56 protein-coding genes, 2 tRNA genes and 2 pseudogenes (1 of these 60 running past the window's edge) are annotated in these 53,589 nt (G+C 66.9%); 22 read left to right on the top strand and 38 right to left on the bottom strand.

Features of this window, described 5'->3' with window-relative positions:
• A protein-coding gene (locus AC3IRM_RS07440; protein ID WP_489205564.1) for a DUF6445 family protein crosses the window boundary here: on the top strand, nt 1-461 show its 3' portion. The gene continues 244 nt to the left of window position 1, outside the view; the window shows 461 of its 705 coding nt (coding positions 245-705); its start codon lies off the left edge, out of view; it ends in the stop codon at nt 459-461.
• Nucleotides 462-671: 210 nt separating this feature from the next.
• Here AC3IRM_RS07440 and AC3IRM_RS07445 read toward each other — a convergent pair whose 3' ends face one another.
• Nucleotides 672-986: an HPF/RaiA family ribosome-associated protein gene (locus tag AC3IRM_RS07445; protein ID WP_489205565.1), complete on the bottom strand. Its 315-nt coding sequence runs from the start codon at nt 984-986 to the stop codon at nt 672-674.
• 391 nt (nt 987-1,377) lie between these two features.
• Here AC3IRM_RS07445 and AC3IRM_RS07450 point away from each other — a divergent pair, with 391 nt between their 5' ends.
• The 4 genes from AC3IRM_RS07450 (at nt 1,378) to AC3IRM_RS07465 (ending at nt 4,423) form a co-directional block, all read left to right on the top strand.
• Nucleotides 1,378-2,196 carry a DUF5694 domain-containing protein gene (locus AC3IRM_RS07450; RefSeq protein ID WP_489205566.1) on the top strand — a complete coding sequence of 273 codons (819 nt, stop codon included), beginning with the start codon at nt 1,378-1,380 and terminating at the stop codon, nt 2,194-2,196.
• A 128-nt stretch (nt 2,197-2,324) separates the two neighbouring features.
• Nucleotides 2,325-2,933, top strand: coding sequence for a LysE family translocator (locus tag AC3IRM_RS07455; protein ID WP_489205567.1), 609 nt, complete (start codon nt 2,325-2,327; stop codon nt 2,931-2,933).
• Nucleotides 2,934-3,053: 120 nt separating this feature from the next.
• Complete coding sequence (locus AC3IRM_RS07460) at nt 3,054-4,070, top strand: linear amide C-N hydrolase (RefSeq protein ID WP_489205869.1); 1,017 nt, start codon at nt 3,054-3,056, stop codon at nt 4,068-4,070.
• 38 nt (nt 4,071-4,108) lie between these two features.
• Nucleotides 4,109-4,423, top strand: coding sequence for an I78 family peptidase inhibitor (locus AC3IRM_RS07465; RefSeq protein WP_489205568.1), 315 nt, complete (start codon nt 4,109-4,111; stop codon nt 4,421-4,423).
• A gap of 50 nt (nt 4,424-4,473) precedes the next feature.
• On the opposite strand, the gene AC3IRM_RS07470 is transcribed toward AC3IRM_RS07465, so the two are convergent.
• Nucleotides 4,474-5,337, bottom strand: coding sequence for a diguanylate cyclase domain-containing protein (locus AC3IRM_RS07470; protein WP_489205569.1), 864 nt, complete (start codon nt 5,335-5,337; stop codon nt 4,474-4,476).
• A 245-nt stretch (nt 5,338-5,582) separates the two neighbouring features.
• Here AC3IRM_RS07470 and AC3IRM_RS07475 point away from each other — a divergent pair, with 245 nt between their 5' ends.
• The 3 genes from AC3IRM_RS07475 to AC3IRM_RS07485 all read left to right on the top strand — a co-directional run bounded on the left by AC3IRM_RS07475 (nt 5,583) and on the right by AC3IRM_RS07485 (nt 8,103).
• Nucleotides 5,583-5,783: a hypothetical protein gene (locus AC3IRM_RS07475; RefSeq protein WP_310149051.1), complete on the top strand. Its 201-nt coding sequence runs from the start codon at nt 5,583-5,585 to the stop codon at nt 5,781-5,783.
• The gene (locus AC3IRM_RS07480; protein ID WP_489205570.1) at nt 5,783-7,090 is read left to right on the top strand and encodes a PQQ-dependent sugar dehydrogenase; all 1,308 of its coding nucleotides are present in this window, start codon (nt 5,783-5,785) and stop codon (nt 7,088-7,090) included. The genes AC3IRM_RS07475 and AC3IRM_RS07480 overlap by 1 nt, the downstream gene beginning before the upstream one ends.
• Nucleotides 7,091-7,224: 134 nt before the next feature.
• The gene (locus AC3IRM_RS07485) at nt 7,225-8,103 is read left to right on the top strand and encodes an ABC transporter substrate-binding protein (protein WP_489205571.1); all 879 of its coding nucleotides are present in this window, start codon (nt 7,225-7,227) and stop codon (nt 8,101-8,103) included.
• A gap of 140 nt (nt 8,104-8,243) precedes the next feature.
• Here AC3IRM_RS07485 and AC3IRM_RS07490 read toward each other — a convergent pair whose 3' ends face one another.
• From AC3IRM_RS07490 to AC3IRM_RS07540, 11 genes and pseudogenes are all read right to left on the bottom strand, one after another.
• Nucleotides 8,244-9,137 (bottom strand): CHAD domain-containing protein, encoded by an 894-nt coding sequence (locus tag AC3IRM_RS07490; RefSeq protein WP_489205572.1) that lies wholly within the window; start codon nt 9,135-9,137, stop codon nt 8,244-8,246.
• A 72-nt stretch (nt 9,138-9,209) separates the two neighbouring features.
• A complete protein-coding gene (locus tag AC3IRM_RS07495; protein WP_489205573.1) occupies nt 9,210-9,494 on the bottom strand; it encodes a hypothetical protein in 285 nt (94 codons plus the stop codon).
• Nucleotides 9,491-10,807 (bottom strand): TFIIB-type zinc ribbon-containing protein, encoded by a 1,317-nt coding sequence (locus AC3IRM_RS07500; RefSeq protein WP_489205574.1) that lies wholly within the window; start codon nt 10,805-10,807, stop codon nt 9,491-9,493. The genes AC3IRM_RS07495 and AC3IRM_RS07500 overlap by 4 nt, the downstream gene beginning before the upstream one ends.
• Nucleotides 10,808-10,828: 21 nt before the next feature.
• Nucleotides 10,829-11,980: an SPFH domain-containing protein gene (locus tag AC3IRM_RS07505; protein WP_489205575.1), complete on the bottom strand. Its 1,152-nt coding sequence runs from the start codon at nt 11,978-11,980 to the stop codon at nt 10,829-10,831.
• A 424-nt stretch (nt 11,981-12,404) separates the two neighbouring features.
• Nucleotides 12,405-12,827 (bottom strand): phage baseplate assembly protein V, encoded by a 423-nt coding sequence (locus tag AC3IRM_RS07510; protein ID WP_489205576.1) that lies wholly within the window; start codon nt 12,825-12,827, stop codon nt 12,405-12,407.
• Between the two features lie 83 nt (nt 12,828-12,910).
• Nucleotides 12,911-13,768, bottom strand: coding sequence for a hypothetical protein (locus tag AC3IRM_RS07515; protein ID WP_489205577.1), 858 nt, complete (start codon nt 13,766-13,768; stop codon nt 12,911-12,913).
• A gap of 76 nt (nt 13,769-13,844) precedes the next feature.
• Nucleotides 13,845-14,325 (bottom strand): annotated as a pseudogene (locus tag AC3IRM_RS07520) (VOC family protein).
• 46 nt (nt 14,326-14,371) lie between these two features.
• Nucleotides 14,372-14,731 (bottom strand): DUF3325 domain-containing protein, encoded by a 360-nt coding sequence (locus AC3IRM_RS07525; protein ID WP_489205578.1) that lies wholly within the window; start codon nt 14,729-14,731, stop codon nt 14,372-14,374.
• On the bottom strand, nt 14,724-16,412 hold the full coding sequence (locus tag AC3IRM_RS07530) for a PepSY-associated TM helix domain-containing protein (protein ID WP_489205579.1): 1,689 nt from the start codon (nt 16,410-16,412) through the stop codon (nt 14,724-14,726). Before AC3IRM_RS07530 ends, AC3IRM_RS07525 begins: the two co-directional genes overlap by 8 nt.
• Nucleotides 16,412-16,723, bottom strand: coding sequence for an iron uptake protein (locus tag AC3IRM_RS07535; RefSeq protein WP_489205580.1), 312 nt, complete (start codon nt 16,721-16,723; stop codon nt 16,412-16,414). The genes AC3IRM_RS07530 and AC3IRM_RS07535 overlap by 1 nt, the downstream gene beginning before the upstream one ends.
• A 35-nt stretch (nt 16,724-16,758) precedes the next feature.
• The gene (locus tag AC3IRM_RS07540) at nt 16,759-18,921 is read right to left on the bottom strand and encodes a TonB-dependent siderophore receptor (RefSeq protein ID WP_489205581.1); all 2,163 of its coding nucleotides are present in this window, start codon (nt 18,919-18,921) and stop codon (nt 16,759-16,761) included.
• A 484-nt stretch (nt 18,922-19,405) separates the two neighbouring features.
• On the opposite strand from AC3IRM_RS07540, the gene AC3IRM_RS07545 reads away from it, so the two are divergent.
• Nucleotides 19,406-19,978, top strand: coding sequence for a lipocalin family protein (locus AC3IRM_RS07545; RefSeq protein WP_489205582.1), 573 nt, complete (start codon nt 19,406-19,408; stop codon nt 19,976-19,978).
• A 176-nt stretch (nt 19,979-20,154) separates the two neighbouring features.
• Here the strand turns inward: AC3IRM_RS07545 and AC3IRM_RS07550 are convergent, their stop codons facing one another.
• Together AC3IRM_RS07550 and AC3IRM_RS07555 are read right to left on the bottom strand one after the other, a co-directional pair.
• Nucleotides 20,155-20,496 carry a nuclear transport factor 2 family protein gene (locus AC3IRM_RS07550; protein ID WP_489205583.1) on the bottom strand — a complete coding sequence of 114 codons (342 nt, stop codon included), beginning with the start codon at nt 20,494-20,496 and terminating at the stop codon, nt 20,155-20,157.
• A 188-nt stretch (nt 20,497-20,684) separates the two neighbouring features.
• On the bottom strand, nt 20,685-21,407 hold the full coding sequence (locus AC3IRM_RS07555; RefSeq protein WP_489205584.1) for an rRNA pseudouridine synthase: 723 nt from the start codon (nt 21,405-21,407) through the stop codon (nt 20,685-20,687).
• A gap of 197 nt (nt 21,408-21,604) precedes the next feature.
• Between AC3IRM_RS07555 and AC3IRM_RS07560 the strand changes: the two genes are divergently transcribed.
• A complete protein-coding gene (locus tag AC3IRM_RS07560) occupies nt 21,605-22,075 on the top strand; it encodes a YehS family protein (protein ID WP_489205585.1) in 471 nt (156 codons plus the stop codon).
• A gap of 308 nt (nt 22,076-22,383) precedes the next feature.
• On the opposite strand, the gene trmY is transcribed toward AC3IRM_RS07560, so the two are convergent.
• The 7 genes from trmY to AC3IRM_RS07595 all read right to left on the bottom strand — a co-directional run bounded on the left by trmY (nt 22,384) and on the right by AC3IRM_RS07595 (nt 27,341).
• Nucleotides 22,384-22,977: a tRNA (pseudouridine(54)-N(1))-methyltransferase TrmY gene (trmY, locus tag AC3IRM_RS07565; RefSeq protein ID WP_489205586.1), complete on the bottom strand. Its 594-nt coding sequence runs from the start codon at nt 22,975-22,977 to the stop codon at nt 22,384-22,386.
• A 200-nt stretch (nt 22,978-23,177) separates the two neighbouring features.
• Nucleotides 23,178-23,330: a hypothetical protein gene (locus AC3IRM_RS07570; protein WP_489205587.1), complete on the bottom strand. Its 153-nt coding sequence runs from the start codon at nt 23,328-23,330 to the stop codon at nt 23,178-23,180.
• Nucleotides 23,331-23,464: 134 nt separating this feature from the next.
• The gene (locus AC3IRM_RS07575) at nt 23,465-24,292 is read right to left on the bottom strand and encodes a ParB N-terminal domain-containing protein (protein WP_489205588.1); all 828 of its coding nucleotides are present in this window, start codon (nt 24,290-24,292) and stop codon (nt 23,465-23,467) included.
• A 172-nt stretch (nt 24,293-24,464) separates the two neighbouring features.
• Nucleotides 24,465-24,947: a DUF4126 family protein gene (locus tag AC3IRM_RS07580; RefSeq protein WP_489205589.1), complete on the bottom strand. Its 483-nt coding sequence runs from the start codon at nt 24,945-24,947 to the stop codon at nt 24,465-24,467.
• Between the two features lie 352 nt (nt 24,948-25,299).
• Complete coding sequence (locus AC3IRM_RS07585; RefSeq protein WP_489205590.1) at nt 25,300-25,671, bottom strand: hypothetical protein; 372 nt, start codon at nt 25,669-25,671, stop codon at nt 25,300-25,302.
• Between the two features lie 80 nt (nt 25,672-25,751).
• Nucleotides 25,752-26,714 carry a 23S rRNA (adenine(1618)-N(6))-methyltransferase RlmF gene (rlmF, locus tag AC3IRM_RS07590; RefSeq protein WP_489205591.1) on the bottom strand — a complete coding sequence of 321 codons (963 nt, stop codon included), beginning with the start codon at nt 26,712-26,714 and terminating at the stop codon, nt 25,752-25,754.
• A 138-nt stretch (nt 26,715-26,852) separates the two neighbouring features.
• Nucleotides 26,853-27,341 (bottom strand): YaiI/YqxD family protein, encoded by a 489-nt coding sequence (locus AC3IRM_RS07595; RefSeq protein WP_489205870.1) that lies wholly within the window; start codon nt 27,339-27,341, stop codon nt 26,853-26,855.
• Between the two features lie 213 nt (nt 27,342-27,554).
• On the opposite strand from AC3IRM_RS07595, the gene AC3IRM_RS07600 reads away from it, so the two are divergent.
• Nucleotides 27,555-28,028, top strand: a complete 474-nt coding sequence (locus AC3IRM_RS07600; protein WP_489205592.1) for an FKBP-type peptidyl-prolyl cis-trans isomerase — start codon at nt 27,555-27,557, stop codon at nt 28,026-28,028.
• Between the two features lie 13 nt (nt 28,029-28,041).
• On the opposite strand, the gene AC3IRM_RS07605 is transcribed toward AC3IRM_RS07600, so the two are convergent.
• The 8 genes from AC3IRM_RS07605 to AC3IRM_RS07640 all read right to left on the bottom strand — a co-directional run bounded on the left by AC3IRM_RS07605 (nt 28,042) and on the right by AC3IRM_RS07640 (nt 33,856).
• A complete protein-coding gene (locus tag AC3IRM_RS07605; protein WP_489205593.1) occupies nt 28,042-28,710 on the bottom strand; it encodes a TenA family protein in 669 nt (222 codons plus the stop codon).
• On the bottom strand, nt 28,710-29,360 hold the full coding sequence (locus AC3IRM_RS07610; protein ID WP_489205594.1) for a TenA family protein: 651 nt from the start codon (nt 29,358-29,360) through the stop codon (nt 28,710-28,712). Before AC3IRM_RS07610 ends, AC3IRM_RS07605 begins: the two co-directional genes overlap by 1 nt.
• 135 nt (nt 29,361-29,495) lie before the next feature.
• Nucleotides 29,496-30,593 carry a zinc-binding metallopeptidase family protein gene (locus AC3IRM_RS07615; protein ID WP_489205595.1) on the bottom strand — a complete coding sequence of 366 codons (1,098 nt, stop codon included), beginning with the start codon at nt 30,591-30,593 and terminating at the stop codon, nt 29,496-29,498.
• Nucleotides 30,594-30,611: 18 nt separating this feature from the next.
• Nucleotides 30,612-31,442 carry a transglutaminase domain-containing protein gene (locus AC3IRM_RS07620; protein ID WP_489205596.1) on the bottom strand — a complete coding sequence of 277 codons (831 nt, stop codon included), beginning with the start codon at nt 31,440-31,442 and terminating at the stop codon, nt 30,612-30,614.
• 213 nt (nt 31,443-31,655) lie between these two features.
• Nucleotides 31,656-31,730, bottom strand: a tRNA-Val gene (locus AC3IRM_RS07625).
• A 347-nt stretch (nt 31,731-32,077) separates the two neighbouring features.
• Nucleotides 32,078-32,929, bottom strand: a complete 852-nt coding sequence (locus AC3IRM_RS07630; RefSeq protein WP_489205597.1) for a hypothetical protein — start codon at nt 32,927-32,929, stop codon at nt 32,078-32,080.
• 31 nt (nt 32,930-32,960) lie between these two features.
• Nucleotides 32,961-33,587: a TetR/AcrR family transcriptional regulator gene (locus AC3IRM_RS07635; protein ID WP_489205598.1), complete on the bottom strand. Its 627-nt coding sequence runs from the start codon at nt 33,585-33,587 to the stop codon at nt 32,961-32,963.
• A gap of 11 nt (nt 33,588-33,598) precedes the next feature.
• Nucleotides 33,599-33,856, bottom strand: a complete 258-nt coding sequence (locus AC3IRM_RS07640; RefSeq protein ID WP_489205599.1) for an acyl-CoA-binding protein — start codon at nt 33,854-33,856, stop codon at nt 33,599-33,601.
• 141 nt (nt 33,857-33,997) lie between these two features.
• Here AC3IRM_RS07640 and AC3IRM_RS07645 point away from each other — a divergent pair, with 141 nt between their 5' ends.
• Nucleotides 33,998-35,986 carry an SDR family oxidoreductase gene (locus AC3IRM_RS07645; protein WP_489205600.1) on the top strand — a complete coding sequence of 663 codons (1,989 nt, stop codon included), beginning with the start codon at nt 33,998-34,000 and terminating at the stop codon, nt 35,984-35,986.
• A gap of 36 nt (nt 35,987-36,022) precedes the next feature.
• Here AC3IRM_RS07645 and AC3IRM_RS07650 read toward each other — a convergent pair whose 3' ends face one another.
• The 3 genes from AC3IRM_RS07650 to AC3IRM_RS07660 form a co-directional block, all read right to left on the bottom strand.
• Nucleotides 36,023-36,952 (bottom strand): restriction endonuclease, encoded by a 930-nt coding sequence (locus AC3IRM_RS07650; protein ID WP_489205601.1) that lies wholly within the window; start codon nt 36,950-36,952, stop codon nt 36,023-36,025.
• Nucleotides 36,953-37,143: 191 nt separating this feature from the next.
• The gene (locus AC3IRM_RS07655; RefSeq protein WP_489205602.1) at nt 37,144-37,746 is read right to left on the bottom strand and encodes a phasin family protein; all 603 of its coding nucleotides are present in this window, start codon (nt 37,744-37,746) and stop codon (nt 37,144-37,146) included.
• A 70-nt stretch (nt 37,747-37,816) separates the two neighbouring features.
• Nucleotides 37,817-39,046, bottom strand: a complete 1,230-nt coding sequence (locus AC3IRM_RS07660) for a patatin-like phospholipase family protein (protein ID WP_489205603.1) — start codon at nt 39,044-39,046, stop codon at nt 37,817-37,819.
• 87 nt (nt 39,047-39,133) lie between these two features.
• Between AC3IRM_RS07660 and AC3IRM_RS07665 the strand changes: the two genes are divergently transcribed.
• Nucleotides 39,134-39,847: a DUF8198 family protein gene (locus AC3IRM_RS07665; protein WP_489205604.1), complete on the top strand. Its 714-nt coding sequence runs from the start codon at nt 39,134-39,136 to the stop codon at nt 39,845-39,847.
• A gap of 138 nt (nt 39,848-39,985) precedes the next feature.
• Here the strand turns inward: AC3IRM_RS07665 and AC3IRM_RS07670 are convergent, their stop codons facing one another.
• On the bottom strand, nt 39,986-40,258 hold the full coding sequence (locus AC3IRM_RS07670) for a polyhydroxyalkanoic acid system family protein (protein WP_489205605.1): 273 nt from the start codon (nt 40,256-40,258) through the stop codon (nt 39,986-39,988).
• A 104-nt stretch (nt 40,259-40,362) separates the two neighbouring features.
• Between AC3IRM_RS07670 and AC3IRM_RS07675 the strand changes: the two genes are divergently transcribed.
• A complete protein-coding gene (locus tag AC3IRM_RS07675; RefSeq protein WP_489205606.1) occupies nt 40,363-41,166 on the top strand; it encodes an FHA domain-containing protein in 804 nt (267 codons plus the stop codon).
• Between the two features lie 99 nt (nt 41,167-41,265).
• Here AC3IRM_RS07675 and msrQ read toward each other — a convergent pair whose 3' ends face one another.
• Entirely contained in the window at nt 41,266-41,913 is a 648-nt protein-coding gene (msrQ, locus tag AC3IRM_RS07680; RefSeq protein ID WP_489205871.1) for a protein-methionine-sulfoxide reductase heme-binding subunit MsrQ, read from the bottom strand.
• Between the two features lie 26 nt (nt 41,914-41,939).
• Nucleotides 41,940-42,908, bottom strand: coding sequence for a protein-methionine-sulfoxide reductase catalytic subunit MsrP (gene msrP / locus AC3IRM_RS07685; RefSeq protein ID WP_489205607.1), 969 nt, complete (start codon nt 42,906-42,908; stop codon nt 41,940-41,942).
• A gap of 132 nt (nt 42,909-43,040) precedes the next feature.
• Here msrP and serC point away from each other — a divergent pair, with 132 nt between their 5' ends.
• From serC to aroA, 3 genes are read left to right on the top strand one after another with little or no spacing between them, the layout of a single operon-like run.
• Nucleotides 43,041-44,141, top strand: coding sequence for a phosphoserine transaminase (gene serC, locus AC3IRM_RS07690; RefSeq protein WP_489205608.1), 1,101 nt, complete (start codon nt 43,041-43,043; stop codon nt 44,139-44,141).
• Nucleotides 44,134-45,312, top strand: coding sequence for a prephenate dehydratase (gene pheA / locus AC3IRM_RS07695; protein ID WP_489205609.1), 1,179 nt, complete (start codon nt 44,134-44,136; stop codon nt 45,310-45,312). Before serC ends, pheA begins: the two co-directional genes overlap by 8 nt.
• Complete coding sequence (gene aroA / locus AC3IRM_RS07700; RefSeq protein ID WP_489205610.1) at nt 45,309-46,622, top strand: 3-phosphoshikimate 1-carboxyvinyltransferase; 1,314 nt, start codon at nt 45,309-45,311, stop codon at nt 46,620-46,622. The genes pheA and aroA overlap by 4 nt, the downstream gene beginning before the upstream one ends.
• A 144-nt stretch (nt 46,623-46,766) precedes the next feature.
• Here aroA and AC3IRM_RS07705 read toward each other — a convergent pair whose 3' ends face one another.
• Together AC3IRM_RS07705 and AC3IRM_RS07710 are read right to left on the bottom strand one after the other, a co-directional pair.
• The gene (locus AC3IRM_RS07705; protein WP_489205611.1) at nt 46,767-47,303 is read right to left on the bottom strand and encodes an energy transducer TonB; all 537 of its coding nucleotides are present in this window, start codon (nt 47,301-47,303) and stop codon (nt 46,767-46,769) included.
• A 78-nt stretch (nt 47,304-47,381) separates the two neighbouring features.
• Nucleotides 47,382-48,062, bottom strand: a complete 681-nt coding sequence (locus AC3IRM_RS07710) for an energy transducer TonB (protein ID WP_489205612.1) — start codon at nt 48,060-48,062, stop codon at nt 47,382-47,384.
• A 137-nt stretch (nt 48,063-48,199) separates the two neighbouring features.
• Between AC3IRM_RS07710 and serS the strand changes: the two genes are divergently transcribed.
• The 5 genes and pseudogenes from serS to AC3IRM_RS07735 all read left to right on the top strand — a co-directional run bounded on the left by serS (nt 48,200) and on the right by AC3IRM_RS07735 (nt 53,483).
• Nucleotides 48,200-49,480, top strand: a complete 1,281-nt coding sequence (gene serS / locus AC3IRM_RS07715) for a serine--tRNA ligase (protein WP_489205613.1) — start codon at nt 48,200-48,202, stop codon at nt 49,478-49,480.
• 145 nt (nt 49,481-49,625) lie between these two features.
• A pseudogene (locus AC3IRM_RS07720) lies at nt 49,626-50,553 on the top strand (LysR family transcriptional regulator); the annotation flags it as partial.
• Between the two features lie 175 nt (nt 50,554-50,728).
• Nucleotides 50,729-50,818 (top strand) — tRNA-Ser (locus AC3IRM_RS07725).
• Between the two features lie 82 nt (nt 50,819-50,900).
• Nucleotides 50,901-52,370 (top strand): DUF6538 domain-containing protein, encoded by a 1,470-nt coding sequence (locus AC3IRM_RS07730; protein ID WP_489205614.1) that lies wholly within the window; start codon nt 50,901-50,903, stop codon nt 52,368-52,370.
• Nucleotides 52,371-52,547: 177 nt separating this feature from the next.
• Nucleotides 52,548-53,483: a hypothetical protein gene (locus AC3IRM_RS07735; RefSeq protein WP_489205615.1), complete on the top strand. Its 936-nt coding sequence runs from the start codon at nt 52,548-52,550 to the stop codon at nt 53,481-53,483.
• The last annotated feature ends 106 nt before the right edge of the window (nt 53,484-53,589 follow it).

Below are 53,589 nucleotides of genomic sequence, written 5' to 3' on the forward strand. Positions count from 1 at the left end.
GGCCGGGGCGGTTCGTATTTCCGATGTGCCATTACTCGCTGGTGACGACGCCGCCTGCAAAGCTCGCGTTTCTGCAGCGGGTGCCGCATATCGACTCGGCGCAACGGGACGGACTCGCGACCGTGCACTACCTGTTCCGCGGCGAATGGGGCGGCACTGCCTTCTACCGGCATCGCCGCAGCGGCTTCGAAACCATCGACGAGACCCGCCATGCGGCGTACTTCGCCTGCCTGGCGGAAGAGCAGCGCCGCGAAGACGATGCCGCCGCCGGCGCCGGCTATATCGGGGGCGACACCGCGCTGTTCGAGCGCATCGCCGATGTGGACGCGGTCTTCAATCGCCTCATCGTCTACCGCCGCAACTCGCTGCATTCGGGCTGCATCGACAATGCACGCGTACCGCCGCCGGACGCGGTCCACGGCCGACTGTCGATCAATACGTTCATCGATATCGCGCGTTGAGTCCGAGTCGGAGTTCCAGCGCGTCGTTACTGATGTGCACCTGCGGGGCTGGCAAGTTGGTCACCAGGCGCAGCGCTGTCTGTTTCGTGCAAGCCGGATGCAAAGAAGCCCCGCACATGCGGGGCTCCCGTGACCGCAGATGCGATGCGGATGCAACGATTCGAACAATCGCCCGACAGCGCGCCGGTGCGACGGTCGGACGCGCATGCCTCAATACCCGCGCTGCTTCTCGATACGCGCGTCCAGCATCACCTTGAGCTTGTCGCATGCGCCGCGAATCGCTTTTTCCGTGTCCTCGGCATCGTGACTCGCGCCGATCGGATCGTCGTTCTGCAGCCGCGCTTCCAGTGCGCAGCGCCGATCGTTCGGACCACCCTTGACGGAATTGTGGTCGGAGAGGAACACCTCGATCCGGCTCAGTCGTGAGGAGAACCTGCCCAGATGCTGCTCGATCATCGCGTTCACCCGCGACTCGAGGGCTTCGGTGCCATCAACGTGGTTGTCGGTGTTCAACTGGATCTTCAAAGCGAAACTCCTGCATTGCGAAACATGTGCGTGGCACCAGCGTAACGGTCCGCACCCCGGTGGCTGCGTGAAGCGGGGCGGGTTCCGCGCGAAGGACGCTGCTCGGCACGCGCAGGCTGGACGATATGTATTAGCAGTACGAGGGGAGTATGTTTGCGGACTCGCTTCGCGCGTGCGCACACGTGGTCATTGAATTGCTGCACCATCCGGCGGCAACGGGCAAAGATTCCGCCTAGCGCTCAACGCAGCACACCTGCGGTGTCTCCGGCAGCGAAACCACGAAATCGCTGCATCGGGCCCAGGCCCGCCGTAAGTCCCCGCGACTTCCGGCATGCGCGACCTTGCAAGGCCCTCTGTAGTTTGAAGAAAGGTTCCTCAAGGGGAGTGCACCATGACCCGAACGCCGCTCTACGCCGTACTTCTGTGCTGCACCTTCGCCCTCTTCAGTGATGCCGGTGCCGTCGAACCTGCACCCGAGCCGGCAAAGGTGATGATGCTCGGCGTTTTCCATTTCGAGAATCCGGGGTTGGACGTGGTCAAGTCGGAAGTCGTCGACGTCACGACCGACGCGAACCAGGCGTATCTGTCGGGTCTGGCGGCGCGAATCGCGGCGTTCCGCCCGACTGATGTCCTGGTGGAGTGCGAGCCGTCCGCACAGGCGAAGCAGGACGCCGCGTATGCTGCGTGGCTCGATGGAACGGCGCCGCTGGCTGTCGACGAAACGCAGCAGATCGGGTTCCGCGTGGCGAAGGCGGCGAACCTCAAAGGCGTGAGCTGTTTCGATGAAGGCAACGTCCATTGGAACGGCGGCCCATTGTTCGAGTACGTCGGCGCCCATGCACCCGAACAGAAAGTCGCCATGGAAGCGGTGTTCGCAGCGCTCTCGGCGCGCACGACTCGCGAGCAGACCACGCTGCCGCTGCCCGAACTGCTGCGACTGACCAACGATCCGGCGCGCGATCGCGAGAACAAGGATCTCTACATTTTCACCAATGCCGTCGATGCAGGCGGTAGTTTTGTCGGTGCCGACGCATCCGCCAGCTGGTGGCATCGCAATTTCCGCATGTACGCCAACGTACAGAAGATCGCTGCGCCGGGCAGCCGGGTGCTGGTGATCGCCGGCGCAGGACACACCGCGATCCTCAAGGATCTGCTCGCGATCGACAGCCAGCGAAGTGCCGAAGATGTAGGGGGTTACCTGTTGCCCTGATCTCGACTCACGATTTCGTCGTTTTTCGGAACAGTTTGCGCGCGTGCCGATGATGACGAAGGCGGGCGAGGGTCTAGAGTCGCTACTCTCGTATTGGTTGCATCCGCCGGACCCAGGGGAGACACGCAGTGGACTGGCTCGGCTTTGCGCTTGCCGTGTTGCTGGTGGAAATCACCCCCGGGCCCAACATGGCCTGGCTGGTCTCGTTGACTCTGGCCGACGGGCGACGCGCGGGACTGATGGCGACGGCGGGCGTGGCCATCGGCCTGGCGCTCAACGCTGCGCTGTCCAGCCTGGGCCTGAGCGCACTGCTGGTGAATTTCCCCGCGATCGGCACCTGGGTTGGCCTCGGTGCGGGCCTGATGATGCTCTGGCTGGCCTGGCGCGGCTGGCAGGCAACGACCGATGCATCGTCTGCAAAGGTCGCAGGCCATGCTCCCCATCGTGCCCTGTGGGCGGGTGTGGCGATTAATCTGCTCAACGCCAAGGCGGCGCTGTTCTTTCTCACGGTGGTGCCGCGGTTCCTGTCCGGGCCGGACGCGCCGCTGCGGGAGATCCTGCTGCTGGGCCTGATCAGTGTGGGCGTGGCGACCGCAGTGCATTTGAGCCTGGTGCTCGGCGCAGGTCGTTTCCGCAGCGTGCTGACCCGACCCGAGCAGGTGCAACCGGTCCGGCGGATACTGGCGGTGGGCATGGTCGGCCTGGCCGGGTGGTTCTTCTACGCGGCGTTAGCGTAGATACGGTCCGCGGGCGAAACGGCGTTTCGCGGGCCCTGGGCAAGTCCTTATCCACACAAGGAGTGCGCACGCATGCAGATCCTGATCTGGAAGACCGCAGCGGCAATCGTGCTGCTCGGCATGGCGGTCGGCGCGCGTGATGCCGATGCCTGCACCCGCTTCGTCTACACCGGCGTGGACGGCGACGTGATCACCGCGCGTTCGATGGACTGGAAAAGCGACATCGCGACCAATCTGTGGATCTTTCCGCGCGGCATGGCGCGCACCGGCCAGGCCGGTGATGGATCGCTGGCCTGGACCGCGAAATACGGCAGCGTGATCGCCAGCGGATACGACATTTCCACGACCGACGGCGTCAACGAGGTCGGCCTTGCGGCCAATCTGCTGTGGCTGGTGGAGTCGGAATATCCGGCGCAGTCCAACGGCAAGCCGGGGCTGGCGATCTCACTGTGGGCCCAGTACGTTCTCGACAACTTCGGCACTGTGGCCGAGGCCGTCGACGCCCTGCGCGCGGACCCGTTCCATCTCGTCACCGACCAGGTGCCGGGGGAGTCGCGACTGGCGACGCTGCATCTGTCGATGTCGGATGCCAGTGGCGACAGCGCGATCGTCGAATACATCGACGGCCGCCCGGTCATCCACCACGACCGCGCGTACCAGGTGATGACCAACTCGCCCACGTTCGACCAGCAACTGGCACTCAACAGCTACTGGCAGCAGATCGGCGGCACGGTGATGCTGCCGGGGACCAACCGCTCCGCCGACCGGTTCGCCCGCGCCGCGTTCTATGTCAATGCGATTCCGAAGAGCGACGATCCGGTGATCGCACTGGCCAGCGTCTTCAGCGTCATCCGCAACGTCTCGGTGCCGTATGGCATCGCGACGCCGGGCGAGCCGAACATTTCGTCGACGCGCTGGCGGACAGTGTTCGACCACAAGCGGCGCCTGTACTTTTTCGAATCGGCGATGACGCCCAACACGTTCTGGGTCGATCTCGACGACGTGGATTTCGATGCGCGTACCGGCCAGGTCATGACGCTCGATCTGGGGCGCGACCAGCGCAACGTGTTTGCGGGCAATACTGTGGACCGGTTTGTCGTCCATGCGCCGTTCCCGTTTCTGGGCACGGCGCGCTGATGGCCGCTCGAGGTCTGTTCCCTGCCGGAGGTCGCGTCATGTCACCAGCCGTTCGTTTCTCGATGTTCTCGTTTCTGGCCTGCACCCTGACCGCCTGCGCCGCCTGGCAACCCGCGCCGGGTCCGCCGCAGGCACGTGCCGCGGCGTCGGGCATCTGTCACGCCGAACCCGTGCAGTGGGCGGTCGGGCAGGTCGCGACGTCTGCGGTCACCGGCCGCGTCTGGCGGGAAAGCCACGCCGGGCTGATCCGGCCGCTACGTCCCGAGCAGATCGCCGGGCGGGATACGCGCCCGGACCGGGTGACGCTCGAACTCGATGCGGACAACACCATCCGGCGCGTCTACTGCGGCTGAGGTCGTGCAGCGGGGGCTGCGCCGCGGCGGACGTCCCGTCCTGCCCGGAATCAGGCGGCGGTGCCGCGCGTCACGCGGCGCTTGACGGCGTACATCTCGCGGTCGGCGTGGGCGATCAGGGTGGCCGCATCGCTGCCGTCGGCGGGACAACATGCGATACCGATGCTCGCATCGAGCTGGAACGGCCGATCTCCCAACCGGTAGACCAGGCGCAGCCGTGCGCGCAGGGTCTCGGCGACCTGTCGGGCCGCGGTTGCATCCCGGCAGCTCGGCAGCAGGACCACGAACTCGTCGCCGCCGACGCGCGCGGCCGTGTCGCCGTGGCGCAGCGACTCCGTCAAACGCGTCGCCACGTCCTGCAACAGCCGATCGCCTGCGTCGTGCCCGCCCAGGTCGTTGGCGGTCTTGAAGCCGTCCAGGTCGATATACAGCAGGGCGAGGCTGTCGCCGGATGTGCGCGCCTGCGCGAGCGCGCGGTCCAGCGTCTGGTGCAGGCGGTGGCGGTTCGGCAAACCGGTCAGGGCGTCATGACCGGCAAGGTGTTCGAGTTCGCGTTCGACACGCCGCAACTCGGTGATCTCGCGTCCCACGCCGATGCGCACGCCATGCGCCGGATGCCAGTTGGCCGACCACAGCATGTCCACCGCATGGCCGTCGCGGTGCAGGTAGCGGTTGCGGAAGTGGCGCTGGAACTCGCCTGCCATCACCCGCATCGCCTGCTGCAGGGTGTCGGCGCGATCGTCGGGATGGATGAAATCGAAGGCCTGACGTCCCAGCACCTCGTCCGCGCGATAACCGAGGATGCGTTCGAAACCCTTGCTGACGAACAGGAAGCGGCCGTCCGGGTCGACCACGCAGACCGCATCGGGCAGCAGGTCGAGGATCTCGATGGGAAGCGGCAGGTTCGGGGTCATTGCGGGCGGGTGCGCGGCTTGGATGCAACGGCAGCCAGAGTGCCAGAGTGCGCGCGGCAACGGGGCGCCCTTGCTGCAGGTCTGCCGCCGGACCGGTCTGCCATTCGCGTCGTCCGGCCACGGATGCGCCGGACGATCGCGCCCGGGGTGCAGCGGCGCCGGCGCCGGTTGATCGGCGGGCCGCGTATCCTGTGCGCCGCGCGCGCGCTGCAGGCGTGCGCGGATCAGAACCGAGGATGCGGAAGATGGCCCGAATGAAACGCGACCCGACCCGGGAGCGGAACCTGACACACGACTACGCCAAGTGGCTGCTGACCGAGAAGCGCGAGCGGAACGATGCCAACGGCAAGCTGTTCGCGCGCACGCACACCACGCGCGGGCGCCGCTTCCACGGCTACAACGAGGAAGAGGTGTGCAAGATCATCGGCGTGGATTACTACGGCTGATGACCATGCGTCTGCGTGCCGGGCTGCTGCTCTGGCTGATGCTGCTGCCCGGTGCGCCCGGCGCGGCGCGCGAGCGCCACGCTGTGGCGGGTGCGTCTTGCGGCGGTTATCCGCGCCTTTCCATCGACACGATGCGCGGCATGTGCGCAGGGCGGGTGGTCGGGCCGACGACGGCCGATGCGGCGCGTGCGCTCCGCCTTCCGCGCGCATTGCTGCAGCTCGATGCCGACACCTGGCTGATCACCGATCTGGGCGCCTGGGACGGCACGCGCGGTGCGGTGTGGCGGCTGCGCACCGCGGAAGACGGCGCGGTCGACGTGCAGCGCGTGCTCGACGGCCTGCATCTGCCGCACGCGATCGCGCGTGGCCCGGATGGGCGGGTCTATGTCGGCGAAATGAGCCGCATCTTCCGCTTCGATCCCGACGCGCACGCGCCGGCCGACACGGTGGAGGCGGTGGTCGACAACCTGCCCGACAACCGACTGCACGAACATCGCCATCCGCTGTCGAAGTTCGTGTTCCTCCCGGACGGCGACCTGCTGGTCAATGTCGGCGCGCCGAGCGACCAGTGCACCGGCGCCGGTGCGCGCACGCCGTCTGATCTGTGCGCACAGAGCGAAGGCGCAGACGATGCCGCGAGCCTGCGCCGGTACCGCTACGACGGCGAGGGTCGCTGGTCGTCGAAACATGACGTCTTCGCCCGCGGACTGCGCAACTCGCTGGCACTGGCGGTACACCCATCGGGCACCGTGCTGCAGGGCGAGAACAGCTACGACTTCGACAGTCGCTGGTCGCCGTTCGAGGAGCTCAACATCATCGAGGCCGGCAGTCACTACGGCTGGCCGTACTGCGCCGACGCCGCGCAGGCCACGCCCGGCTGGCGCGACAAGTCCGACTGGTGCCGCAGCGAGGCACACACCGCGCCCGCACTGTTGCTGCCGCCGCATGCCGCGCCGCTGGACATGCTGTGGTACGACGGCGCGATGTTCCCTGCATTGCAGGGACGCCTGCTGATGACGTGGCATGGGCACCGTTCGGTCGGTGGGCGCATCGCGAGTTTCGCGGTCGACGCGCGCGGCCTGCCGCAAGCGGATGCGAACCCGCGTTTCCCGGTCTACGGCCAGGGCATGCGTGCCTATGGTGCCGGCCCTGCGGCGACGCCGGTGCTGCTCACGCCTGGCTGGGGACTGCAGCGTGGCGTGCGACCGCAGGGCTCGCCGGTGGGCCTGGCGGTCGCCGACGATGGCGCCATCTGGGCCACGGATGATCGCGCGGGGCTGGTGATCCGGTTCGCGAAGGACGACTGAGCACGCGTGGTGCCTCGCCTGGCACGCGGGCCGCTCGCGCTGGCGCCGCTCGCTCGCTGGCTGCATCCGAGGGTTGCGTCAGCGGCATCGCCGTCGACTAGTCTGTGCACCCGCATTCGACCGAGTCGTCCACGATGATGAAGCTGCAGCTGTCCCTCGAGTGGTTCCTCAACCCCGACCATCTGCCGCTGATCGCGGGCATCCAGCTGGGCTGGTACCGCGAAGCTGGTCTGGAACTCGAACTGCTGGTGCCCGATGACCATTACGACGGACTGGCGGCGACGGTCAGCGGCGACGTGGCGTTCGCCTGCAACGAACCGCTGCATATGATCGATGCCGACCGTCCGGGGCTCCGGGCACTGGGCTGCTTCTTCGAAACCGACGGCGGCATCCTGCTGCAGCGCGCTGCCGGCCGGCGGCTGCTGGAAGGCGGAACGGTGCGGCTGGCCTCGCCGGTCGCCGGCGGCGTCACCGATGCGATCGCCGTGGAGATCCTGTCGCGCTGGTGCATGCAGCAGCGCGTGGCGTTCGATGCATCGCAGGTGGTGATCGAAAGCGCGGGCTTCGAGCACCTCGCCAACCTGCGCGCGGGTTTCGATGGCGCATGGCTGTGCTTCGCCAACTTCGAAGGTGTCGAGGCCCGGCTCGAAGGTCTGGACACGCACTTCATCGCCACGCACGACGTCGGGCTGCACAACTTCTCCGCGCTGGAGCTCTTCACCTCGCAGAGCTTTCTTGCCGAACATGCCGCCGTGGTGGACACCGTGACGCGCCTGATCGGTCAGGGCGCACAGCTGTGTCGGGATGCGCCGGCGCAGGCCGCGGCGCTCTGGTACGCCTACAGCGGAACCGAACCCGGCACGTTGATGGACGCGATCATCGCCGACACCTGTCCGCGCCTGGTCGCGCCGGTGCAACGCGACGCCGCACGCTGGCACGGCATGTGGGTGCAGTTCGATCGGCTCGGATTGAGCCAGGTCGATCGCGCGGGCTACGCAGCGCTGTACACGTGATCGGCATTCGGACCTGACCGTCCGCCTGCGCCGGGACAGCCGCGTGCGTCTCCGGAGTGTTGACGGTCACTGCATGGGCCGATGCACCCGCTGGCCGGCCCCGACGCAGGCGCGCGACGGCTTGTGCAACGCCAGTCGATTCAGTCCTCGCGGCGCCACGCCGCATGTCGCCGCCGCCAGGCCTTCGCCAGTGCGGACGGTGTTTCCGCGTACAGGCGTGCGCCGAGCGCGTGTGCGCGCAGCGCGAGTGCCTGCTGTTGCGAGTCGATGCGTGTCTGCAGCGCGGCATTCGTAGCGGGATCCAGGCCGGGCATGTCCTGCACGCGCGTCGCGAGAACCGAGAGGTCGTGGTGCAGGCCGAGCGTGTCGCCCAGCGCCGTGGCGCAGGTGGCAATCGCGCGCATCGGCGCGGGCCAGATCGGCTGCAGCAGGCGTAGATGAAAGGTGTGGTCCTTGGTGCGTTTGCGCCAGTCGTGGAAGGCGTCGTCTTCGCCGTTGTCGCAGGCCGCGCGCATCGCCTTGCGGGCGCGTCGATAGCTCGATTTCAGCCCGCTCTCGAACGCCTCGAATCCATCGTGCGCAAGCCGCCATGTCGCGATGCGCGGCAACGCGTCCTGCAGCGCCGCACGCGCCACGCGGAGCAGGGCATCGGAATCGTGCGCCGCCTGGATCGCTTCGCCGTGATGCACCAGATCACGCCGGACGGACACGAACGCGTCGGCGTCCGCAGGGGGGGCACCTTCGATCGAGCGATCGAAGCTCGCGATCAGGACATCGGCATCGCGCTGCGGTCCGAGCGGCGCCGCGATCCCGCGGAATGCCGCGTTCTCGTTGCGAAACCCGTCGAACGACGGTTGCACCAGGCGCAGCAGGCCGCGGATCTTCTTGATGCGCTTGCGGACATCGTGAATGGTTCCCGCGCGATCTGCAGCGGCTTTGTCGATGCTGCGGATGGCCGCCTGCACCTGTTCGCGCGCGATGCGGCGCAGCGACGCCTGCGCCCGGGAATCCTTGCTTCTGATGCGATAGGCCATGCCGCGCTCCTGCGTTTGATCCGGATTTCCAGCGCCGGCGTATGAACAGGCGGGCGCAGAGGGCGCGACCTGCTAGGACGCGCCGTCGTCCGTTTTGGGCCGGGTCTCGCTCGCCACCCGTTGCACACGCGCGCGATACGCGCCCACGTTGTCGCCCTGGATGCGTGTGGCCTGGGTGCCGGTGACGGTGCCGACCTTCGCGTCGCTGCCGGTCACGGGCTCGGCATCGATACTGGTTTCGCGCTCGAACGCGTGCGACTTGTCGGTGTTGCGGTAGAACCGGTACAGCGCCCAGTACAGCGCGGTCGCGCCGGCGGGGCCGGCGAGCAGCAGCCAGAGACCACTGTCGTCGCTCATGACATGCCCACCAGGATCATGATCGCGATGCCCTCGAGGAAGGTGCCGACGGTCAATGCGGCCAGCAACAGTTTCCACTGCTGCACGGGCACGCTGCCCATGGTTTCGCCAGTCCGGCCGTTGACCGCGATGTAGTGCAGTAGGCCGCCGTTCTTGCCGGGCTGGTGATACGAATACAGCCACACAGGCAGGTACATCGAGACCCAGCGCGTGCCGTGGACGTCGAGCTGTTCCTGTTCCCAACGCACGCCGCGGTCATAGCGGCGCGTCGAGCCTTCGACCTGCGCGCGGGCGATCGACAGCAGCTGGTCTTCCAGGCGCGGCAGCAGATGCTCGACATTGCTGTTGCGCTTTTCGGAGGTGAAACCGGACAGGTACGAGGCGTTCCACTTCACCGCGTTCTTGGTGTCGAACGGCAGGATCGTGTTGATGATGTTGTTGGTGTTGACGTTGACGTCCAGGTTGCCGCGCTCGTTGGAGGACTCCAGCGGCAGATCGTCAACGGTGAACGCGACATGGCGTTCGACCTGATACACATCGGCGTCGTAATAGGTCTTCTTGTTGTTGTTGGTGCCGCGCGTGTACTGGCGCGTCTTGATCTCGCCCTTGCCGGCGACCGATACGCTCGCGCTGCCGTCGACGATCATGTAGGGCAGGTACACGCCGACGACATTCTCGGGCGTGAACTCGTCCTTGAACGCTTTGAGCGCGAACAGCCGCCGCTTGTCGACGAACTGGCGGATGCGCGCGACGGCGTCGTCCTTGCGGATGTGGAACGGCAGCACCGCATCAGGCACCGCCCCGTTGGAGATCTGCTCGTTGACGCCGAACACGTGACGGCACCAGTGGCAACGCGCCGTCATCGTGCTTTCGGTGTTGACCGTGACGTCCGCGCCGCAGCCGGCGCAATGGAAGGTCATCAGGCTGGCGGCATCGGCCTCGATGTCACGCGCGCCGGAGGCGATGACGGTCCCGCGCAGGTCGGCGATGCCGTCGCCGAATCCAAACGCTTCCTCGACCCGTTCACCGTGCCATTCGTTGCGGCAGTAGAGGCAGGCCAGGATGTCGGTGCCGGCGCGCTGGCGGATATCGGTCGCGCCGCATTTCGGGCAGCGGTTGAGGCCGTCCTTCAATGCCTCGGCAGAGGTGTCGATGGCCAGCGGATCTGGCGCTTCGAGTTCGTCGCGGATCGGGTCGGGCAACGTGGCTGGATCAACCGGCACGGTGCCCGGCAGCGGCGGCACATCACGCGGCGAACCCGGGCCGTCGACGGGACGAACCGGCAACGGCGGCGGCAACTTGGTATCGGACATGGTCGCGGTGCGTCGGGCGGCTTACAGGCCGAGCGCCTTGGCCTTGAGCGCGTCGTAATCGTCCTGCGTGATCAGGCCGAGGTCCAGCATCTCCTTGGCCTTCTTGAGCTTGGCGACCGGATCATCCGCCGCAGGCGCGGCGGGCGTGGCCGGCTGCTGCAGGCTGCCGATGCCGCCGGCCATGCCCGAGGCCATGCCCAGACCCACGAGCCCTGCAGCGCCGCTGTGTTCGCCAGCGGACTGCATGCCCTGGGCGACGCTCGCCTGCAGGTTGGAGTTGCCGCGCGAGCCGGCGAGGGCGTCGGCGCGCTGCACGGTCTTGAGCAGTTCCCGCGTGTTGGCGTCGTACTCGATCGAGACGATGGCGGTCTTGACGATGGCCAGGCCGCGATCGGACTTCCACTGGTACCCCTGTTCGACAGCCGCCGACAGGCTCTGCGCGAAGCCCAGCGAATCCTGCTGCAGCTTGGTGATGCGGTTGCCTTTGCCGGGATCGTTCGTGTACAGGCTGAAGGCCGGTGCGAGTGAGCCCACGACTTCGTTGAACAGCTGGCTGGCGGCCGCGTTGTCGATGTCGGTGAAGTCGAACACCTGGCCCGGTGCGAGATAGCTCGCCGGTACGAAGTTCTTCACGAACAGGATCGGGTCGACGATCTTCAGCGTGTAGGAGCCGCGCGTCAGCGCGCCGACCTGGGTGCCGAGGAAGCCGTCGTCCCAGTAGATCTCCGACTGCGTGCCGAAGCGGTTGTCCGGCAGTTGCTTGAGCGAGACGAAGAACGCCGCCTGCTGCGCGCCCGGCTGGCCGCCGAACTTGAAGCGTTCCCAGCTCTGCTTGATCAGCGGCGAGACGATGCCGTCGCCGGCGAAGATCGACTGCGAATTGATGTCGTCCGAGCGCCATTCGTAGCCGCCGGGTTCGGCGACGAAGCCGGTGATCGCGCCGTCCTGGAACAGCAGCAGGCCGTAGCCTTCGGGCACGACGATCTTCGAGCCGTTGCTGATGATGTTCGACGAGCCGCGCGTATTGGAACCGCGTCCGGCGTTCGTGCCCTGCGGCACGGCCGCGAACAGCGCCGCCGTCGACGGCAGACCGGTCGGTACCGTCAGAAAGTCCTTCCACTGGTCGGCCAGCACGCCACCGACCGCACCCTTCACCGCCTGTACGAGACCCATGACAATTCCCTTCCGTTCGTGACCGGGCACCGTGCCCGCTGTTGCGCTGGACTATACCGTCGCGTGCGTTAGCGACCGCCAGTGCAGGTCGTCACGCCGGCGCGCCGGCGCGCCGTGGAAGGCCTACGACGCCACGTGAACGCGCCGTTGCGTCATGACCACGGTGCCCGCGTCTCCACACGACTTCGTGGGGCAGGATCGCCGGGGGCCAGTGCCCGGCCGGTGGCGCGGACGCGCAGGGATTCCGATGGCGTCAGGGTGATGCACGGCGCCGGTGCAGGACATCCGGACACCATGACGGAATCGCCACTGCACAGGACCGGGGCCCCGGACACGGTCACACGTGCGTGGGCATGTATCGCAACGGCCTGACCGCCGTGCGCGCAGGCGAGGGTCGACGCCGTGGTCAGCACAGCGGCCGGCATCACACGATCTCCAGAGCGCCGCCGTTGATCGAGACGGCCGGTCCCCGCAGCGTGATTCGCGCACCTTTGCCGTTGTCGAGCACGATCCCTTCGGGACCGATTTCGATGGTCGCGCCGTCGGATGACCGGATCGACCAGGTTTCGGGGTGCGACCCGTCCGCCGGTGTCGGCAGCTGCCGCGATCGCCCCGTCCAGAACACGCCGCACCACAGTGGCATGTCGATGTCGCCACCTTCGAACTCGATCCATGCGGTATCGCCGATGTCGGGGAGCACCAGCGGCACGCCGGGTGGTAGACAGGGCAACGCCCAGCGCAGGACACGCGGTCCGGCGACGGTGGGCACCTGTACCTGCAGCCTGGCCAAGGCGTCCGGATCCTGATTGTCGACAACGATGCTGCGGTACTTGCCGTAGTAGGGCATTGATGAACTCCAGAAAGCGGTTCCGGAAGCACGTCGACCGGAATGTCGGGGATCGGGGGCGATTGCCGGCGCCGATGTCGTGCCTACCAGACCAGTCCCATCAGCCATGTATCCACTGCCGTACCCGGCATCAGGAAGGCCGGTGCCAGATGCACGACGAGGAAGAAGGGCACGCCCCAGCGCGTCTCCCGATGGATGCGCCGCAGGGTCACCAGGTCGTACAGCACGAGCACGCCAGCCAGCGCCAGGAGGCCAACCATCGTGAGCAGCACGCCGTCGATGCCCGCGAAGGCGGGCAGGTCGGCCAGGCGGATCAGCGCGGGCGAGATGATGGCGAGTGTGGCCAGCAGCATCAGACGCCGGTGAGCGTCGGATCGGCGCCGCAGCAACAGACCGCGGACCAGCAGCACCGCAAAGGCGGTCAGCGCGCCCAGATCGCCCCAGATGATCAGACTGAGCAGCGGGCGCTGCGCCTCGACGTCCACGCCCTGCGCGCGCCAGCTGTGGACGAGCTGTGCAAGCGTGACCAGCGAGGTCACGAGGACACCGCATGCGATCACCGCACCCACGACACCCAGCGCGCGGTGCAGCGTGGTGCGTCCGTTGGCGACCAGCAGGGTCTGGACCGAGAACAGCACGAACCACGCCGTCACCACGAGACCGTGGACGTAGAGATGGACCGCGAGCGGCCCGCTGGTTTCTGGCCGGGAAAAGAGCGTGTTCCAGAATCCCGCGACAACCATGGCGAGCAGCACGAGTGCCATCACCGGGAAGAACACGGTGCGTCGCCGGGGCAGGGCGACGGCGATCGGCGCGGACGGAGCGGTCATGCGGTCGGGTGGGTACACAGCGTCCTCCAGGGGCGGCAACGGCAGGCGCGGGTGCGCGCATTGCACAGGAGAACGGAAAATCCGCCACGAAACCGCCACCGGCGCAGGCACGGCCGCAGTCCGCGCCTCAGCGTGGGCTCGTACCGCCTTCCGGCGCCGTCGGGATCGGCGCCCGGATTTCGGCATGTCAGCCGCGCTTGGCGGCCTCGATCGCAGCAACGTCGATCTTCCGCATCGTCATCATCGCGGCGAACACGCGTTGCGCGGCCTCACGGTCCGAGCCGGTGTAGGCCTCGGTCAGGACGCGCGGCGTGATCTGCCAGTGCAGGCCCCATCTGTCCCGGCACCCGCCGCATTCGCTTTCGGTGCCACCGTTGTCGACGATCGCATTCCACAGACGGTCGGTCTCCGCCTGGTCGTCTGTGGCGATCTGGAGCGAGAACGCCTGGGTGTGCGGCCAGGGGGGACCGCCGTTGGGACCGATGCAGGGGGATGCCGCAAACCGTGAACCCGACGGTGAGGGGAGCGCCGGCCTTGCCATCGGGAGAGTCGCCCGGCGCCGAGTTGACGGCGGTGACCGCGCTGTCGGGAAAGGTCCGGGCGTAGAACGCCGTGGCTTCGAGCGCGGTGCCGTCGAACTACAGGCAGATCGTGTTCTTCGGAATCATGGCGCGGTCCCTCGTGGATGTTGCATCGAGCAAGCCACCGGAACGTTTAAACCGGTGTGCGCGGGCTCAGCGCGTCACGCCTGTCTGCGCGGCCGATCCACGGCGCCAACCGCGCCAGCCAGCGCGGGTGCCAGGCCAGCGTCATTGCGACCAGGAATGCGGCAGCGGCCAGGGACATGATCCAGACCAGCGCAGCCATCGAGGCGTGATCGCAGCACAGGCACAGTGCGAGTGAAATGGCGAGGGCAACCGCACCCAGCAAGCGCAGCGCGCGCGTGGAGGACACCGGCGCGCCCCAGACCTGCTGGCCGTGCGTCGGCATCGCCAGCGCCAGCCAGGCCATGCCGAGCACGCTGGCGAGCAGGGCCGCGCTCAGCAACCAGGCGGCGTGCGAAGCCTCATGCATGGGCGGCCTCCCGGCGCGGATGTTCGGCAGTCACCGTAGCGGCCGCGCGTCGACGCAGATATACGCCGGTCGCGCCGGCGACGGTCGCGGTCACCAGCAGGGCGAGATCGACGCCCGCCACCGGCCAGTAGCCGGCACTGATCGTGCGCAACAGGTGGTCACCGGTGGTGATCCAGTTGAGCGCGACGGCGGCCAGTGCCAGCAAGACGATCGCGCCGCACTGTTCGCGCCAGGCCGGATTCGCCAAGCCGCGTGCGACCGGCGCGCTGCGCAGGCCTGCATGCATCAAGGCCAGCGCCCAGGTGCCCCAGAACGCGTAGCGCTCCCAGTCGCCGCGGGCCGGCAGATCGTCCGGCAGCAGGCGGTTGGCGACGAGGATGCCGAGCGTCGCCGCGACCATGCCGGTGATCATCGTCACTGCCAGCGCGTCGACGATGCGTGCGCCCTGGCTGCCCTGTTTCGCGTGCTGGCGTTTGCGCTTCTCGACGAAGAACACGAAGCCGGTGGCGATGCACACCGCGCCCAGCAGGCCGCCGACGACATACAGCCAGCGCAGCAGCCAGTGGCGGAAATGCTGCAGGTGCAGGCCGGTCAGGAATTCGGCGACCTTGCCGACCGGTGTGGCGACGGGGTCCTCGCGGATCAGCGCGCCTGTCGAGGCCTTGAAGTGGATGCCCTGGCCGACCAGCGCGATGCGATCGGTGCCGGCGCGGTACACACTGACGTAGCCATTCGCGTCGCCGACGTGCTGCAGCACGAGGAAGCCGACATCGCCGGCCATGTCGCGCGCTTCCCAGCGGCGCTGCGCCTCGGCGACCATCGCGTCCACGTTCGCCAGTCCGCCGGGCACACCGGCGCGCCGATGCGGCAGGCCTAGCTCTTGGGCTTCGGTCGCGGCATGCAGATCGTGCAGGTCGTGCAGCTGGGTGTGGCCGACCGGGAAGAAATACGTCGCCGAGAAGATCACCAGACCGGTGAACGCGAAGAAGAAGTGGAACGGCAGCGCGACCACGCCGGTGAGGTTGTGCAGGTCCAGCACGCTGCGCAGGCCGCCCTTGCCGGGTCGGAAGGTGAAGAGTTCGCGGAAGAACTTGCGGTGCATCACCACGCCGCTGACCAGCGCGGCCAGCATCACCAGCGCCGAGAAACCGACGATCCAGAAGCCGAGGTTCTTCCAGTCCAGCGTCAGGCTGTAGTGCATCGGGTAGAAGAAACCGCTGCCGATCTTGAGACGGTCGTCCGGCAGCGCCGTGCCGTCGCGCGGATCGATGGTGCCCAGCGCAAAGATCGCTTCGTCGGGATCCTGCGCGCCCGGCACCTGGAAACCGGCGAACACGGCGACCACGGGATCGCGGTGCGTCGTGTATGCGCTCCAGTTGGCCACGGTGTCGAAGTGCTCGGGCATCGGCCCGTCGACGCGCGGACGCATTGCATCGATCGCCTGCCGTGTGGGCTGCATGCGCTCGAACGCCGGCCGCAGGATCTGCTCGAACGACGGCATCGGCTGCGGTTCGAAACGCGTGGACGGAATTGCCCAGCGGTCGATCTCGCGGTCGAACACCGACAGCGCGCCGAAGAAGAACGCCGCCATCAGCACGAAGCCGAGCACGAGGCCGAACCACGTGTGCAGCCACGCCATCGCCTGGCGGAAACTCTGCGTCACCACGACCTGTGCGGCCATCAGACGATGCTCGCCTGGACCAGCGAGGCGACGCCGGCCAGCAGCGCGCCACCGCCTACCAGCAGCATCCATGCCAACAGGAGCCGGTGCGTGGCGAACGTCCACAGGAACATCGTCAGGAACACCAGCAGGCCGACTGCGCTCGCCAGGAACTCGGCATCGTGGAAATCCATGCCGGCCTTGAATAACAGCGCGGCACCCGCGGCGATGACGCCCCAGGTGAAGGCATAGCCGCCGAACACGGCGGCACCGATGCGCGCGGCGAGCCGCAGGCGTGGGGTGGGGGAGGGAATGGCACTGGCGTAGGACATGGCGGCGGCGGTGTCTGAAAGCGGAAGAGCGGGCATCAGAAGCGGTAATTCAGGCTCAGCGTGTAGTTGCGCGGCGCGCCGTAATACCCGCTGTAACGCAGTGTGTTGACGTAGGTCTCATCGCCGACGTTGTTGACGTTGAGGCGCAGCGTGGCGTTGGGCTGGAAGTCCCAGCCGACGAAGCCGTTGAACACCGCATAGCTGTCCTGGCGCACGGTGAAGCCACTGGTCTCGACATTGGAGATGTCGCTCTGCCAGCGACCGCCCACGCCGAACGACAGCGCGGTGTAGCTGGGCAGCCGCGCGCTGAGCACGAGGTTCGCGGTGCGACGCGGCACCCAGCGGTAGGTGTCGTCGCCGTCCTGGCCGGTGAGCTTGAGCGCGGTGTAGCCGACGACGAGATCCACGTGTTCGCTCAGGCGACCGGTGGCTTCGAGCTCGACGCCTTTGGATTCGACGTCCACGCCCTCGTAGTAGAACTGGCCGCTGTCGTTGTAGCCGGCGCCGGTCGCCAGCCCGTTCTGCTCGGCGCGGAACACCGCCAGCGTCGTCAGCAGGCGCTGGTCGAGCCAGTCGGCCTTGACGCCCACCTCGAAGTTCGCGCCCTTGGTCGGATCGAGATAACGGCCATCGGCGTCCGACTGGCTCTGCGGCTGGTAGATGTCGGAATAGCTGACGTAACCCAGTACGTTCGGGCTGAAGTCGTAGGTCAGGCCGGCGTAGGGACTGGTCTCGCTTTCGGTCTGGTCGAAGGTCACGCCGTAGTTGATGCCGTCGCGGTGGTATTGCGCATAGTTGAAGCCGACGACCGCCTTGAGGCGATCGGTGAACGACAGGCGGGTGGCGCCGTAGGCGCGCTTGAGGCGCTCGTCGAGGGTGCTGTAGACCGAGCTTGCGCCCCAGACCGGCTCCGGCACCACGTCGCCGCCCCACGGGAAGCCCGGCATCGGGATGTAGCCGCAGGGCGCGCCGCTGCACAGCGCACCGGCGTATTCGGAGTTGATGTTTTCGCTGCGCGACCAGCCGACGCCGAACATCAGTTCCTGGTCGCGTCCGAACATCTGGAAATGCCCGTTGACCGTTGCCGAGACCAGATCGGCAGTCAGTTCGTCCTCGCCGCCCCACGGATAGCCGTACAGGCCCAGATTGGTGTCGGGCTCGAGACCGGTGCCGTTGAAGTCGGTCGCGTAGAACAGGCGGTCGTCGTTGCGGATGTCACGACGGTTGTACGCCAACTTGACTTGCCAGTCCGAGCCCAGCTGGTGCACGTATTCGGCGAACGCGGTCCGGCTGGTGGTGTCCCAGTAGGTCCAGTCCTGAGTGGTCGACGCGCCACGGTCCCAGCGCGCCTGGGTGCCGTCGCTGTACATGAAACCGAGCGCCCCCCACATGTTGCCGTCGGTGCGCGCGTCCTGCCACGAAGCGCCGAGCGTCAGCGTGCCGTTGTCGCCGATCTGGCCGTCGACGACGCCATAGACGAAGTCGCGGCGGTCGTCCTTGCCGCGCAGCCAGGAATCACCTTCCTCGTGCGCGGCGACGATGCGGCCGGCCCAGCGGCCGTCGTCGGTGAACGGCGTGGAGTAGTCCACTTCGGCGCGCGTCGTGCCCCAGGAGCCGACACTGATACCCGCGCTGCCCTCGGCGTGGTTGGTCGGACGCTTGCGCACGTAGTTGATCGTGCCGGCCGCATTGCCGACGCCGGTCAGCAGGCCGTTGGCGCCGCGGATCACTTCGAGCTTCTCGTAGCCGAAGGTGTCCATCGCGCCGGTGACGATGCCCCAGCCGTTGGGCAGGCCGACGCCGTCGATCTGAGTGTTGGCGATGTCGAAGCCGCGCGCGGTGTAGTTGCTGCGGTTGGTCTCCCATTCCTCGACCTGGATGCCGGTCGCCAGGCGCAGCGCCTCGTTGAGGCTGTCGGCGCCAAACTGCTGCATCTGTTCGCTGCTGACGATGCTGATCGACTGCGGCGTGTCCTTGATGTCGAGATCGAGATTGGTCGCGCCGTTGCTCACCCGGCCTGCGCGCTGCGCGACCACGAGGATCGTGTCCAGTTCGGTGGCGTCGGTCCCGCTGCCAGCGGCGTCCTGCGGGGCGGCGAAGGCGGGCAGCGCCGCGGTCGAGAGGGCGAGGCCGATGGCGAGCGAAAGAACGGCTTTGGCGGGCGTGCGGAACGGAGCGACGGACTGCGGACGAAGCATGGACGTAGGGACCTTGCGAGGCATGGGGAGGGAAGCGATCGGGATTCGCTGGGGCGCGCATGTCCGGCGCGCTGCCAACGGATGCAGTCCCGCTGCCGAAGGCAGCATTGGGTGATCGGTTCGCGCGTCCTCGAAAAGCCGCGTGGGCCCCGCGATGGCGGCGTCGGTTGCCTGCCCGCTCCGCGGGCGTCTGAAACTGCCCGTGCATTAAATGCGAATGAATGTCATTTCGCAAGTGTTGTGAGGCAGCCAGCTGCGTGATCCGACTCGGGGCGTCCAGCAGGCGAGGCTTCGCCGCGTGCAGGCCCTCGGCGAGCATGACCCGCGACTGCAGGGACACGCCGGGCCGACGCGCGCGACTGGCCGCTTCGCAGGACGCCCGCTCGGGGGCGTGTCGCGATACGCCCGTATGCCGGATCGCGCCGCCTCACATTTTCAGCACGCCACGCGGCGGGAGAATCGCGTTTTCCACGTGGAGCGGCCCATGCGCCTCCTCTCTCTGCTGATCGCTGCCGGCCTGTCCGCCCCCGCGATCGGCGCCGATACCGTGCCGCCTGTACGACCCAACGAGCCGGTGGCGGCCGTCGATCTCGCGCGCTACGCCGGCACCTGGTACGAGCAGGCGCACCTGCCGATGTTCTTCCAGCGCAAGTGCGTTGCCGACACCACGGCCCGCTACAGCGTCAATGACGACGGCACGGTCGCCGTTGTGAACCGGTGCCGCACCCAGGATGGCAGCTTCGACGAAGCCCGCGGCGTTGCGCGCGTGGTGGATGGTCGGACTTCAACGCTGGAAGTGCGGTTTGCGCCGCAGTGGCTGTCCTGGCTGCCGATGGTCTGGGGCGATTACTGGGTGATCGCGCTCGACGAGTCAGACTACCGCTGGGCGATGGTGGGCGCACCGGGCAGGGATTACCTGTGGATCCTGTCGCGCACGCCGCAGCTCGATTCCGGCGTGCGGTCGCGCCTGGTCGAACAGGCGCGCGCGATGGGCTATCCGATCGAGAAGCTGATCGACACGCCCCAGCGCTCACAGGAGATGCCGGAGGCGGGCTGAGCGCAGTCGCGCGCTTGCCGCATGCCGCGCCATGCGCAGTGGCGCCCGCGGCGCGCTTCAGAGGCTGGCGCCGGGATGCGGGGCCGGTGTACGGGTCTCCGCGTGCGCCGGGAGCATCGGGCCGGCGAAGGTCGTGCGTCGCACGCATCCGCGCTCGCGATCCGGCACAGGCAGGCTCAGATCACGAAGGCGCGCAGCTCCGCCATCTTGCCGTCGTGGAAGCGCCAGACATCCGAGTACGCATGGCGCGTCTCGCTGCCATCGGCCGCGGTGGCGATGAGACTGCCCAGCGCGATCACGAAGTCCTCTTCCGCAATGAGATGGTCGACCGTGAACACCGGCGGCGCGGAGTAGGCATCGGCCATCCACTGACGCACGGCGTCCTTGCCGTCGAGTGTCGACACGCCCACCGTCGTCCACTGGATATCGTCGGTGCAATACGCCAGAAACCCTTCGATGTCCCCACGGCTGATCGCCGCGTTGGCCTGCCGAAGCGCGCTTTTGTGCTGGTTGGACATGGCGGCGCTTCGGTCGACGTGGAGCGCAGACGATACCGGCACCGGGCCACCCGTGGATGAAGCGCGGCAGGTTGCACGGGTCGTGCATTCAGGCGAACCCCGCGACATTGCGCACGGCCGTGGTGCAGCGTGTCCGGCGTCTCGGCCAAAGCGAGGGTGACGCGGGATCGCGCGGCGCCACCTTGCGATCAGAAGCGGTCTTCGACCGGCAGATAGCGCCACGCACCGACCGGCATCTTCGCCAGCGACACGCGCCCGATGCGCAGGCGCCGGATCCAGACCACGCCAAGCCCGACCTGCGCGCACATGTCGCGCAGCTGGCCGGGGCGCACGCCCTTGATCGCGAAGCGCAGGCGCACTTCGTTCTGCCAGCTGACCTTGCACGGCGGCAGCGTGTGGCCGTCGTACTGCAAGCCGTGCTTGAGACGCTGCATGCCGTAGAACGGCATCTCGCCGGTCACTTCGACGACGAATTCCTGCTCGATGCCATCGAGGTCTTCGGTCAGACGCCGCCACACGCGGCCGTCCTGGCTCAGCACCATCAGTCCGCTGGCCTCGGGCTCCAGCGGCGCGAGTGGTGTCAAGCGGTGGAAATGACGTTGCAGCAGGCGCACCTCGGTCGGGTCCTCGTTCCAGCGCGTGGCCGCATCGACGTAGGGCAGGGCGGCGTCGGACGTGGAGAACGCATCGAGACCGGCAGGCTTGTGGAACAGGATCGTCGCCGGTTCGGCCACTGCAAGCCGCGCGGCCGCGTCGAGTTCGACCGCTTCGGTGGTCACCATGTGCTGCGGCATGTCCACGACGCGACCGTCGACCGACACCCAACCGCCTTCGATGTACTGCTCGGCTTCGCTGCGCGAGCAGCGGGCGAGTTCGGAGACGCGTTTGGCCAGTCGGACGGGGGCGGACATCGGGCACAGCCGGCAATCGGGGCGGGCAGTGTAGCGAGCGGGGCAGGTCCACGCGTTCGTCGCGCGTCGCTGCTGCGCGCATTGGCTGCGAATCAGGCGTTCCCGGCCTGGATGTGCCGGCTCGTTGCACGCCCGTGTCGGGAGCCTGTGTCGGCAACGGTAGAATTGCGCCTCTTCCGAACCGCCCTGTTGGATCGATGATCACCAACGACGTCCTGCGCAGCATCCGTTACATGCTCGACCTGAGCGACCAGAAGGTCGTCGATCTCGCCAAGCTGGTGGATCCCGACTTCGCCCTCGACAAGGACGACGTGCGTCCGCTGCTGCTGAAGGAAGACGAGCCCGGCTACGTGGCCTGCAGCGACAGCGTGCTCGCGCACGTGCTCGACGGGCTGATCGTGCACCGCCGTGGCCGCGACGAACGCCAGGCGGCGCGTCCGGTCGAATCGCGCATCAGCAACAATGTGGTGCTGAAGAAACTGCGCGTCGCGTTCGAACTGACCGATGTCGACATGCACCAGATCTTCGCCGACGCGGGCTTTCCGATCTCCAAGCCCGAAATGTCGGCGCTGTTCCGCCAGGCGGGGCATCGCAACTTCCGCCCCTGCGGCGATCAGCTGCTGCGCAACTTCCTCAAGGGGCTGACGCTGCGCGTGCGCGGCGGCTGAGGGCGCGCGTGCAGGCGGGCCGCTTCTGGCGGGCGCCTTCCAGACACGCGCTCGCGGATGCCGCTGGCCTCAGCTGGCGCCGAAGTTAGCGCACGTGACCCCCGTTGCTCCTTCTCCCTCTGGGAGAAGGTGCCCGAAGGGCGGATGAGGGTGCTTTTGAACGCCTTCGGTCGGAGCGCCAAGCCTCACCCGACACGCGCTGTGCGTCGACCTCTGCGACAAATACGGGCAGGCGCTCTTTCGGTCATCGAGGCGCGACACGCGTCGACGCAGCACGTGCACCACCTGCGCGGCAGGAGCCGCGCGGCTCAGCCCTGATCCAGCTCGTAGTGGATCAGCACCACGCACTGCGAGGCGAACAGCATCTTCGGACCGAGTGCGATCTTCTTCGCGCCCATGCGTTCGAGGCCGGGAATCGTCTTCTTCGGCATCGGAATGTGGTCGGTCAACAGGAAGCAGGGCTTGTCCGCGAACGTCTGCTCGCGGATCGGCGTGCCCTTGCGGTCCATCAGGAACAGCTGATGGTCTTCGGCCAGCGTCTGCACCAGCCGCTCGAAACTTGTGGTGCGGACCTCGACGCCCGATTCCACCGGTCGCGTCTCGTCCTTGCCCATGCCGCGCGAGGCGTCCAGCGCCCTGGCGATCTTGCCCAGCAACGCGCGCTCGTCGAAGCCGCCGATGTCGTGCATGGCGTTGACCTCGAAGCGGATCGTGCGCGAGAAATCCCGCGTGCTTTCCAGCACCAGGTAGACGGTGACATCGGGGCGGTGCGACTGCGCGACGAACATCGCGTTCATCAGCGTGTGCGCAAGGATTTCGGTATGCGCGTCCTGACCGACGGATGCCAGCAACGCGTGGCTGTCGGTGGGCGCGGCGCGCGCGCGGAGTACGAAAGTTCGCATGCGTGTCGAAGATGTCTGTCGTCGAATCCGATCCCGGCGATTCACCGCGCGTCGCCGATGCAAGCGTGGCTCAGGCGAAGCGGAGGCCGCACGGACGCAAACGGATCGCCAGCTCAACGACCGGATGCGGTCGCGCAGGGCGGCAGGGCGACAGGGCCGGAAGGCCATGCCGGGCGGCCACGTGCCGCCCGGCGCTGCGATCAGGCCGACTCGGAACCGGAATTCTGCTCCGGCTCTGCGGTGCCCTTGGCAGCGTCGCGTTCGGCGCGCTTCTTCGCGTCCTTCTCGTCCTGCTTCTTCTTTTTGGCGAGTTCGCGCTGACGCTTTTCGAACGAATAGTTGGGCTTGGCCACGGAAACTCCCTTGGATTGAGCGGGCTAGTGTCTCATCTGGGAGGTGGTCGCATCCAGTTTCACTATTCAGGGTCGGAAACCGGCCCACGGCGCGACGCGCCACAGGCCGGAAAACGGAAGCCGGACGCGGCTCATCAGCCGCGCAGCCGCACGATCTGGTTCTGCAGCGTTTCGATCTGGCCGCGAAGATCCGCGTTCTCGCGCTCCAGTTCAGTGACGCGGCGCTGCAGCGCCTTTGCGTCTGGCGCCGGCGTCGCGCCGTCGGGCGTCGCCCCGTCCTCACTGCCGGGCTTCGGACGCTTCTTCGCATCGCGTGCGCGCTTGGCGGCCTGCTTGAGTTCGTCCTTGCCGGACTGGGCGGCGCTGCGCTGCTCGTCTTCGGGGAGGCTGGCGACGGCGGCCGCCGCGCTCATCGAGATCGCACCTGACTTCAGGGCTTCCACGAGTTCGGGCGTGGCCTGGGCATGGATGCGCTCGATCATCGCCACCTGGTTGCTGCTGAGCTTGGCTTCGCGCGCGAGCTCGGCGCGGCTGACCTGCGACGGCGCGTCGTCCCACGGCGGGCGGTCATCGGTGTCCTCGACCGGCGCGTCCTGGGCGGGCGCGGTCTCCAGTGCGGCGATGCGCTGTGCCTGCTGTCGCGCGGCGACGATGTCGCGCTTGCGCAACGCGAGCACGCCACGCTGGTAATCCGACAGGCTGCGACGGCCGAGATGCTGCTCGATCATCCACAGATGCACGTCCTCCATCGACTGGAAGCGCGTGTTCTGGACCGTGTTGAACGGAATGTCGTGCTTCTGGCAGATGCCGTAGCGGTTGTGGCCATCGACGAGCACATCGCCCCAGAGCACCAGCGCGTCACGACAGCCTTCGGCGAGCAGGCTGCGCTCGAGCGCCTCGTACTCGTCCGGGGTCAGCGGATCGATGTAGGCCTTGAGTTCTTCGAGAACGACGATGTGCATGCGAGGCGACCACGACCGGGGGGCGCGCATTGTAGGGGCGCCCGTTCGCGGATGTTGAGACTTGCGCGGGGCCGTCTCACGTGCGCACGCGCAGGCGCGAACAACGCATCGAGTGATGCGTCGCGGCGCGTGTGGTGATCTGAAGGCGCGGCGCAGCGCGCCTTGGCGCAGATCAGCGGCGCAGCAACCTTCGACGCTTCGGCGCGGCGCTGCGCGCGATCAACGTGGCGCTGCCGACCGCGATCGCATCCTCGACCGCGCCGGTCGCCTTCTGCCCGAACCGGCGCATCGCGCGCACGCGCAGGTTGAACGTGACATAGGCCATGCCGACCGCGGCACCGGCGCCGAGCACGGCTGCCAGCGGGCGCTGATCGCGCGGCGCGAGCGCCATGCCGACGATCGCGCCGGTGACGACGCGCGCCAGCATGCCGGCCGGCACGATGCGGTCGGGCGCATTCTCCATCTTGTCGCCGGCCAGCTCGCCCGCCGCCAGCAATTTGGCGCCGGTCGAGGCCAGGCGGTTCGACATCAGGCGCGGCGCGCCGTTGCCGCGGGGCAGGGTGCCGTTGCAGGCGGCGTTGGCGATCGTCGCCAGCGGCGTCATCGCGCGCATGCCGGCCACGGCGCCCATCAGGATCGAGTGGATCAGTGACATCGGAAGTATCCGTGTTGTGCCCGCGGATGCAGGCCGAACCGGATCATGGCCGGGGCAGTGGTGAATCCGGTGTCGTCACCCACACTTTCGCGGCTGAACGCCGGACTTTTTACTTCTGCCGCGCGCCGCGACGGAGAGGCTCTCCGCTCCGCGTATCGAAGGGGCAGGCCCGATGACCGGCACGCTGAAGAAGGGCACATCTGTCGAATGGCAGATGCCGCAGGGCAAGACGCGCGGCATCGCGCCGGCCGGGCTCGAACGCTGACTCGACACTGATGCCTCGCGCGCGGTGGGCGCCAAGAACGGGAAAGGCGGCGGATATCGCGGGAACGCATCCGGTCGGTCGGGTGTGTCAGTGCGAGAACGGCGCCTGGGTGCCGTCGCCTGCGCCCTCCCAGCGACCGGAGCGTTCGGCCTGCGGGCAGATGCGCAGGTAGGTGGAGTAGGCGACCATCTCTTCCGGGCTCCAGCCCTTTGCCCAGTTGCAATACAGCGTCGGCCAGGGGCAGTAGCCGGGGGTCGGCAGGGGAATGGAGGTGGCGTAGTTCGGAACCGGGAACCAGGCTCTGGGGCTGTGCTGCATGCCATGGCGGCAGAAAACGAACGGATCGCCGGACCGCCAGAACAGGCCCTGCTCGCCGGTCTGTGCCTGTGCGTCCGACCTGCCGGGCGCCACGATTGCGAGTATGAGGACGAGTGTGACGCGGGCGATTCGACTGGCCATCGATCCGGTGCTCCGGCAACGGGAGAACCAGCGTAGGCAGCGCCTGTCGTGCTCGCGCGGGGGCTCGCCCTGGGTGTGTGTCAGGGCTTGCCGTGGCCGGGCGTCGGATGTGCGGGTTGACGCCACCAGTCACGGCGGGCATCGGTCCCCTGGAAGCTCCAGGCCAAGAACCGGCTTTGCTTGTTGCCCTGCGCCATTGCGACCTCGCGCACGTCCACCGCACCGGCCTTGCGCAGTTCGGCACGCAGACCCGGCAGATGCGCCGACTTCGAGATCAGACTGCTGAACCACAGCACCTGTGATCCGAAATCCACGCTCTCACGGATCATCTTGCGCACGAACCGCGCTTCACCGCCCTGGCACCAGAGTTCGCCGTCACGGCCACTGAAGTTCAGCGGCAGCTTGCGCGACGCGCGCGGCGGACCGTCCGAACGCGCCGCCAGATTGCGGCGTTTGTCGCGTCCGCTGCGATTGGCCTCGGCCGCCGACGCATGGAACGGCGGGTTGCACAGCGTGGCGGCATATCGATCCCCCGGGCGCAGAACGCCATGGAACAGATGGCCGCGCAGCGTCTGTGGGCGGACTTCGATCGCGCTGCCGAGCTGGTTGCCGCGCACGATCGATTCGGCGATGCGCAGCGCCGTCTCGTCGATGTCCGAGCCGACGAAGTGCCAGCCGTACTCGGTGTGTCCGAGCAGCGGGTAGATCACGTTCGCACCGGTGCCGAGATCGAACAGACGCACATCATCGCCACGCGGGATGTCGCCGTCACGGTCGCTTGCGAGCAGGTCGGCAAGCCCGTGGACATAGTCCGCGCGGCCCGGCACCGGTGGGCACAGGTAGGACTCCGGAATTTCCCAGTGCGCGATGCCGTAATCGGCCTTCAGCAGCGCCTGGTTGAGAAAGCGCACCGCGCGCGGATTGGAGAAGTCCACGCTGGTGTCGCCGGCAGGCGTGCGCACGAGAAAAGGCTGCAGTGCAGGTGTGACCCGGGAGAGCCGCTTGAGGTCATACCGACCCTGGTGGCGGTTGCGCGGATGCATCAGCTGCGGTTCTGTGGGGGATGAGCGACGTGACATGCCGCTATTGTGGACCGCACGAGAGCCGGGCGGTGAAGGGGGCGTGCCGCTCCGCGCGCTGCATCGTCATCTCCTGATCCGCCACAGCGACGGATCGGCGTGTCATCGCCGCCCGTTGCGCGCGGCGATCCACTGGTCCAGCCGGCTGGCGAACGCCTGCCGGTCACGCGCATGCAGGGCAGCGGGACCGCCGGTCTGCACGCCGGCGCCGCGCAGTTCGTCCATGAAATTCCGCATCGACAGGCGCTCGGCGATGTTGTCGGGCGTGAAGCGTTGCCCACGCGGATCGATCGCATCGGCGCCGCGTTCGACCACGCGCGCGGCCAGCGGAATATCCTGGGTGACGACGAGATCGCCTGGACGCGCACGCTCGGCGATCGCATCGTCGGCGACGTCGTAGCCACCGGAGACCTGCAATGCCCGGAGGTAGCGCGAGCCCGGCGTGCGCAGCCAATGATTGGCGACGAAGGTCACGTGGACCTGCGCGCGTTCGGCGGCGCGGAAGAGGATGTCGCGGATCACGACGGGGCAGGCGTCGGCATCGACCCAGATCTGCGGCGGTGTGTCGGTATCGGCGTCGTCTGCGTGCATCGTCATCCAGCGGGTCGAGGCGGATGCGCGGCAATTCCAGCCATTTCCGCGCGTTTTCGAAGTGTACGGGCGTCGAACGCGCGAGGCCGCAGGTTTGCGCCGATCGGTCGCCACCGGTATCGTGGGTCATGTGACATCGCTGCTGCACCGTGCGTTCTACCGGTGCCTTCTGCAGCATTCCCCTTCGTTTCACTGCATCCAAGGAGTTCGTCCATGGAGATCGCCGCTGCGCGCGTCGCCACGTTCCACTACACCCTCACCGACGACGACGGCAACGTCATCGACAAGTCGGCCGAAGGCAATCCGCTGCCGTATTTCCACGGTGGCGGCAATATAGTTCCGGGCCTGGAGCAGGCGTTGGAAGGCCACAAAGCCGGCGATGCGCTCAAGGTCGACGTGAAGCCCGAAGAAGGCTACGGCCTGCGCAACGACAGCCTGGTCCAGGCGGTGCCGCGCCAGGCGTTCCAGGGCATCGACACGATCGAGCCGGGCATGCAGTTCCAGGCCCAAGGCGGCGCCGGTCCGATGCTGGTGACCGTGGTCGAGGTGGGCGACACCGAGGTCAAGATCGACGGCAACCATCCGCTGGCCGGCAAGACCCTGCATTTCGCGATCGAGATCGTCGCCGTGCGCGACGCGACCGACGAAGAAAAGGAAGTCGGCCAGGTCGTCCAGCAGGCCGCCTGACCGCGCGTTGCGATCAGCGACCGGCCGCGTCCAGCCCCATCTGCCAGAAGTCGGCCTCCAGACGTGAGGCCTTGCCGAACAGCGCGGCGAGTTCGTCGAAGCGCCCCGGGCCGAGATAGCGCGCGCCGAGATCGTCGAGATGGCGCGAGGCATTCGCGGCGACGGTCTGGTATGCGTCGCCGGCGTATTCGGCGATCCAGTCGCGATACGGATGTCCGGCGAGTGCATCCACACCGGTCGGCGCCAGCGCGCGTCCGATCTCGGCGTAGCCGAGCACGCAGGGCGCCAGTGCGACGTGCAGGTCGAGCAGATCGCCGGACATGCCGCAATCGAGCACGAAGCGCGTGTAGGCGACAGTCGCCTGATGCTCGGGCGCGGCTTCGATGTCGGCCGGCGACAGACCCCAGCGCTCGCACAGCCGCACGTGCAGATCGAGTTCGACATCGACAATTGCCGAAAGACCGTTCTTGGCGGCGCGCAGGTCGGCGAGCGTGCGGCTCTTGTAGGCGGCCAGCGCATTGGCGCGCGCGAACTGGATCAGGAACAGGTAGTCCTGCACCAGATACGTGCGGAATGCGGCTTGGGGCAGTGTGCCGTCGCCCATACCGCGCACGAACGCGTGATCGACGTAACTGCGCCACTCGGCGGGCGCGGCAGCCTTGAGGCGTTCGAACAGCGACATCAGGCGTCGCCGTCCGCGTAGGCCGCGTCGAAGAACGCGAGTTCGAGATCCACGGCGCGCCTGAAGAAGTCCTCCGCGAGCGCGGCGTCGTTCGGTCCCACGCGATCGAGCTCGGTCTGCAGGAACGCGACGAAGTCCACGAACATCGGGTTGTCGTGCAGCGTGACCCACTCGGCGTGCACGAAATTGTCCGGCAGCGGGCGCGGCACGTGCTGCGCCCAGTCCAGATAGAGACCTTCGGCGACGTTGAGCACCGCGAGCATCGCGGCATAGGACCGCGTCGCTGCGGCCTCGCGCATGATCGCCTTGAAGCCGGCGGTCGGCACAGTATCGGGCGTGCGGGTCCGCGTGTCGGCGTCCACGCCCAGCGCGTCGAATGCGCGCAGGAAATAGGTATTCTCCTCGCCGCAGACCATGCCGACGAAACGGCCGAGCACCAGTCGCGATTCGAAGCGGTCGCTGCTGGCGATCGCCGCGCCCAGGAGCACCAGAAAGCTGTCGAGGAAGCGGTGGTCCTGGATCAGGTATCCGGCCATCACGTCGTCGGCGATGGTGCCGTCGCCGATTTCGCGGACGAAACGATGCTCGACCGCGCGCGTCCAGGTGGACGCGCAGGACTGGCGCAGGCATTCACTGAAACGCAGGGTCATGGCAACTCCAAGGCGGGGCGCGACGGGCGCAGAAGGTTGGGCGCTGCGGCGTGCCGCACATCGCAGACGAGGCGTGATTGTCGTGCAGCGTTGCGTCTGCGTCCAAGCCGGCGCGATGCACGCGTCACGCTGCGCTCAGGGCGTGGCGGGCGACGCCGGTTTTGCGGCAGCCGAGCGGCGTGCGCGCCGGATCAGGCCGTGGATGTAGGCCATCTTCTCGACGACGGGCGGCGCGATCACGAACGGATAGATGTCCGGATGGCCCATCGTGCGGTTAAGGCTGTTGATCGCCCAGGTCAGCGGCAACCAGGCATCGACCAGACGCTGGATGTCGGCGACCCGGTGCGGATCGAACGACAGGTCGGTTTCCATCGACGGATCATCGGCGACGTCCGGTGCGATGCGGATACCGAACGCCGACGCCATTTCCAGCGTGTCGACGATGTGCAGGTAATGCGCCCAGGTCTCGGCCCAGTCTTCCCACGGATGCATCGTCGCGTAGGGACTGACGTGCGCGGCCTGCCAGTCGTTCGGGGCGCCGTGATCGTAATAGATCTGCAGCGCGTCGCTGTAGCTGCGGCGGTCGTCGCCGAACAGCGCACGGCAACGCGCGAGCTCCTCCTCGCCCGCGTCACGCACCAGCCGGTCCCAGTAGTAATGACCGATCTCGTGGCGGAAATGCCCGAGCAGCGTGCGGTACAGCTCGCCCATCGCGATGCGCGTCGCCTCGCGCGCCGCGTCGTCGGCCTCGGCGAGCGCAATCGTGATATGGCCGTTGTCGTGGCCGGTCATGACCTTGGGGCCGGTTTTCGGGTCGGCCAGGAAATCGAACGACAACGGCCGCGGATCGCCGCTGCCGGGTGCAGGCGTCGGCAGCTGCAGGCGCAGTAGCGTGTAGAACAGGCGCCGCTTGGCGACCTCGATCTTCTGCCAGTCGGCCAGCCGCTCGGCATCGGCGAGATTGGGGATCGTGCGGTTGTGCCGGCAGGCTAGGCAATAACCGTTCGGGTCACTGGTGGGCAGCAGCCAGTTGCAGGCCGAATGCGTGGCATTGCGGCAGAACTTGAAGCGTGCGCCGGGGCGCGCGGGCGTGATCCATTCGCCGGCATCGAGATCGAGTGCTTCGAGTGTCAGTGTCTGCGGCAGAAAGCCCAGGGTCTTGCCGCAACGCAGGCACGCGGTGTTCTCGAAATACAGCACCTGCTCGCAATGCGAGCATTTGAACAGTTGCATGGCAGTGTCGCTCCGGGATCAGGCCGCGTGGCCGAGATCGTCGTCGAACGTGCGAGCGGCGGAAGATTCGAGATCGGCCCAGACACGCAGCGACAGTGTACGCAGGGGGCGATAGCTGGTCAGGAACGCGACGTCGGCGGCGTCCCGGCCATGCGCGATCACCACGCGTCCGCCGCGCGGCGCGGACTGGGTGGCGTCGAAGGTGTACCAGGCGCCGCCGAGATAGGCCTCGAACCAGGCATGCATGTCCATCGGCTTGAGGTCGTGCAGCCAGCCCACGACCATGCGAGCGGGAATATCGAGCGCGCGACACAGGGTGATGCCCACGTGCGCGAAATCGCGGCAGACACCGGCGCCGTGCGCCAGGGTGTCCTGTGCATCGGTGCTGGCGTTGCTGACGCCGTAGCGGTAATCGAGGTGGGCGGCGATCCAGCGGCGGATCGCCTCGGCCTGGGCATAGCCCGGCGCGGCATCACCGACTACTGTGCGTGCCTGTTCCCACATCGCGCCGCGATCCGACGGACAGTAGCGGCTGGGCAGCAGGAACTGCAGCGTCTCGGCCGGCAGCGCACCAGGATCGATAGCGGGTGCGTCGGGCGCGACCTGGATATCCGGCGTGGTCTCGACGGTGGTGTCGATCCGCACGCGGGTCAGTCCCTTGGGCACCACGAAGCGCTGGCACCGGTTGCCGAAGCTGTCGACGTGCTCGTCGAACCCGTGACTGCGATCGAATCCCGAGCGATCGTTGATGCGCCAGCGCGCCACGCCGTCGCGCGGCCGCAACATGGCGACGACCGGGCTGGCGATGTCGGTTTCGATCGAGAGTTCGCAGCCGGCCTGGACACGCATTGCGGGGAGATCTTCCTTGGAGGTGCGCCACGGTAGGCGCGGGTTCGTGCAGTGGACGTGGAGGGCGCCGGTTCAACCAGCGCACGATCACGAAGCGGAACACACGGACATGACCGTCGATCGCGGACGGCGAGGGTTGTACGCAGGGCTGGAACGCACGCGTACGAAAAAGCCGGCGCTCGGGCCGGCTCTCTCGCACACACGCGTGGTGTCTGGTGGGCGGTACAGGGATTGAACCTGTGACCCTTGCCGTGTGAAGGCAATGCTCTACCGCTGAGCTAACCGCCCGGATCGTTCGGAGGGGTGGGCAAACTGCCTGGACCGTCTCCTGTGCGCTGGACCCGCGAAGGGTGGCGCGATCGGGACGCGAATTCTACGGGTGATTCCCGTTGGCGACAAGCGGGTGTTGCGGGCGGCTGTTCGGCTCGCGCGGAGAGGCCGCAGACGTTGCCTTGCTTGTGATCTCTTCGCCCCGGCGAAGGCCACGCGCCAGCGTCTGCGCGCGATGAACTGTCAGTCGAGTCCGGTGCAGAAGTCGCTGGGCCCCGGCCTGCGCCGGGGCGACGGGCTCGGATGGCTCGGCCGCGCGCATGAGATGGCCTTCTTCGGCCACGCCTCTGAAGCGACGACCGCCATCACTCGATCTGCTCGCCCGCGTACGCTGCGTCCAGCGCTTCCATCGCATCCGCGGGCTTCAGCCTGGCGGCCTTCTCGTACGCAGCCGCCGCAGCCGCCTCCTGCGTCTCGCCATACAGCAGCATCAATACGTTTCCGTGCTCGATATGGGCGATCGGGGAGTGCGGGGTGAGCTTGAGCGCGGTCGCGATATGCGATTCGGCCTCGGCTGCCTTCGCACCATAGGTCAGGCCGCCGATCATCGCACCGATCTTGTCGATGATCTCGGCGTGGTAGAGCGCAAGCGCGGTGTGCGCTTCGGCGTGCTTGGGCGCGAGTTCGAGCGCGGTATGCAGCGAATCGCGGACCTTGCCGGCAATGCCCTGTTTGAGCGCTTTGGCGATGCTCAGGCCCTGGCTGTAGCGGCCCAGTGCGTAGGCGCGTCGGTAATGGCTGTTGGCATCGTCGGGCAAGGCGGCGATCGCGGTTTCGGCGAGCGCGGCTGCCTGCTCGTAGCGCTTGAGCTGTTCGGCGTCCGAGGTCACCAGATGCGTGGCGTGGATGCCCAGCGCTTTGACCGCGACCGACGCGCCGGCGGGACCGAGCGCGCTGCCGGCATCGAAGGCGGCCTTGAAATCGCCGGCATGGAAGGCGCGCCAGGCGTCCTGCAGTGCGCTCGCGAGGGCTGCGGCGTCGAGACCTTTCGGCGCAGCCTTGCCTGAGGCATCGATCAGCACCTGCGCGCGCTTCGCATCGGGAAACGGTTCGACATCGCCGGCGTGCAGGCGGGACCAGGCCTTCTTCAGGGCGTCGCCGGGATACGCGAATGCGTCGGACGGGTGGGGAAAGGGCGCCCATGCGGACTTGGCCATCGTGGTCTCTCGAAGTGGCGCGGCTGCGCCGTCAGTGGGTGTAGGCCTGGACCAGCGCGTTGAGGTGCACGCGCTCGGCATCGCGCAACGCGGGGGAGAGCAGCATCATCACCTGCACGATGCCCTCGCGGATCGCGACCTGCTCGTCGCGGTCGCCGCGCGTGGCGCTGTAGTTGAGCCAGAAGGTGGCGACGACGATCAGGTTCGTCGCCGCCGCATCGATCTCCGCGGGCGAGGCGCGCAGGATGCCGGCGCGGGCGAGCCCCGCGATCACCGTGTGCGCGCGTTCGCTGGCGCGGCGCAGGATGCGCGAGAAGCGCACGCGCAGACGCCGGTTGCGACTGAGGATCTCGAGCAGGTCGCGATAGAGGAAGCGGTAGTCCCAGATGCACTCGAACACCAGGTGCAGCTGCAGCCAGATATCTTCCAGTTCCGGCAGCCGTCCATCGGGCACGACGAGCGCGTCGTCCATACGGGCATCGAAGCCCGCGAACAACTGCTCGATGATGTCGTCCTTGTTGCGGAAGTGGTAGTAGAGGTTGCCCGGGCTGATGTCGAGCTCATCGGCGATGTGGTTCGTCGTCACCCGCGGTTCGCCCTGGGTGTTGAACATCGCGAGCGCGCAGTCGAGGATCCGTTGCCGGGTATCGCGTGCCATCGACGCGCCGGTCAGCCGGCCAACGAGTCGACCAGCGCGATGTACTGCTGCATAGCAACATCGCGCTGCGTGCCGGCGAGCTTGCCCCAGGCCTCGTATTTGGCTGTACCGACGAAGTCGAAGAAGCCCGGCTTCGGTCCACGCACGTCGCCTTCCGAGCCCTGCTTGTACAGCGCGTAGAGCCGCAGCAACGTGTCGTTGTCGGGCCGTGCGTCGAGTGCCTGCACGCGTTGCGCGGCTGCTTCGAATGCCTGCGTCACATCGGACATCGTGGAGCCTCCCGGGAGCCGGTTGCCATCACAGCATCGTCGTCGCGGCGAATCAACCGCGGTCGATTGTGGGCCGTGGCCCGCTCTGGCACCGTAGCCACGGGAACGACGCCCGGTACCGCGGCGGCGTGGAGGGATGCGATGGCTTACTTCGTGACCGGTGCGACCGGCTTCATCGGGCGTCACCTCGTGGGCAACCTGCTCAAGCGCAAAGGCACGATCCATGTGTTGATCCGCAAGGACTCGCGCAAGAAGTTCGACGCGCTGGTGCGCGATCTCGACTGGGACGCCAAACGCCTCGTCGTGGTCGAGGGCGACATGACCGCCGAACGCTGCGGTGTGTCCGCCGCACAGCTGTGCGCGCTCAAGGGGAAGGTGAAGCACTTCTTCCACCTCGCTGCGCTCTACGACCTCGCCGCGTCGCTGGACGCGCAGCGCACCGCCAACATCGACGGTACCCGGCACGCGCTCGATCTCGCCGCAGCACTCGAAGCCGGGTGCTTCCACCACACCAGTTCAATCGCCGCGGCGGGCCTGTATCCGGGCATTTTCCGCGAAGACATGTATGCCGAAGCCGAAGGGCTCGACGATCCGTACCTGCGGACTAAGCACGAGTCCGAGGGGCTGGTGCGCCGCGAGACGCGCATCAAGTGGCGCATCTATCGCCCGGCGATGGTGGTGGGCCACTCGAAGACCGGCGCGATCGACAAGATCGACGGGCCGTACTACTTCTTCACCCTGATCAAGAAGCTGCGCGACGTGTTTCCGCCGTGGATGCCGATGCTGGGCATCGAAGGCGGGCGCATCAATATCGTGCCGGTGGATTTCGTCGCCGACGCCATGGACCACATCGCGCACAAGCCGCGGCTCGACGGCCACACCTTCCATCTCACCGATCCCGAGCCGCTGCGCGTGGGCGAGGTGCTGAACCTGTTTTGCCGCGCCGGCCATGCGCCGGAGATGACGATGCGCCTGGACGCGCGGATGTTCGCGTTCGTGCCGCCTTCGATCCGGGGCGCCGTGGGTGCGTTGCCGCCGGTGCGGCGCTTCGTCGGGATGCTGCTACGCGATTTCCGTATTCCGAAACAGGTGATGAAGTTCGTGACCTATCCCACGCGCTTCGACAACCGGGAGGCCGAACGCGCGCTGCGCGGCAGCGGCATCGAAGTGCCGAAGCTCGAGGATTACGCGTGGCGGTTGTGGGATTACTGGGAGCGCCACCTCGACCCGGATCTGTTCATCGACCGTACGCTCAAGGGCAAGGTGCGCAACAAGGTCGTGGTGATCACCGGTGGCTCGTCGGGCATCGGTCTGGCCACCGCGCAGCGCGTCGCCGAGGCTGGCGCGGTGACGGTGATCGTCGCGCGTCGCGAGGAAGAACTCTTCGCCGCGCGCGATGCGATGCGCGAAGCCGGTGGCAAGGTGTTCGCCTACACGGCCGATCTCGCCGATCTGGCCGACTGCGACCGTCTGGTGCAGCAGGTGCTGACCGAGCACGGGCATGTCGACATCCTGATCAACAACGCCGGCCGCTCGATCCGGCGTTCGATCGAACTCAGCTACGACCGCTTCCACGATTTCGAACGCACCATGCAGCTCAACTACTTCGGCAGCCTGCGCCTGATCATGGGGTTCATGCCGTCGATGACGAAGCGCCGCAAGGGTCACGTGATCAACATCAGTTCTATCGGTGTGCTGGCGAACTCGCCGCGCTTCTCGGCGTATGTGGCGTCGAAAGCGGCGCTGGATGCGTTCAGCCGCTGCGCGCAGGGCGAGCTGTCGGGCAAGGGCATCAGTTTCACCACGATCAACATGCCGCTCGTCGCGACGCCGATGATCGCGCCGACCAAGATGTACGACAGCGTGCCGACGCTGACGCCGGATGAAGCGGCCGGTCTGCTGGTCAAGGCGATCATCGAAAAGCCCAGCCGCATCACCACGCGTCTGGGCGTGTTCGCCGCCCTGGTCAACGCGGTCGCGCCGAAGGCCTATGAGATCGTCATGAGCACCGCATTCGAACTGTTCCCGGATTCGGCCGCCTCGAAGGGCGACCGCTCCGCGCTGCGCGACGAGACGCCGAGCCAGGAACAGATCGCGTTCGCCGCGATGATGCGCGGCGTGCACTGGTAACGCCCGCAGGTCGCGGGCACACGCGCTGCCGGCGCTTCAGAAGCTCCGGCACTGCAGGAAGCGGGTCGGCTGCCCGCTGCCCGGCGGCGGCGTGAGCTGCAGGCGCGACGAGGTCAGGTCGGGATGGCGCAGCACCAGCGCGCAGATCGCGTCGACGCTAGCCTGATCGTCCACGCGGGCGACGAAGATCTGCAGCGTCGAGCCGGTCGCCCAGATCGCGCGGTCGACATCGGGCAAGGTGCCGAGCGCGCGCGACAGATCACTGCGCTGGGTTTCAATGGGCGCATGCGGCGGCGCTTCGATACGGACCGGCGCGGCAGGCGCAGGTTCGGTTGACGGCGGCGTACCGGCCACGTTGGCCGCAGGCGGGGCATCTGGCATCGCGAGAAACACCGCCACGCCGGCCAGCAGCGCGAACAGCCAGCCCAGCAGCGCACGCTGGCGTGCCGCGGCGCCAGTCTGTGCGCGGATCGCATCGAGTTCGCCGGCCGGCATCAGATCGCGCAGTTCGGGCCACAGGGTCGCACCGTCGAGCAGTTCGATACGCTGCTTGCCGGCCGCGCCGCGGGCCTCGGCATCGATCCTGCCCTGCGTCACCAGCAGGCCACCGGCCGCGCTCTTGAGCAGCACCTCGCTCGACAGCGCCTGCACCGCGTTGCGGCCCAGCACATAGGTCGATGCGTGCTTGCAGGACAGCAGCCAGCGCGCGCCGTCACGCTCGAGCATGTAGTCGCGGTCGCCGGATACATCCTCCAGATCCACCACCTGCACATAGCCGCGTCGGCGGAGCGCCTGCAGCACCATGCCGATGAACCCGCGCCATGAGATGGCCGACAGCGCGACGATCCCCGCCGCCGCTTCGTCGCGTCGGCGCTGGAATGTGAGGAAATAGAATGAAGCCGCGCATCCGATGGCGATCGCCACCCCGATTGCGGCGATCCACTGCGTGGTCATGCCGGTGTCCATGTCCGCTTGCTGGGCGGCAGGATACCCGAGCGCGACGCTCGATCAGCGTCAGATCGGAGCGAACCGTTGCTTCAAGCCCTCCCCCGCTAGCGGGGGAGGGTCGGGTGGGGGCAAACCTTCAGCGCTGGAACAACGGGTCAGGCGACAAATCGCCAGCGCTCCTTGAGTGGAACTATCGAACGCTCCAACGATCAACCCGCGTTCGCAGCCTTCTTCGCCGCACGCTTCGCTGGTGTCTTCGCAGACTTCGTCGCCGCCTTGCGCGGCGCGGCCTTCTTGGCGGGGGCCTTTTTCGCAGATGATTTCTTCGCAGGTGCCTTCGCCGCCTTGCGCGCCGGCGCGGACTTCTTGGCCTGCAACGCCGCGGTCAGCGCATCGACGCGCTTGCTGAGCGACTGCACGTCGTCCCGGCCCGGCACGCCGAGCTTGACCAGTGCACGCTGCACGCGCTCCTCGAACACCTTCTCGAGCCGGTCCCAGGTGTCGGCCGCGCGATCGCGGGTCTGGCCGACGCCGGTTTCGACCACGTTGCGGACTGTGCCTGCACGCGTATTGGCATAGGCGCGCGCGGTTTTCTCCAGACTTGCGCCTTCCTTCATCAGGCCATCGAACAGGCGCGTGCCTTCGGCCTGCGCGCGGCCGAACGCGCCGACGCCGGCCAGCCAGATCTGCTGCGCGGATTCGCTGATCGACTTGGACAGTACTTCGCCGCTTGCGGCATCGCCCTTGGCGGGCCTGGAGCGCGGTGCGGACTTCTTGGTGGCTTTTTTCGCGGTCTTCTTGAACGTGGCCATCGGTGTCTCCGGACGTGGTGAACAGGACGATCGCAGCCTCGCGCGGCGATCTGGAATTTCACACCATCGCTCAGCGCGGCGGCATGTCGATCATGCGCTCGATATCGTCGAGCGCGCGGTGCAGGCGTGCGGTGGCCTCGGTGCGGCGCTCGCGTTGTGGTGGCAGGCCATCGAACAGGGTGCGATCGACGTCGGCGATGATCTCCGGGCGCAACCGGATGCCATGCGCGCCGAGCACCGGTTCGAGTTCGGAGGCGCGATTGCGCAGATCGTCCAGCGTCTGCCGATACCCCAACGCGCATACGCGATGGCGCGTGGAGAAGCTGAAGGCATTGAGGAAGAACAGTTCCGACGCCCCATCGCCGGGCTCGAACACCAGCTGGTCGACATCCGGATACTGCTGGGCGTATTTCGCCAGCCCCACCTGCATGCGCGACTGCAGCAGCGTGCGGAAGGTCTGCGACAGCACGGCCGGCAGACCGCCATCGGTCAAGGGACGGCTGCGACGTGCGAGCGGTCCCGCGCCACTCGGGCGATCGCTGTAGGGGACCAAGGGGTTCAGACCGAGCATGAGGTCGATATCGCGTTCCAGCAGCACGGACGCATGCATCGTCCGGCGCAGCGCGCCGTCGACGTAATCGCGACCGTCGATGCGCACCGGCGGATACAGGCCGGGCAGGGCGGCGCTGGCCTGCACCGCGCGTGAGATCGGCACGTCGGCCAGTTCGCCGGCGCCGAACACCACGGCTTCGCCACTGTCGAGGTCGACGGCGACCACATGCAGGGCCGCATCGAGTGCACGGAAATCGTTGCTGCGGCCGCGTCTGGAGAACACGTCGGACAGAAACCGCTCGACGCCGCTGTTGTCGAACACGCCGGTCGGCACCACGCCCCCGAACAGCGCGGCGCGGGTGGCGCCCGGCAGAAGACCGCGGCTCCAGTCCAACGCCAGCTGCGGCAACCCACCGATGCGGCGCGCATACTCGCCGAACGCCGGCCGCAGGAAGTCCTCGGCGCGGAAGGCCAGATCGTCGCTGTCACCGGTGATGAAGGCGCGGCACATCTCTTCGACGTCGAGCCGGTTGGCCAGACCCGCCGCCAGGAACGCGCCGCTGCTGATGCCCACGTAGCTGTCGAGACGTGTCAGATCGAGGCCGTCGAGTGCCTCGTCCAGCGCACGCAGCGCACCGAGTTCGTACATGGCACCGATCGGCCCACCACCGGCGATGGCGAGGCCGATCTTCGGCGCGCGGGTCGACGTGCGTTTGCGACGGTGCCGGGCGGGATGCAACGACAGCATGGCGAGGCCTGGAGGTCAGTCCGCCCGAGTCTAGCCAGCCGGTGTTGAAGGATTGCTCCAGACGCCTTCAGCGTCGAAGATGCGCCGATGACGGCAACCGACATTTCCGCCCGCCTCGCGCGACGGCTGGCGTGGCATCAGGCCCTGCACGACCCGGACTTCGATCCGCGCGCCCGCTCGCACTGGCTGACCGAATTGCGGCGCTGGCAGGCCGCGCGGCTTCGCGTGAGCTTCGCCCATTTCCTCGAAGACCCGACGCGCGCACCGGCGGCGAACTTCTTCCTCGGCGATGTCTACGGCGATCGCGACTTCACCCGGCGCGATGCCGATATCGCCCGGATCCTGCCGACGATGCGAAGGCTGTTGCCCGCGCGCTTGCTGGAAACCGTCTCGGACGCCATTGAACTCGGCGCGCTGAGCCAGGCACTGGATCTGCACATGGTCGAGGCGCTGCAGCGTCTGGCACCACGGCGACGCAAGCTCGACGACGCGCTGTATGCCGAGGCCTACCGGGACGTCGGTCGCGCGGGTCTGCGCCGGCGCCAGGTGCGCCTGATCGGGCGCGTGGGCCGTGGGTTCGGCAATGCCTTGAAGATGCGCGGCGTGTCCGCGCTGCTGGCGTTCTCGCGCGGTCCGGCCCGGCTCGCGGGCCTGACCGAACTGCAGGGGTTCCTGGAACGCGGCTATGGCGCGTTCGAGGCGCTGGGCGATCCGGATGCGTTCGTCGCCGAGATCGAACGCGACGAGGGCGAGGTGTCGCGGCGCCTGTTTGCCGGACATCCCGATCCGTACACCCTCTGATCGTCTTCCCGGTCCATGCTGGGCGCGACTTCGCGAACAACGTCCAGGAACAGCATCGCCCCGCCGGTTGCAGGGGCAGCAGTGAACGTCCTTCGGGCCAGCGTGAGCGCTGCCTGCTGCGTAAATGTCTCGCAGGAATCAGAACTTTTCGGACAGTACCCGACGGATCTCGGCCTCGATCGGGCCCTGCATCGCCGACAGCAGGAAGCCGAGCTTGGCGGTCACATGCAGGCTTTCCGGCAGCAGCGCGATCGCGCCGTCGACGCCCGAACGACTGAAATTGAGCGTGTCCCCGTCCCAGCCGTACTTCATGTCGAAGCGCTCGGAGAGTTTCTTCGCGACGGCTTCGACCGCTGTGCGGGCCTTGGCCGGCGGCAGCGAGTGGGGATGGGTGATGTCGATACCGGCCATGCGAGGCTCCGCGGGTTGTCGTTGGACGCGCATTGTGCGTCGACGGGGCGCGGTGACCAAGTGACGGCGTGCAGCTGCACGGCCTCGTGCTAGATTGCCGCCGCATGACTGCGCTCAAGCTGCGATTCCCCACACCGGACGAACCCGAACTGCCGCTCGACATCGGCGTGCACGGTATCGGCCGCGGGCGCACGGGTGCGTTGGCACCTGTTTCAGAAGGCGGTGAACCGAGCGTTCGTTTCTGCGTCGATCGCCGAGGTGTCTGGCTGACGGTCACCGAAGGCGTGCAGGGCGTGCACGTCAACGGTCGCCAGGTGCGGCGCATGGCCATGTTGCGTACCGGCGACGCGATCTTCGTCGACGGCCGGGAGCTGCGGCTGGTGTCGACGACGCCTGTTCCGGAAACCTTCCCTGCGGACGGGCTGGACGACATGGATGCTGCGGAGGCCGACCTGCGCATCGTGCTGCGGGGCGTAGGCGGTCGGTATCACGGCCGCAGCTTCACGCTCGACCGGCCGCGTCTGGTCGGACGTCATGCCGAAGCCGACATCCGCATTGACGAGCCGGGTTTCCCGGATCGCCACGCACGACTCGAACGCGCAGGCGGTGCCGTGCGGTTGATCGATCTCGGCTCGGCCGACGGCAGTGTGGTAAACGGCGAGCCGATGCGTGACGCTGTGCTGCAGGCCGGGGACCAGGTCGTGTTCGACGCGCACCACCGCTTTGTCATCGAGGCGCCCGCACGCGCCGGACGCAGCGCCGGTTACGACCGCGCGCCGGAACCTCAGGCGCTGGTCGACGCGTCTTCGGCGCCCCGGAGCGGCGGTCTGCCATTGCCGTGGCTATTGCTGGCGGCCGCGGTGATTGCAGGCTTGCTCAGCGCACTCCTGCTGTTCGGGGCGGCTTGACCCGCAACCCACTCGGAGAGATCGCGATCGGAGGTTTCAGCATCTGGCATTGGGTCATCGTACTCGGCGTCATCGCGGTCCCCGTCGCCGTGGTGCTCCTCATCGTTTGGGCATTGCGGCGCGGCCGGAAGCGTTGACGGCACGTCGACGCTGCATCGCCTTCCACACCCGCCAGCCCAGCAGCGCCGCGAGAATCCCGGCATACAGCGCAGGCTCGCGCCAGTCGGATTTCACGATCCACCAGAAATGCAGCACCGCGAGTGCGGCGATCGGGTAGATCGCCTTGTGCAGTTGTCCCCACTTGCGGCCCAGGCGTCGCATCCAGCCCTTGGTCGACGTGATCGCGAGCGGCACCAGCAGCAGCCACGCGAGGAAGCCCACCGTGATGAACGGGCGGCGCGCGATCTCGGTCGCGACCTGCGACAGATCGCCGACCAGATCCAGCGCCAGCCAGACCCCGAAATGCAGGCTGGCATAGACGAATGCGTACAGCCCGAGCATGCGGCGGAACCGCAGCGCCGTCGCCCAGCCGGTGATCTGGCGCAGCGGCGTGATCGCCAGCGTGATCAGCAGCAGGCGCAGCGCGCCGATGCCGAGCTCGTGTTCGATCGTCACTACCGGCTCGGCGCCAAGTACGTCGAAGTTCGTGCCGCCCAACACCTGCCAGACGCGCCAGCCCAGCCAGGCCAGCGGCGCCAGACACACCAGATGCACCAGCGTCTTGCCGGCGATGATCGCCGGCGGTATCGCCGGGCGTGCCGCGGGTGCGGCTTTCAGTACCACTTGCGCAGATCCATGCCCGAATAGAGCGAGGCGACCTGGTCCGCGTAGCCGTTGAAGGGCAGCGTGTCGATGCGGTTGGCGCGCAGACGGTTGACGGTGCCTGCGATGCGCCGCTCGGTCTTCTGGCTCCAGCGCGGATGATCGACCGCCGGATTGACGTTGCTGAAGAAGCCGTACTCCGATGGCTGCAGATCGTTCCACGCGGTGCTGGGCATGCGTTCGACGAAGCGGATCGCGACAATCGACTTGATGCTCTTGAAGCCGTACTTCCACGGCACCACCAGTCGCAGCGGCGCGCCGTTCTGCTGTGGCAACGGCTTGCCGTACAGGCCCGTGGCGAGGAAGGCGAGCGGATTCATCGCCTCGTCGATGCGCAGGCCTTCGCGGTAGGGCCAGTTGATCGAACGGAAGCGCAGGCCGGGCATCTGCTCGCGATCGGCGAGCGTGGTGAAGGCGACGTACTTCGCGTTGGCATTCGGTTCGAACCTGCGCAGCACCGACGCCAACGGCACGCCGCTCCACGGAATCACCATCGACCAGCCTTCGACGCAGCGCAGGCGGTAGATGCGCTCCTCGTTCGCGACGCCGCGCAGCAGGTCCTCGAACGACACGCGGCCCGGCTTGGCACATTCGCCGCCAACTTCGATCGTCCACGGCGAGGTGCGCAGCGTTTTCGCGGCGCTCGACGGATCACCCTTGCCGGTGCCGAATTCGTAGAAGTTGTTGTAGCTGGTGATGTCCTCGAAACGGGTCAGGGGCTCGTCGGTGCGGAAGCCGCTGCGCGCCTGGGCGGGCGTGACCGGCGTGGTCGATGCCGGCGGCGGCTCGGCGTCGGCGCATCCCGCCAGCGACAGCGCGGGCGCGGCGGCCATCAGCGCGAGCAGACGCCGCCGGTCGCGGTAGACGGTTTCGTCGGTGACTTCGGACTCCCTGATCCGCAACGCATCGCGCAATGACATGTGGGGCTCCTCGGCGCGACGCGCCTCTTGTGGACCAGTGACATACGTTGCCAGCGCAACCATCGGATGCACGTCAAACTGCTGCGCTGCGGCATACTTGCCGGCCCCGAAATCCGTTCCGTGGAGTGTTCAATGGCGCGTGCATACAACTTTGCCCCGGGACCGGCGGCCCTGCCTGAAAGCGTGCTGAAACAGGCGCAGGCGGACATGCTGGAGTGGGGTGATGCCGGCGCGTCGATCGTCGAGATGAGCCACCGTGGCCCGGAGTTCATGGAGGTCGCCACGCGCGCCGAAGCCGATCTTCGCACGCTGCTCGGTGTGCCGGATGACTATGCCGTGTTGTTCCTCCCGGGCGGCGCGACGACGGCCCAGGCGCTACTGCCGCTGAACTTCGCGAACCAGGGCGACACCGTCGATTACATCGTCACCGGCCACTGGGGCAAGACCGCGCTCAAGCAGCTCACGCCGGCGGTCTCGGTGAACATCGCCGCCAGCGGCGAGGCCGACGGCTATCGCACCATTCCCGCGCGCGAATCCTGGCGGCTGACGCCCGGCGCGGCCTACGTGCACATCACCGCCAACGAGACCATCCACGGCGTGGAGTACCGCCCGGCCTGGGGCGAGCCCGCGCCCGATACCGGCAACGTGCCGCTGTTCGCCGACTTCAGTTCCAGCATCGCGTCCGAGCCGATCGACATCTCGCGCTACGGCGTGATCTACGCCGGCGCGCAGAAGAATCTCGGGCCGGTGGGCATCTCGGTCGTCATCGTGCGCCGCGACCTGCTCGAGCGCGCCGGCCAGCCGCGCGCCGACATCTTCAATTACAGCTCGCAGCTCGCCAACGACTCGATGCTCAACACGCCGCCGACCTGGAACTGGTACGTGGCCGGCCTGGTGTTCCGCTGGATGCTCGACGAAGGCGGCACGCCGGAATTCAACCGCCGCAGCGACGAGAAGTCGGCACTGCTCTACGGCGCGATCGACGGCTCGGGCGGCTTCTACCGCAACGACATCGACGTCGCCGTGCGCTCACGCATGAACGTGCCGTTCTTCCTCGCCGACGAGGCGCGCAATGCCGCGTTCCTCGACGGCGCGCGCGAAGCCGGGCTGATCGGGCTCAAGGGTCACCGCGTGCTCGGCGGCATGCGCGCGTCCATCTACAACGCGATGCCGGTCGACGGCGTCCGTGCCCTCGTGGCGTACATGCAGGATTTCCAGAAGACCCATGGCTGATTCGAAGAAGAAGACCCCGGTCGCCGCGCGGGTGAAGAAACCGGCGGCTGCGAAGGTCGACGCGGTGAAAGCCGCGGCCACCGCGGGTGTCGCCAGGCCGGATCTCGACGCGGTGCGCGCGCAGATCGACGGCATCGACCGCCAGATCCAGACGCTGATCGCCGAGCGCGCGCAGTTCGCGCGCCAGGTCGGCAAGGCCAAGGGCAAGCTCGCCGCGGCCGTGGATTACTACCGGCCCGAGCGCGAGGCGCAGGTGCTGCGCCGTGTCGTCGACCGCAACGACGGTCCGCTGTCGGACACCGAACTCGTGCGTCTGTTCCGCGAGATCATGTCCGCGTGTCTCGCGCAGCAGGAGCCGCTGAAGATCGGCTACCTCGGCCCGGAAGGCACGTTCTCGCAGCAGGCCGTGCACAAGCAGTTCGGCCATTCGGCCAAGGGCCTGCCGCTGGCGAGCATCGAGGAAGTATTCGACGAGGTCGCCGCCGGCAATGCCGATTTCGGCGTTGTGCCGGTCGAGAACTCGGGGCAGGGCACGATCCAGTCGACGCTCGACATGTTCCTGACCTCGCCGCTGAAGATCTGCGGCGAAGTGGAACTGCGCGTGCACCAGTATTTGCTGTCGCGCACCGGCCGTATCGAGGACATCGAGCGCGTGTATTCGCACGGCCTGTCGCTGGCGCAGTGCAAGCAGTGGCTGCGCGAGAACCTGCCGGGCGTCGAGAAGCACGCGGTGGTCAGCAATGCCGAAGCCGTGCGCCGGGCGAAAAAGTCCGACGACGCCGCAGCGATCGCCGGCGAGAACGCCGCGCATGTCTACGGCATGCAGGTGCTCGCCGGGCCGATCGAAGACCGCAGCGACAACACCACGCGCTTCCTGGTCATTGGCCGCGGCGCGTTTCCGACGTCGGGCAACGACCGCACCTCGCTGATGGTCTTCATCCGCGACCAGCCGGGCGCGCTGTACCGCATTCTTGAACCGCTGGCGCGACGCGACATCAGCATGAATCGCATCGAGTCGCGCCCCGCACATGGTGCGCTGTGGCAGTACGCGTTCTTCATCGAGGTCAACGGCCACGTCGACGAATCGCCGCTGAAGGACGCGCTCGGCGAGATCGACGCGTTCGCGGGCGAGGTGCGCGTGCTTGGCTCCTATCCGGTCGCCGTGCCGTGAGCGAGGCATCGTGGATCGCGGCGCCGGGTGCGCCGTTGCGGGGCGAAGTGCGGGTGCCGGGCGACAAGTCGGTTTCGCACCGCGCGATCATGCTGGCCGCGCTCGCCGACGGCACGTCGCGCATCGAAGGCTTTCTCGAAGGCGAGGACGCGCGCGCGACCGAGGCGATCTTCCGTCGCCTCGGCGTGGCGATCGAAACGCCGGCGCCTGGCGTGCGCATCGTGCACGGCGTCGGTATCGATGGCCTGCGCGCGGCCGACGGTCCTCTGGACTGCGGCAATGCCGGCACCGGTATGCGGCTGATTGCGGGCCTGCTCGCGGGTCAACGCTTCGACAGCACGCTGATCGGTGATGCGTCGCTGTCGAAGCGGCCGATGCGCCGCGTCACCGAGCCGCTGGCGACGATGGGCGCGCGCATCGACACCGGTGAGGGCGGCGTGCCACCCCTGCATGTACACGGCGGCACGCCGCTGACCGGCATCGACTTCGACAACGTGCTCGCCAGCGCACAGGTCAAGTCCTGCCTGCTGCTCGCGGGCCTTTACGCCGGCGGCGAGACCGTCATCCACGAGACGCGCCCGACGCGCGACTACACCGAGCGCATGCTCGCCGCGTTCGGCTGGCCGATCGACTTCGCGCCGGGCATCGCCCGCCTGACCGGCGGACACCGTCTGCGTGCGACCGACGTGCGCGTGCCGGCGGATTTCTCGTCGGCCGCGTTCTTCCTCGTCGCCGCGTCGATCGTGCCCGGCTCCGATCTGCTGCTGCGCCGTGTCGGCATGAACCCGCGTCGCACCGGCCTGCTGCACGTGCTGCGCCTGATGGGCGCCGACATCGTCGAATCCGATGCGGGCGAGGAGGGCGGTGAGCCCGTGGCCGACCTGCGGGTGCGTTACGCGCCGCTGCACGGCATCGACGTGCCCGAGCAGCACGTGCCGGACATGATCGACGAGTTTCCGGCGCTGTTCGTCGCCGCGGCCTGCGCATCGGGCGTGACGCGTGTGACCGGCGCGCACGAGTTGCGGGTCAAGGAGTCCGATCGCATCGCGACCATGGCCGCGGGCCTGCGCGCGCTGGATGTCGCCATCGAGGAAGCGCCGGATGGCGCGACGATCACCGGGCGCACGGATGGCGTCGGCAGCGGTCGCGTCGACAGTCACGGCGACCATCGCATCGCGATGTCGTTCGCGATCGCCGGTCAGCGGTCGCGTGGCGAAGTCGTCATCGGCGATACGGCGAATGTCGCGACATCATTCCCGGGCTTTCTCGAAATGGCCGAGGCGACCGGTTTCTCGCTGCGTACCGGCTGACCCTCAGGCGAGCGCTCGCGCGCGAACGGCTTTTGTGTGAGTCCCGTCGCGAGCGCGCGCCCTACAGCACCTCAGCTCCAGACGGAAACGCCCGCATCCGGAGATGCGGGCGTTCTGCGTTCAGCGCGCTTCAAGATGGATGGATCAGCCCGCATCCTGCAGCGTGAAGTCGATCGGCACGCGGACCGTGCTCGCGGTCGGCTTGCCACCCTGGATCGCCGGTTCGAACTTCCAGTCACGCACGGCCTGCTGCGCGGCGCGATCGAGATCACGCGAGCCGCTGCGTTTCTCCACGGTCACGTCGGTGGCATTGCCATTCGCATCCACCTGCACCAGCAGGATCAGCGAGCCTTCCTCGCGGCTGCGCGCGGCAGCAGGCGGATACGGGATTTCCGGCTGCGCGAGCGGACGTGCTTCGCGATCCGCCGGGCGCGCGGATGCCGTGTCGGCGCGCGGCGTCGTACGTGTGGCGGGCTCACGCTCGGCAGGCGGGGCGGCCGGATCGTCGATGACCGGTGTCGGCGGCAGTTCGGCTGTGTCGGTCGTCCCGCGCTGGGTCAGCGCATACCAGCCGAGGGCAACGAGCACGACGAGCAGAAGGATCCACACCAGCGGGCTGGAGCCCTTGCGCGGCGGGTCTTGCGGTGGCGGATCGATGGGGCGCTGCATCGGGTCGTTCATGGCCGCACTCCTTGCTGAATGGGAGTTGCGAGCCTCCCACGCAAGATGTGGACATGATGTGGAGTGGTGGCCCTGCCGTCAGCCGCCTGCCGGCTCGAACGAAAACGGAATCCGAAGCTCGCCGGGAACTGCCTGCCCATCGCGCACTGCCGGTTCGAAGCGCCATCGCCGCACTGCGGTAACCGCAGCCCGATCGAGCCGGCGATGCTGACTGCTGCTGACGATATCGACACTGTCGACCCGCCCGTCGACCCCCACCTTGACCAGCAGCACGACGTCGCCGCGTTCGCCGCGTTGCATCGAAGCGCGCGGATATTCGGGCTGCTGGGCCGACACCGGGCGCGGCACACTGTCGGGCAGGTCCGCCGCAGCGGTCGTGACAGGCGACGCGGACACCTGCTCCTGCGCCAAGGGCGCCGAAACGGGCGCGGGCGCCGGTGTGGCCTGGGGCACGTGCGCATCGATACGCACCGGCACACGCGGGTCCTGCGGGCTGGCGTAGTCGAATCCCCGGTCGGCGCTGGCTGCAGCGGGTAGCGGCGCCGGCAGCGGCGCCGTTGCGGGATCGCCGGCGGCTGCGGACATGTTGGCACCGCCGGCGTCGGTGTCCGTCGACGGACGCGCCAACCACAGCAGCGCGAACGACAGCACGCCCACTGCACAGCCGCCGGCCACGAACCACCATGCCCGTCCGCTCGGCATGACCTCGCGCAAGCTGCGGCGCAAGCGGACGGAACGTGGTGTGGAAGACGCGGACATGGCGGGCTCCTCGACGTGGCGCCGCATTCTTGCACACGCCCTCATGCGCGCCGCCCGGTGCACGCACGCATCGGACGCGCCCGGCGAAGATCCGGGCGATAATGCGGATCCCGTTATCGATAAGCCGAAGCCCTGTCATGCTCGATCCCAGTCTCCTGCGCCAGCACCTCACCGATACCGCCGCGCGCCTGCGCGAGACCCGCGGGTTCGAGTTGCCGGTGTCGCGGATCGAATCGCTGGAAGCCGAGCGCAAGCAGATCCAGGTGCGCACGCAGGAGCTGCAGAACCTGCGCAATACGCGCAGCAAGGCGATCGGCCAGGCCAAGGCCAAGGGCGAGGACGTCGCGCCGCTGCTGGCCGAAGTCGCCGGCTTCGGCGACGAACTCAAGGCCAGCGAAGCGCGTCTGCTCGAGATCCAGGCCGACATCGAGGCGATCGTGCTCGGCGTGCCGAACCTGCCAGATGCCGGCGTGCCGGTCGGCCGCGACGAATCCGACAACGTCGAGCAGTCGCGGTGGGGCACGCCGCGCACTTTCGATTTCGAGGTCCGCGACCACGTCGCACTCGGCGAGCGTCATGGTTGGCTCGACGCCGAGACCGCGGCCAAGCTCAGCGGCGCGCGCTTCACCGTGCTGCGCGGCAAACTGGCGCGTCTGCATCGTGCGCTCGCGCAGTTCATGCTCGATCTGCATACCAGCGAGCACGGATACGAAGAGACCAGCGTGCCGCTGATCGTCAATGCCGACACGATGCGCGGTACCGGGCAGTTGCCGAAGTTCGAGGACGACCTGTTCGCGACGCCGTTCGGCGACGAGACGCGTTATCTGATTCCGACCGCGGAAGTGCCGCTGACCAACATCGTGCGCGACACGATCGTCGAGGCCGACCGCCTGCCGCTGCGCATGAGCGCGCACTCGCTGTGCTTCCGCTCGGAGGCCGGCAGCCATGGCCGCGACACCCGCGGCATGATCCGCCAGCACCAGTTCGAGAAGGTCGAGATGGTGTCGATCGTCCGGCCCGAGGAAAGCGACGCCGAACTCGAGCGCATGACCCGCTGCGCCGAGACCGTGCTGGAGAAGCTCGGTCTGCCGTACCGCAGGCTGCTGCTGTGTACCGGCGACATGGGCTTCGCAGCACGGCGCACTTACGACCTCGAGGTCTGGCTGCCGTCGCAGGAAACCTATCGCGAGATTTCCTCGTGCTCGAACACCGGCGACTTCCAGGCGCGGCGCATGCAGGCGCGCTGGCGCAATCCCGAATCCGGCAAGCCTGAGCCCGTGCACACGCTCAACGGCTCGGGTCTCGCGGTCGGCCGCACGCTGATCGCGGTGATGGAAAACTATCAGCAGGCCGACGGTACGATCGAGGTGCCGGAGGTATTGCGCCCCTATATGGCCGGGCTCGCGCATCTCGATTGACGCGTCTGTACCCGTCTGCAGTGCACGGGACTTCGTGCAACGGGCTCCATCGTTGGACCCTATCGGCTCGATAGAGGGGCTGTGTTGCGTATCTGGGATAAAGGTGCTGGAATACCGCGCATCGTTCCGTTAGTGAGGCCGTCCCATGCAGGATCTCAACGATCTCTATTACTTCGCGATGGTCGTGGAGCACGGGGGGTTTGCCGCTGCCGAGCGCGCCCTTGGCATCCCGAAGTCGCGCCTGAGCCGTCGCATCAGCCAGCTTGAAACCGAGCTGGGCGTGCGCCTGCTGCAGCGCTCGACGCGACGATTCGCCGTGACCGATGTCGGTCAGAGCGTTTTCCGCCACGCACAGTCGATGCTGGCCGAGGCCACCGCTGCGCGCGAGGTCGTCGACCGGCTCAGCGCCGAGCCGCGCGGGCTGGTGCGTGTCAGTGTGCCGGTGAGCATCGCCCAGCAGTCCATCCCGAAGATGCTGCCCGAGTTCCTCGCACGCTATCCGCAGGTGCGTGTGCAATTGCATGTGAGCAACCGCCGCGTCGATGTCATCAATGAAGGCTTCGATGTCGCGGTGCGCGTGCGGTCCAAGCTCGACGACGACGGCAGCCTGGTGATGCGCAGCTTCGGCCAGATCCAGGAACTGCTGGTCGCCAGCCCCGGTTATCTCGACCGCATGGGCCGCCCGAAGGATCCTGACGAACTCGACCAGCACACCACGATGAGCATGGGCGAGGACGAAGTGAAGCAGCGCTGGGATCTGCAGGCCAACGACGGCACGACGCGCCGTGTCGAACTCAAGCCGCGCGTCGCCGGCTTCGATTTCCCGATGTTGATGGCGCTGGCCAAGCAAGGTCTCGGAATTACGATGCTGCCTGAAACGCTATGCGCAGAAGCCGTGCGAGATGGCGAACTCGAGGTGGTGCTGCCGGACTGGCACCTGCCGCAGGGCATTGCCCATGCGGTGTTCGCATCACGTCGGGGGCTGCTGCCGGCCGTGCGCGTTTTCATCGACTTCCTTGCCGAAAAACTCCCGCCGCTGATCGAAGCGTCCAGCCTCGACTGCCGCAACTGCGAGAAGAAGCCGATGCCCGGGGACATCCCGCCGCCGCGTATCTCCACTGCCGCTGTGCGTGCGACAATGGCGTGATACCGCGGATCCCATGTGCTCGCGCATGGCATCCCTGGAATGGTGATTGGTCGAACGGCCGACGCCGCGTCAGCGGCGCCGGTGACGAAGCGGGGCACATCGGAGAGATGGCCGAGTGGTTTAAGGCAGCGGTCTTGAAAACCGCCGAAGGGTCAAACCTTCCGTGGGTTCGAATCCCACTCTCTCCGCCAATCTGACGCATCTATCTGATTTAATTGGATAAATTGCGATATAGGGGTTGGCGAATCAGGACACAAATCGGGTCACAACCCGATGCGAATTCCTCACCACATGAGCCGCTCCCCTTCGGGACGTTGGGCGTTTCGCCAGCGCGTTCCGGCCGATCTTCAAGGCATCTTGGGATGCCGCCTCCTCAAACGCTCCCTTCGCACGGCTGATTTGCCGGAGGCTCGGGTGCGTGCTGTCCTGCTCGCGGCCGGCTATGCTCGACTCTTCGAGCGGTTGAGGGATCAACGCGTGGCGAAGCTGTCTAGGGATGATGCGGACGCGCTGGTCGAGCGTTTGAGCAGCGCCAACAATTTGCGTGACCTGACCCTTCATCGGACCGTAGGGCCGGATGGCGCCGTAAGCGAGCGGTGGCAGATCGACGACGAAAAGGACGTTCGGCTGTTCCGAGCAGTCCAACAGCGGCGGGTGGGCGATGACCCGCTCCAGGACCTCGTGGATGGCATCGTGCCGGCGTCGACTTCGGCCGCATCCCGGACCGGCTTGGAGCCCATCCAATTAGGCAAAGCCCGGGACGCGTGGCTCGCGACGCTCAAGGGCAGCACGCTTCCCAAAACCTACACGATCAAAAAGACTGCTGTCCAAGCGCTCGTCCAGTTCCTGGGCGAGAAAACGCGGGTTGCGAGCATCACTCGATCGGATCTGGCGCGCTGGTATCAGTCGATGCGTGCCGCCGGGGCCTCGACGCCCACACTCACGAACAAACAGAGCTACATCGGCGGACGGGCGGGCTTCTTCGACTGGGCAATGGCATCGGGCTACTACCCGAAAGGCGACAATCCGGCCAGCGGCCACGTCAGCTATTCGGCACGTGAGAAGCGGGCCCGCAGGAAGCTCGGGTTCAAGGCGTTCGATCGAGAGCAGATCCAAGCACTGTTCGCGCCAGCTGCCTTCGGAAAGCTGTCTGAGTCCGCCCGCTGGGCGTCGCTCATCGGGCTCTACACAGGCGCCAGGGCGTCAGAGGTGGGCCAGCTCCTCACCAACGACATCATTGAGGAGGACGGTATCCCGTGCATCCGCGTATCCGATGAAGGTGAGCATCAGAAAGTGAAGACCGATGTCAGCCTGCGCACGGTGCCAATTCATCCCAAGCTGCTCGAACTCGGGTTCTTGGCCTGGGTCGAGGGTCGACGCAGGGCGGGCCATCAGCGCCTGTTTCCCGCGGCAAAGGCAGACGCAAAGAACGGCCAGGGCAATTGGATCTCTAAGGCTTTCAGCCGACATCTGGCGGAAGTGGGGGCGGGGTGGGGGCCAGGAAAGCGCGGTTTTCATTCTCTTCGAAAGACGCTGATTCAAGAGCTACAGGGCGTTGGCGTCGTATCGGAGCTTCGCGCGCAACTCGTGGGGCATGAGTTAGACGATGAGCATCACGCGACCTACAGCCGAGACTTCTCCACCAAGGAGAAGCTAGAGGGACTAGGGCCGCATTCGCCGGGCCTTAAATCCCTTGAATACGGACTGGAGTTCGTAAGCCTGCAAGGATCGGTTTCGACCTAAGCCCCTTGCTTTCCCAACGAGACGCAAACCGGGCGGTTGCCCTGTTGTTGTGTCCTGCCAGTCTAGCGACTCACAGGAATGGGTTGCTAGTTCATGACGCCGGCGATTGGTTGACTACCCGCCACATGTGGTCGGGGCCATGTAGCTGTCGCAACCCGTATGATCGAATTCTGAGAAGTGGACGTCGGGTCTAGGGAGAAGGGTGTGAGCCGAGTTTGGGAAGACACTATCGTTATCGCGCTTCGAGACGCTCAATGGTTGAATTGTCGCAGGGCTGGAAACATCCCAGCGTCTCTTACCCCAGCCGGATTCTTAAAGCTTGATGGGTCGGCTGAGTCTACCTTAGGCGATGTCCTCTACTCTGCTGAAGAGCGTTATTACCTGATTGAAGTTAAAGGATCTAGGGCTGGTATATCTTCGGAATGGCGAATCAAGGATGGTCTGAGTAACAAGCTAGCTTACAAGTCGCTTTCTTCGAAGTGGGAGCAGTTGGAAATTCTCTGCTCAGGTGGTCAAGGAGGGCAGGTCGCCGAGGATCGTGACATGCTGACTCAATTCTTCTTGCACTCGTTCGCTGCACACCATTTCGCATACTGGGATGAGTGGGAAAACGATCAAGATAAGCTTGGAGAAATTGTCCTTGAGTCATACGTCCCTGCGTGTGCAAGATATTTTGCGGAGAGCAGAGATGAAGGCGAAGGGTTTATAAAGCCTTGGTCAGGTAACTATTTTGGATTTCTGAGGGGCGGGTCGAAAGATGCGGTCGCCTCAGAAGTCGTTGGCCTGTCAGATATATTCTCAGAGCAGGACATGAAGGTTTTCATATCTTCAAGCGCTCGGACCGTTCAGAGGAAGCTAAGGGTCGGGCTGCCTTTGAAAAAATTTCAGATCTATGTGAATTGCTTAGTGGAAGACTGGAAGGGTGAAGAAGAGTCAATATTCGCCGTTGTCCTTTCGGATAGCGGCAGCTTTTTCAAGGTGATAAGTTCAACAAAAGAATTAAAGCTGCTCATGGATCCGAAAAGTGACCTGTATTCTTCTCCTAGAAAGAAGCCTAGGCCCTACAGTAGCTTTGCGAGTGGGGGAGGGCGGCGCCCTAAGTTAGGGGGCTAATCATTCTCTTGGAAAACGGAAAGATGTTGACTCTGCTCAGCAGTTAACAAGCCCCATTGTTCTATGTAGATAGACACAGCTTTGTTAGCCATTTCACATGATGCTG

The organism is Luteimonas sp. KH_071 (genome assembly GCF_057838005.1).

Excerpts from the sequence above, each read along its gene's own strand:
- AC3IRM_RS07540 (WP_489205581.1), bottom strand. The coding sequence starts at position 18,921 with ATGCTTCGTCCGCAGTCCGTCGCTCCGTTCCGCACGCCCGCCAAAGCC.
- AC3IRM_RS07665 (WP_489205604.1), top strand. The coding sequence starts at position 39,134 with ATGACGGCAACCGACATTTCCGCCCGCCTCGCGCGACGGCTGGCGTGG.
- AC3IRM_RS07495 (WP_489205573.1), bottom strand. The coding sequence starts at position 9,494 with ATGAGCGACGACAGTGGTCTCTGGCTGCTGCTCGCCGGCCCCGCCGGC.
- AC3IRM_RS07475 (WP_310149051.1), top strand. The coding sequence starts at position 5,583 with ATGGCCCGAATGAAACGCGACCCGACCCGGGAGCGGAACCTGACACAC.
- AC3IRM_RS07480 (WP_489205570.1), top strand. The coding sequence starts at position 5,783 with ATGACCATGCGTCTGCGTGCCGGGCTGCTGCTCTGGCTGATGCTGCTG.
- AC3IRM_RS07730 (WP_489205614.1), top strand. The coding sequence starts at position 50,901 with ATGCGAATTCCTCACCACATGAGCCGCTCCCCTTCGGGACGTTGGGCG.
- AC3IRM_RS07470 (WP_489205569.1), bottom strand. The coding sequence starts at position 5,337 with ATGACCCCGAACCTGCCGCTTCCCATCGAGATCCTCGACCTGCTGCCC.
- AC3IRM_RS07560 (WP_489205585.1), top strand. The coding sequence starts at position 21,605 with ATGATCACCAACGACGTCCTGCGCAGCATCCGTTACATGCTCGACCTG.
- AC3IRM_RS07450 (WP_489205566.1), top strand. The coding sequence starts at position 1,378 with ATGACCCGAACGCCGCTCTACGCCGTACTTCTGTGCTGCACCTTCGCC.
- AC3IRM_RS07650 (WP_489205601.1), bottom strand. The coding sequence starts at position 36,952 with ATGGACACCGGCATGACCACGCAGTGGATCGCCGCAATCGGGGTGGCG.
- AC3IRM_RS07485 (WP_489205571.1), top strand. The coding sequence starts at position 7,225 with ATGATGAAGCTGCAGCTGTCCCTCGAGTGGTTCCTCAACCCCGACCAT.
- AC3IRM_RS07465 (WP_489205568.1), top strand. The coding sequence starts at position 4,109 with ATGTCACCAGCCGTTCGTTTCTCGATGTTCTCGTTTCTGGCCTGCACC.
- AC3IRM_RS07545 (WP_489205582.1), top strand. The coding sequence starts at position 19,406 with ATGCGCCTCCTCTCTCTGCTGATCGCTGCCGGCCTGTCCGCCCCCGCG.
- AC3IRM_RS07580 (WP_489205589.1), bottom strand. The coding sequence starts at position 24,947 with ATGTCACTGATCCACTCGATCCTGATGGGCGCCGTGGCCGGCATGCGC.
- AC3IRM_RS07550 (WP_489205583.1), bottom strand. The coding sequence starts at position 20,496 with ATGTCCAACCAGCACAAAAGCGCGCTTCGGCAGGCCAACGCGGCGATC.
- AC3IRM_RS07675 (WP_489205606.1), top strand. The coding sequence starts at position 40,363 with ATGACTGCGCTCAAGCTGCGATTCCCCACACCGGACGAACCCGAACTG.
- serC (WP_489205608.1), top strand. The coding sequence starts at position 43,041 with ATGGCGCGTGCATACAACTTTGCCCCGGGACCGGCGGCCCTGCCTGAA.
- AC3IRM_RS07705 (WP_489205611.1), bottom strand. The coding sequence starts at position 47,303 with ATGAACGACCCGATGCAGCGCCCCATCGATCCGCCACCGCAAGACCCG.
- AC3IRM_RS07600 (WP_489205592.1), top strand. The coding sequence starts at position 27,555 with ATGGAGATCGCCGCTGCGCGCGTCGCCACGTTCCACTACACCCTCACC.
- AC3IRM_RS07575 (WP_489205588.1), bottom strand. The coding sequence starts at position 24,292 with ATGCACATCGTCGTTCTCGAAGAACTCAAGGCCTACATCGATCCGCTG.
- AC3IRM_RS07525 (WP_489205578.1), bottom strand. The coding sequence starts at position 14,731 with ATGCATGAGGCTTCGCACGCCGCCTGGTTGCTGAGCGCGGCCCTGCTC.
- AC3IRM_RS07660 (WP_489205603.1), bottom strand. The coding sequence starts at position 39,046 with ATGCTGTCGTTGCATCCCGCCCGGCACCGTCGCAAACGCACGTCGACC.
- AC3IRM_RS07640 (WP_489205599.1), bottom strand. The coding sequence starts at position 33,856 with ATGTCCGATGTGACGCAGGCATTCGAAGCAGCCGCGCAACGCGTGCAG.
- AC3IRM_RS07535 (WP_489205580.1), bottom strand. The coding sequence starts at position 16,723 with ATGTCCTACGCCAGTGCCATTCCCTCCCCCACCCCACGCCTGCGGCTC.
- AC3IRM_RS07505 (WP_489205575.1), bottom strand. The coding sequence starts at position 11,980 with ATGGGTCTCGTACAGGCGGTGAAGGGTGCGGTCGGTGGCGTGCTGGCC.
- AC3IRM_RS07460 (WP_489205869.1), top strand. The coding sequence starts at position 3,054 with ATGGCGGTCGGCGCGCGTGATGCCGATGCCTGCACCCGCTTCGTCTAC.
- AC3IRM_RS07645 (WP_489205600.1), top strand. The coding sequence starts at position 33,998 with ATGGCTTACTTCGTGACCGGTGCGACCGGCTTCATCGGGCGTCACCTC.
- trmY (WP_489205586.1), bottom strand. The coding sequence starts at position 22,977 with ATGCGAACTTTCGTACTCCGCGCGCGCGCCGCGCCCACCGACAGCCAC.
- AC3IRM_RS07490 (WP_489205572.1), bottom strand. The coding sequence starts at position 9,137 with ATGGCCTATCGCATCAGAAGCAAGGATTCCCGGGCGCAGGCGTCGCTG.
- AC3IRM_RS07605 (WP_489205593.1), bottom strand. The coding sequence starts at position 28,710 with ATGTCGCTGTTCGAACGCCTCAAGGCTGCCGCGCCCGCCGAGTGGCGC.
- AC3IRM_RS07530 (WP_489205579.1), bottom strand. The coding sequence starts at position 16,412 with ATGGCCGCACAGGTCGTGGTGACGCAGAGTTTCCGCCAGGCGATGGCG.
- msrP (WP_489205607.1), bottom strand. The coding sequence starts at position 42,908 with ATGTCATTGCGCGATGCGTTGCGGATCAGGGAGTCCGAAGTCACCGAC.
- AC3IRM_RS07710 (WP_489205612.1), bottom strand. The coding sequence starts at position 48,062 with ATGTCCGCGTCTTCCACACCACGTTCCGTCCGCTTGCGCCGCAGCTTG.
- AC3IRM_RS07635 (WP_489205598.1), bottom strand. The coding sequence starts at position 33,587 with ATGGCACGCGATACCCGGCAACGGATCCTCGACTGCGCGCTCGCGATG.
- rlmF (WP_489205591.1), bottom strand. The coding sequence starts at position 26,714 with ATGCATCCGCGCAACCGCCACCAGGGTCGGTATGACCTCAAGCGGCTC.
- AC3IRM_RS07500 (WP_489205574.1), bottom strand. The coding sequence starts at position 10,807 with ATGTCCGATACCAAGTTGCCGCCGCCGTTGCCGGTTCGTCCCGTCGAC.
- AC3IRM_RS07615 (WP_489205595.1), bottom strand. The coding sequence starts at position 30,593 with ATGCAACTGTTCAAATGCTCGCATTGCGAGCAGGTGCTGTATTTCGAG.
- AC3IRM_RS07670 (WP_489205605.1), bottom strand. The coding sequence starts at position 40,258 with ATGGCCGGTATCGACATCACCCATCCCCACTCGCTGCCGCCGGCCAAG.
- pheA (WP_489205609.1), top strand. The coding sequence starts at position 44,134 with ATGGCTGATTCGAAGAAGAAGACCCCGGTCGCCGCGCGGGTGAAGAAA.
- AC3IRM_RS07655 (WP_489205602.1), bottom strand. The coding sequence starts at position 37,746 with ATGGCCACGTTCAAGAAGACCGCGAAAAAAGCCACCAAGAAGTCCGCA.
- AC3IRM_RS07555 (WP_489205584.1), bottom strand. The coding sequence starts at position 21,407 with ATGTCCGCCCCCGTCCGACTGGCCAAACGCGTCTCCGAACTCGCCCGC.
- serS (WP_489205613.1), top strand. The coding sequence starts at position 48,200 with ATGCTCGATCCCAGTCTCCTGCGCCAGCACCTCACCGATACCGCCGCG.
- AC3IRM_RS07585 (WP_489205590.1), bottom strand. The coding sequence starts at position 25,671 with ATGGCCAGTCGAATCGCCCGCGTCACACTCGTCCTCATACTCGCAATC.
- AC3IRM_RS07595 (WP_489205870.1), bottom strand. The coding sequence starts at position 27,341 with ATGCACGCAGACGACGCCGATACCGACACACCGCCGCAGATCTGGGTC.
- AC3IRM_RS07630 (WP_489205597.1), bottom strand. The coding sequence starts at position 32,929 with ATGGCCAAGTCCGCATGGGCGCCCTTTCCCCACCCGTCCGACGCATTC.
- AC3IRM_RS07620 (WP_489205596.1), bottom strand. The coding sequence starts at position 31,442 with ATGCGTGTCCAGGCCGGCTGCGAACTCTCGATCGAAACCGACATCGCC.
- AC3IRM_RS07510 (WP_489205576.1), bottom strand. The coding sequence starts at position 12,827 with ATGCCCTACTACGGCAAGTACCGCAGCATCGTTGTCGACAATCAGGAT.
- AC3IRM_RS07610 (WP_489205594.1), bottom strand. The coding sequence starts at position 29,360 with ATGACCCTGCGTTTCAGTGAATGCCTGCGCCAGTCCTGCGCGTCCACC.